Source organism: Kocuria sp. p3-SID1428 (assembly GCF_025149945.1).
Taxonomy (GTDB): Bacteria; Actinomycetota; Actinomycetes; order Actinomycetales; family Micrococcaceae; genus Kocuria.
Map to the genome: position 1 here is coordinate 1 of NZ_JALXVH010000014.1, position 53,833 is coordinate 53,833.

45 protein-coding genes are annotated in these 53,833 nt (G+C 69.3%); 21 read left to right on the top strand and 24 right to left on the bottom strand.

Annotated features, from left to right (window positions below; translation table 11 throughout):
* Positions 1-4: 4 nt before the first annotated feature.
* Positions 5-1,636, bottom strand: coding sequence for an ABC transporter substrate-binding protein (locus M3E84_RS04695; protein WP_259894883.1), 1,632 nt, complete (start codon positions 1,634-1,636; stop codon positions 5-7).
* Positions 1,637-1,950: 314 nt separating this feature from the next.
* On the opposite strand from M3E84_RS04695, the gene M3E84_RS04700 reads away from it, so the two are divergent.
* Positions 1,951-2,451, top strand: a complete 501-nt coding sequence (locus M3E84_RS04700) for a carboxymuconolactone decarboxylase family protein (RefSeq protein ID WP_259894884.1) — start codon at positions 1,951-1,953, stop codon at positions 2,449-2,451.
* The gene (locus tag M3E84_RS04705; protein ID WP_259894885.1) at positions 2,444-2,791 is read left to right on the top strand and encodes a GNAT family N-acetyltransferase; all 348 of its coding nucleotides are present in this window, start codon (positions 2,444-2,446) and stop codon (positions 2,789-2,791) included. The genes M3E84_RS04700 and M3E84_RS04705 overlap by 8 nt, the downstream gene beginning before the upstream one ends.
* A 117-nt stretch (positions 2,792-2,908) precedes the next feature.
* Here M3E84_RS04705 and M3E84_RS04710 read toward each other — a convergent pair whose 3' ends face one another.
* Positions 2,909-3,106 (bottom strand): hypothetical protein, encoded by a 198-nt coding sequence (locus M3E84_RS04710; protein ID WP_259894887.1) that lies wholly within the window; start codon positions 3,104-3,106, stop codon positions 2,909-2,911.
* Positions 3,100-3,312, bottom strand: coding sequence for a maleylpyruvate isomerase N-terminal domain-containing protein (locus M3E84_RS04715; protein WP_259894888.1), 213 nt, complete (start codon positions 3,310-3,312; stop codon positions 3,100-3,102). Before M3E84_RS04715 ends, M3E84_RS04710 begins: the two co-directional genes overlap by 7 nt.
* 100 nt (positions 3,313-3,412) lie before the next feature.
* Here M3E84_RS04715 and M3E84_RS04720 point away from each other — a divergent pair, with 100 nt between their 5' ends.
* Positions 3,413-4,141, top strand: a complete 729-nt coding sequence (locus M3E84_RS04720) for a nuclease (RefSeq protein ID WP_311200433.1) — start codon at positions 3,413-3,415, stop codon at positions 4,139-4,141.
* 42 nt (positions 4,142-4,183) lie between these two features.
* Positions 4,184-5,002 (top strand): zinc transporter ZupT, encoded by an 819-nt coding sequence (zupT, locus tag M3E84_RS04725; RefSeq protein WP_259894890.1) that lies wholly within the window; start codon positions 4,184-4,186, stop codon positions 5,000-5,002.
* A gap of 205 nt (positions 5,003-5,207) precedes the next feature.
* Here zupT and M3E84_RS04730 read toward each other — a convergent pair whose 3' ends face one another.
* Positions 5,208-5,765 (bottom strand): phage holin family protein, encoded by a 558-nt coding sequence (locus M3E84_RS04730; protein ID WP_259894892.1) that lies wholly within the window; start codon positions 5,763-5,765, stop codon positions 5,208-5,210.
* A 204-nt stretch (positions 5,766-5,969) separates the two neighbouring features.
* Here M3E84_RS04730 and M3E84_RS04735 point away from each other — a divergent pair, with 204 nt between their 5' ends.
* A complete protein-coding gene (locus tag M3E84_RS04735; RefSeq protein WP_259894893.1) occupies positions 5,970-8,189 on the top strand; it encodes an NADP-dependent isocitrate dehydrogenase in 2,220 nt (739 codons plus the stop codon).
* A 103-nt stretch (positions 8,190-8,292) separates the two neighbouring features.
* On the opposite strand, the gene M3E84_RS04740 is transcribed toward M3E84_RS04735, so the two are convergent.
* The 3 genes from M3E84_RS04740 to M3E84_RS04750 all read right to left on the bottom strand — a co-directional run bounded on the left by M3E84_RS04740 (position 8,293) and on the right by M3E84_RS04750 (position 10,313).
* Positions 8,293-8,706: a VOC family protein gene (locus M3E84_RS04740; RefSeq protein ID WP_259894895.1), complete on the bottom strand. Its 414-nt coding sequence runs from the start codon at positions 8,704-8,706 to the stop codon at positions 8,293-8,295.
* Between the two features lie 121 nt (positions 8,707-8,827).
* On the bottom strand, positions 8,828-9,748 hold the full coding sequence (locus M3E84_RS04745; RefSeq protein ID WP_259894897.1) for a diacylglycerol kinase family protein: 921 nt from the start codon (positions 9,746-9,748) through the stop codon (positions 8,828-8,830).
* A gap of 109 nt (positions 9,749-9,857) precedes the next feature.
* Positions 9,858-10,313, bottom strand: coding sequence for a lipopolysaccharide assembly LapA domain-containing protein (locus tag M3E84_RS04750; protein WP_259894900.1), 456 nt, complete (start codon positions 10,311-10,313; stop codon positions 9,858-9,860).
* Between the two features lie 221 nt (positions 10,314-10,534).
* Between M3E84_RS04750 and M3E84_RS04755 the strand changes: the two genes are divergently transcribed.
* Positions 10,535-11,782 carry an exonuclease SbcCD subunit D gene (locus M3E84_RS04755; protein ID WP_259894902.1) on the top strand — a complete coding sequence of 416 codons (1,248 nt, stop codon included), beginning with the start codon at positions 10,535-10,537 and terminating at the stop codon, positions 11,780-11,782.
* Positions 11,779-14,403, top strand: coding sequence for an AAA family ATPase (locus M3E84_RS04760; RefSeq protein ID WP_259894903.1), 2,625 nt, complete (start codon positions 11,779-11,781; stop codon positions 14,401-14,403). The genes M3E84_RS04755 and M3E84_RS04760 overlap by 4 nt, the downstream gene beginning before the upstream one ends.
* Before the next feature lie 153 nt (positions 14,404-14,556).
* On the opposite strand, the gene M3E84_RS04765 is transcribed toward M3E84_RS04760, so the two are convergent.
* Together M3E84_RS04765 and M3E84_RS04770 are read right to left on the bottom strand one after the other, a co-directional pair.
* On the bottom strand, positions 14,557-15,357 hold the full coding sequence (locus tag M3E84_RS04765) for a cytochrome b5-like heme/steroid binding domain-containing protein (protein ID WP_259894904.1): 801 nt from the start codon (positions 15,355-15,357) through the stop codon (positions 14,557-14,559).
* 100 nt (positions 15,358-15,457) lie between these two features.
* The gene (locus M3E84_RS04770) at positions 15,458-17,032 is read right to left on the bottom strand and encodes an AI-2E family transporter (RefSeq protein WP_259894905.1); all 1,575 of its coding nucleotides are present in this window, start codon (positions 17,030-17,032) and stop codon (positions 15,458-15,460) included.
* Between the two features lie 388 nt (positions 17,033-17,420).
* Here M3E84_RS04770 and M3E84_RS04775 point away from each other — a divergent pair, with 388 nt between their 5' ends.
* The gene (locus M3E84_RS04775) at positions 17,421-18,554 is read left to right on the top strand and encodes an alanine racemase (protein WP_259894907.1); all 1,134 of its coding nucleotides are present in this window, start codon (positions 17,421-17,423) and stop codon (positions 18,552-18,554) included.
* A gap of 24 nt (positions 18,555-18,578) precedes the next feature.
* On the opposite strand, the gene M3E84_RS04780 is transcribed toward M3E84_RS04775, so the two are convergent.
* From M3E84_RS04780 to hutU, 7 genes are all read right to left on the bottom strand, one after another.
* On the bottom strand, positions 18,579-19,823 hold the full coding sequence (locus M3E84_RS04780; RefSeq protein ID WP_259894909.1) for an acyl-CoA dehydrogenase family protein: 1,245 nt from the start codon (positions 19,821-19,823) through the stop codon (positions 18,579-18,581).
* 63 nt (positions 19,824-19,886) lie between these two features.
* Positions 19,887-20,777, bottom strand: coding sequence for a TetR/AcrR family transcriptional regulator (locus tag M3E84_RS04785; RefSeq protein WP_259894910.1), 891 nt, complete (start codon positions 20,775-20,777; stop codon positions 19,887-19,889).
* 31 nt (positions 20,778-20,808) lie between these two features.
* The gene (locus M3E84_RS04790) at positions 20,809-21,525 is read right to left on the bottom strand and encodes a bifunctional 2-polyprenyl-6-hydroxyphenol methylase/3-demethylubiquinol 3-O-methyltransferase UbiG (protein WP_259894912.1); all 717 of its coding nucleotides are present in this window, start codon (positions 21,523-21,525) and stop codon (positions 20,809-20,811) included.
* Between the two features lie 47 nt (positions 21,526-21,572).
* Positions 21,573-22,007, bottom strand: coding sequence for a VOC family protein (locus tag M3E84_RS04795; RefSeq protein WP_259894913.1), 435 nt, complete (start codon positions 22,005-22,007; stop codon positions 21,573-21,575).
* Between the two features lie 156 nt (positions 22,008-22,163).
* On the bottom strand, positions 22,164-23,519 hold the full coding sequence (locus M3E84_RS04800) for a YjiH family protein (protein WP_259894914.1): 1,356 nt from the start codon (positions 23,517-23,519) through the stop codon (positions 22,164-22,166).
* Between the two features lie 33 nt (positions 23,520-23,552).
* The gene (gene hutI / locus M3E84_RS04805) at positions 23,553-24,827 is read right to left on the bottom strand and encodes an imidazolonepropionase (RefSeq protein WP_259894915.1); all 1,275 of its coding nucleotides are present in this window, start codon (positions 24,825-24,827) and stop codon (positions 23,553-23,555) included.
* The gene (hutU, locus tag M3E84_RS04810) at positions 24,824-26,554 is read right to left on the bottom strand and encodes a urocanate hydratase (protein WP_259894916.1); all 1,731 of its coding nucleotides are present in this window, start codon (positions 26,552-26,554) and stop codon (positions 24,824-24,826) included. The genes hutI and hutU overlap by 4 nt, the downstream gene beginning before the upstream one ends.
* Before the next feature lie 205 nt (positions 26,555-26,759).
* Here hutU and hutG point away from each other — a divergent pair, with 205 nt between their 5' ends.
* Positions 26,760-27,713, top strand: a complete 954-nt coding sequence (hutG, locus tag M3E84_RS04815) for a formimidoylglutamase (protein WP_259894918.1) — start codon at positions 26,760-26,762, stop codon at positions 27,711-27,713.
* Here hutG and M3E84_RS04820 read toward each other — a convergent pair.
* On the bottom strand, positions 27,688-28,269 hold the full coding sequence (locus M3E84_RS04820) for a hypothetical protein (protein WP_259894919.1): 582 nt from the start codon (positions 28,267-28,269) through the stop codon (positions 27,688-27,690). The two genes, hutG and M3E84_RS04820, sit on opposite strands and share 26 nt — an antisense overlap.
* A gap of 80 nt (positions 28,270-28,349) precedes the next feature.
* Between M3E84_RS04820 and M3E84_RS04825 the strand changes: the two genes are divergently transcribed.
* Both M3E84_RS04825 and brnQ read left to right on the top strand, forming a co-directional pair.
* Positions 28,350-28,949, top strand: coding sequence for a hypothetical protein (locus tag M3E84_RS04825; RefSeq protein ID WP_259894921.1), 600 nt, complete (start codon positions 28,350-28,352; stop codon positions 28,947-28,949).
* A 428-nt stretch (positions 28,950-29,377) separates the two neighbouring features.
* Entirely contained in the window at positions 29,378-30,823 is a 1,446-nt protein-coding gene (gene brnQ / locus M3E84_RS04830; protein WP_259894923.1) for a branched-chain amino acid transport system II carrier protein, read from the top strand.
* Between the two features lie 18 nt (positions 30,824-30,841).
* Here brnQ and M3E84_RS04835 read toward each other — a convergent pair whose 3' ends face one another.
* Both M3E84_RS04835 and M3E84_RS04840 read right to left on the bottom strand, forming a co-directional pair.
* Positions 30,842-31,372 (bottom strand): O-acetyl-ADP-ribose deacetylase, encoded by a 531-nt coding sequence (locus M3E84_RS04835; protein ID WP_259894924.1) that lies wholly within the window; start codon positions 31,370-31,372, stop codon positions 30,842-30,844.
* 32 nt (positions 31,373-31,404) lie between these two features.
* Positions 31,405-32,202, bottom strand: a complete 798-nt coding sequence (locus M3E84_RS04840) for an alpha/beta fold hydrolase (protein ID WP_259894926.1) — start codon at positions 32,200-32,202, stop codon at positions 31,405-31,407.
* Between the two features lie 101 nt (positions 32,203-32,303).
* Here M3E84_RS04840 and M3E84_RS04845 point away from each other — a divergent pair, with 101 nt between their 5' ends.
* A complete protein-coding gene (locus M3E84_RS04845; protein WP_259894928.1) occupies positions 32,304-33,614 on the top strand; it encodes an Nramp family divalent metal transporter in 1,311 nt (436 codons plus the stop codon).
* A 51-nt stretch (positions 33,615-33,665) separates the two neighbouring features.
* On the opposite strand, the gene M3E84_RS04850 is transcribed toward M3E84_RS04845, so the two are convergent.
* The gene (locus M3E84_RS04850) at positions 33,666-34,247 is read right to left on the bottom strand and encodes a mismatch-specific DNA-glycosylase (protein WP_259894930.1); all 582 of its coding nucleotides are present in this window, start codon (positions 34,245-34,247) and stop codon (positions 33,666-33,668) included.
* 194 nt (positions 34,248-34,441) lie between these two features.
* Between M3E84_RS04850 and M3E84_RS04855 the strand changes: the two genes are divergently transcribed.
* Together M3E84_RS04855 and M3E84_RS04860 are read left to right on the top strand one after the other, a co-directional pair.
* Positions 34,442-34,897, top strand: a complete 456-nt coding sequence (locus tag M3E84_RS04855; protein ID WP_259894932.1) for a hypothetical protein — start codon at positions 34,442-34,444, stop codon at positions 34,895-34,897.
* 378 nt (positions 34,898-35,275) lie between these two features.
* Positions 35,276-35,410 (top strand): hypothetical protein, encoded by a 135-nt coding sequence (locus M3E84_RS04860; RefSeq protein WP_259894933.1) that lies wholly within the window; start codon positions 35,276-35,278, stop codon positions 35,408-35,410.
* Positions 35,411-35,453: 43 nt separating this feature from the next.
* Here M3E84_RS04860 and M3E84_RS04865 read toward each other — a convergent pair whose 3' ends face one another.
* Complete coding sequence (locus M3E84_RS04865; protein WP_259894935.1) at positions 35,454-36,425, bottom strand: GlxA family transcriptional regulator; 972 nt, start codon at positions 36,423-36,425, stop codon at positions 35,454-35,456.
* 102 nt (positions 36,426-36,527) lie between these two features.
* On the opposite strand from M3E84_RS04865, the gene M3E84_RS04870 reads away from it, so the two are divergent.
* Positions 36,528-37,166, top strand: a complete 639-nt coding sequence (locus M3E84_RS04870; protein ID WP_259894936.1) for an HD domain-containing protein — start codon at positions 36,528-36,530, stop codon at positions 37,164-37,166.
* A gap of 105 nt (positions 37,167-37,271) precedes the next feature.
* Here the strand turns inward: M3E84_RS04870 and M3E84_RS04875 are convergent, their stop codons facing one another.
* Entirely contained in the window at positions 37,272-38,537 is a 1,266-nt protein-coding gene (locus M3E84_RS04875) for a DUF3500 domain-containing protein (protein ID WP_259894937.1), read from the bottom strand.
* Between the two features lie 69 nt (positions 38,538-38,606).
* Positions 38,607-39,578, bottom strand: coding sequence for a Dyp-type peroxidase (locus tag M3E84_RS04880; RefSeq protein ID WP_259894939.1), 972 nt, complete (start codon positions 39,576-39,578; stop codon positions 38,607-38,609).
* 70 nt (positions 39,579-39,648) lie between these two features.
* Here M3E84_RS04880 and M3E84_RS04885 point away from each other — a divergent pair, with 70 nt between their 5' ends.
* From M3E84_RS04885 to M3E84_RS04895, 3 genes are all read left to right on the top strand, one after another.
* Entirely contained in the window at positions 39,649-39,819 is a 171-nt protein-coding gene (locus M3E84_RS04885) for a hypothetical protein (RefSeq protein WP_259894941.1), read from the top strand.
* Positions 39,820-39,897: 78 nt separating this feature from the next.
* Positions 39,898-46,650: a DUF4011 domain-containing protein gene (locus M3E84_RS04890; RefSeq protein ID WP_259894942.1), complete on the top strand. Its 6,753-nt coding sequence runs from the start codon at positions 39,898-39,900 to the stop codon at positions 46,648-46,650.
* A gap of 112 nt (positions 46,651-46,762) precedes the next feature.
* Positions 46,763-47,560: an enoyl-CoA hydratase gene (locus tag M3E84_RS04895; protein ID WP_259894943.1), complete on the top strand. Its 798-nt coding sequence runs from the start codon at positions 46,763-46,765 to the stop codon at positions 47,558-47,560.
* A gap of 101 nt (positions 47,561-47,661) precedes the next feature.
* Here M3E84_RS04895 and M3E84_RS04900 read toward each other — a convergent pair whose 3' ends face one another.
* The gene (locus M3E84_RS04900; protein WP_259894945.1) at positions 47,662-48,174 is read right to left on the bottom strand and encodes a ferritin; all 513 of its coding nucleotides are present in this window, start codon (positions 48,172-48,174) and stop codon (positions 47,662-47,664) included.
* Positions 48,175-48,473: 299 nt separating this feature from the next.
* Between M3E84_RS04900 and betT the strand changes: the two genes are divergently transcribed.
* The 3 genes from betT to M3E84_RS04915 are packed head-to-tail and all read left to right on the top strand — an operon-like array spanning position 48,474 to position 53,783.
* Entirely contained in the window at positions 48,474-50,690 is a 2,217-nt protein-coding gene (gene betT, locus M3E84_RS04905) for a choline BCCT transporter BetT (protein WP_259894946.1), read from the top strand.
* Complete coding sequence (locus M3E84_RS04910) at positions 50,683-52,164, top strand: aldehyde dehydrogenase family protein (RefSeq protein WP_259894948.1); 1,482 nt, start codon at positions 50,683-50,685, stop codon at positions 52,162-52,164. The genes betT and M3E84_RS04910 overlap by 8 nt, the downstream gene beginning before the upstream one ends.
* 8 nt (positions 52,165-52,172) lie before the next feature.
* On the top strand, positions 52,173-53,783 hold the full coding sequence (locus M3E84_RS04915) for a GMC family oxidoreductase (RefSeq protein ID WP_259894949.1): 1,611 nt from the start codon (positions 52,173-52,175) through the stop codon (positions 53,781-53,783).
* Positions 53,784-53,833 lie beyond the last annotated feature (50 nt).

The following is a 53,833-nucleotide window of genomic DNA, read 5'->3' on the forward strand; positions in this document are numbered from 1 at the left end:
TGTCTCAGGCCTGAGAGATCTTGGGGTAGTCGACCTCGCCGTTCCAGGTCAGGGCCACATCCTGGACGGCCTCGCTGTGACCAGCCGTGCGCGCGGGGTAGTACAGCGGGATCGCCGGCAGGTCCTCGAGCAGCATCGAGTCGGCCTCCAGGAAGGCCGCGTTGGCCTCCTCGTCCGAGCTGGCGGCCAGGCCCTCCTTCAGCTTGTCGTCGAAGGCCTGGTTCTCGTAGTGGGCGTCGTTCGAGGAGCCGTCGGTGGCGTACTGCGCCGAGAGGAAGTTGTACAGCGACGGGTAGTCCGCCATCCAGCCGGAGCGGAAGGCCGAGGTGAGCTCGCCCGCGTTGGCCTCGGTGCGCAGCTCCTTGAAGGTGGGGTAGGACTTGCCCTGAGCCTCGATATCCAGGGTGTTCTTGATCATGTTGCAGACCGCGTCCACCCACTCCTTGTGCCCGCCGTCGGCGTTGTAGGCGATCTCGAAGGTGTCGCCGCTGTAGGGCTCCAGCTCCTCGGCCGCCGCCCACAGCTCCTTGGCCTTGGCCTCGTCGAACTCGACGTTCTCCACGTTCTGCAGCTTGGACTCGTCGTAGCCGGCCACGACCGGGGAGGTGAAGTCCTTGGCGGGCTTGTGCTCGCCGCGGAAGACCACCTCGATGAGCTCCTCGCGGTTGATCGCCCGGGAGATGGCCTGGCGGCGCAGCTTGCCGGCCTCACCCGACCAGCCGTCCAGGTAGAAGGGGATGCCGAACGTGTAGTTGCCGGCGTACTCGCGGGTGACCATGCGACCGTCGAGATCGCCGTCGGCCACGTCCAGGTTCGTCGGCGGAATGGAATCCAGGATGTCCAGGTTGCCGGCCACCAGGTCCGTGTAGCCGGCTTCGAGGGACTGGTACAGCTTGAAGGTCACGGCGTCGTTCGCGGGCGGCATGGAGCCGTCGTAGTCCTCGTTCTTGACCAGGCGGATCTCCTGGTCATGCGCCCAGGCACCCTCGCCGTCCATCTTGTACGGGCCCCAGCCCACGGGGTTCTCGCCGAAGGCGTCCATGTCCTCGAAGGCCGAGGCCGGCATGGGCGCGTAGGAGGCGTAGCCCAGGCGGTTGCCGAAGGTGGAGTCCGCGCCGGAGAGGGTGACCTCCAGGGTGGTGTCGTCCACCGCCACCAGGCCCTCCATCTCGTCCTCCTCCGAGCCCTCGGCGGAGACCTTGTCGTAGCCCTTGATGGTCTCGAAGAAGTAGGCGCCCTGCTGCGCATTCTTGGCGGCGGCGCCGTAGTTCCAGGAGTCCACAAAGCTCTGGGCGGTGATGTCCTCGCCGTTGGTGAACTTCTTGCCGGACTTGATCTTGATGGTCCACTTCGTGTTGTCGTCGTTGGCCTCGATGGACTCGGCCAGCTCATTGACGGCTTCGGAGTCGTCGTTGTAGCTGATCAGGCCCATGAAGATCAGCGAGACCACACGGCCGCCGCCCTGCTCAGTGGTGTTGGTGGGCACCAACGGGTTCTCCGGCTCGGTGCTGAAGGCGTTGATCGCCCCGTCGCTGCTGCCGCCGCCTTCGCCACCGCAGGCGGTCAGGACGAAGGCGGAAGCCGAGGTGAGGGCGAAGGCGCCCAGGAGTCCGCGGCGGGAGATGGAAGGGGACATGGTGCTCTCCTGAAGTGAATGCGGTGGGGCCTGCCGTCGCCGAAGTGACCCGGTACACCCCTGAATGTGAGACAGGCTACAGCCCACACCCAGCATCTCCGAAGATTTCAGGGACGCTCCCGTGCATATCCCCACAGCCCCGACGACCACCGTCCACGAGATCGACCCGTGAAGGATCAACTGTCCAGCGTCAGGACGGGCGCAGCCCCTGGCGCCGGACGCTTTGCTCCGGGACGGGACCGCGGGCAGACATCGGCGTGTCGCCACTGAGCGCGCCTCTTGAAGCACGTGATACATCACATTATTCTGCTCGCATGAGCGAAGACCCGAGCTTCTATCTCGACCAGGCCGATCCTGCCGCCTGGAAGGCCCTCAACGGCGTCTCCCAGCAGGTCGCCGATTCCCTGGCGGCGGCGGGCCTGACCCGCGCGGTGGTCGAGCTGATCAATGTGCGCGTCTCCCAGCTCAACGGCTGCGCGTTCTGCCTGGACATGCACGTGAAGCTGGCGCGTCGGGCCGGTGTCACGGATCGTCAGCTGGCGGTGCTGACGGTGTGGAAGGAGACCGAGCTGTTCGACGACGTCGAGTGCGCCGCGCTCACCGTGGCCGAGATCGCCACCGAGCTGCCCGATCAGATCACCCGCCGCTCGCGCCTGGAGGCCGCCCGCGAGGTGCTGACCGACGCACAGTTCTCCGCCGTGCAGTGGGCCGCCCTCACGATCGGAACCTTCAATCGGCTGTCCATCCTGTCCGAGTACCCGGTCCAGGAGCGCGCTCTGGACCGCAAGAAGAAGGCCGAGGCCCGCCATGACTGATCTGAGCTTCCGCAACGACGACGGCCCCCAGCGCTACGAGGCGCTGTCCGGGGAGACCCTCGTCGGAAAGGCGTACTGGGTCGATGCCCCGGACGCCGAGGAGCCCGAGCGCATCTTCTTCCACACCGAGGTCGACGACGCCTTCGAGGGCCAAGGCGTGGCCTCCCAGCTGGTGCGCTTCGCCCTGGACGACGCGATCGAGCGCGGCTTCCGGATCGTGCCGGTGTGCCCCTACGTCGAGTCCTGGCTGAAGCGGCACGACGACTATGCGCAGCACGCCGTCGCGGTCCGCCCGCACCATCTGGAGGCGGTCCAGGCGCGCCAGCGACGCGGCTCCTGAGCCGGCGCACTCGGAACCTGTCAGGGGACGCAGTGCGCGAGGGCGCCCGCACCGATCACGGGGCGGGCGCCCTCCTCCTGCGGGTGGTGCTTCCGGCGACCCCTGCGCCGGATCGGCTCACCAGGCCGGCAGCTCCGGGGCTTCGTCGACGCCCTCGGGCAGGTAGATGCCCTCGGTGCGCCCGCGGGAGAGCCAGTCGAGGATTCCCTCGCGGTCGCCCTCCACGCGCAGGCAGCCGTCGCCGACGACCCACTCGTCGCCCTCGTCGGTGACGATGGTCAGGCCCGGGGAGTCCTTCACGGACAGGTTCAGCACTCCGGCAGACGGGTGAGCCGACGGGCCGCGACCGCCACATGGGCGACGACCCGCGCCCGGTTCCAGCCCTCGCAGTGCGACGGCTTGTCGAACTCGTCGTCGTGGAAGGACTCCACGGTCGAGAGGTACTGCTCGGACTCCCGCCCCAGGCCGGAGAGGTCCGAGCGGACGCGGGCGGGATTCAGGACGGGATGAATGGCGCTCAATCGCTCAGGCCATCAGCCTCGTGTAAGGCGCACCACATGGAGCCCGCAGCGGCACCCGCACTCGCCCTGCACGCCAGGAACCTCCCGTACCCTCAAGAGCATGGTTCCGCATGACACCGCCCAGTACGGCTCGCGCCGCTCCGACTCCACCGCGCCCACGCCGGCGATCCTCGACACCCCGGAGGCAGGCTCCCTGCCGGAGCAGGGAACGACGACCCCTGCCCAGCCCGCCGTGGCCGACGAGCCCGTCGCCCAGCCGTCGGGCCCGGCCTCCGGCACCACGTACCTGCTGATCGACGGCGAGAACATCGACGCCACCCTGGGCATGTCCCTGCTCGAGCGCAAGCCCAAGCCGGAGGAGCGCCCCCGCTGGGAGAAGGTCATGAAGGGCGCCCGCAAGCTGTGGCACCAGGACACCAACGGGCTGTTCTTCCTCAACGGCTCCCACGGGCACCTGCCCTTCAGCTTCGTGGCCGCGCTGCGCGGATTCGACTACCAGGTCATCCCCCTGGCGGCCCCGCCCAAGGTCAAGGTCGTCGACGTCGGCATCCAGCGCATGCTCAGCGCGATCCTGGCCCAGGGCCACGGCGACGTCATCCTGGCCTCCCACGACATCGACTTCCACGACGAGATCGAGGCCCTGCTCGACGACGGCCGCCGCGTGGCCGTGCTGTGCTTCCGCGAGCTGCTCTCGGCCGGGCTGCACGAGATGGAGGAGAAGGGCCTGCAGATCGTGGATCTGGAGGACGACTTCGAGGCCTTCAAGGCGCCGCTGCCGCGTCTGCGCATCATCGAGCTCGACGCCTTCGATCCGTCGCGCTACCTCTGATCCGCACCGTCTGATCCGCGCCGCACCGCCTGAGGAGGGTCGTTGGCCGCTGCCCTGCTGCTGACGGTGATCGCCGGGCTCGCCACGGGCCTGGGCGGTCTTGCCGTCTTCCTCACCAACCGCACGAACGGGTCGTTCCTGGCGCTGAGCCTGGGCTTCTCCGCGGGGGTGATGCTCTACGTCTCGTTCGTGGAGATCCTGGCCGAGGCGAGCGACCTCCTGAGCGCTGCCTGGGGGCCCGGTCGCGGGACCTGGGGCATGGTCGGGGGCTTCTTCGCCGGCATCGCGGTGATCGCCGTGATCGACCGGCTCGTGCCCCACGAGGCCAATCCGCACGAATTCACGTATCAGCCCGGCGACGCCGACGCCGCTGCCGTCGGCGCCGGTTCCGCGGCCGCCCCCGTCGATTCCCGTCTGCTGCGCACGGGCCTGCTGACCGCGCTGGCCATCGCGATCCACAACTTCCCCGAGGGCTTCGCGACCTTCGCCTCCGCACTGGGCGATCCGTCGGTGGCCATTGCGATCACGGTGGCGATCGCGCTGCACAACATCCCGGAGGGCATCGCGGTGGCCGTGCCCGTCTTCCAGGCCACCGACTCTCGCGCCCGGGCCGTCGGGCTGTCCTTCCTCTCCGGGCTCGCCGAGCCCCTGGGGGCCGTGATCGGCTTCCTGCTGCTGCGCCCGTTCCTCACCGACGCCCTGTTCGGCGCCGTGCTCGCCGGCGTGGCCGGGATCATGGTCTTCATCTCGCTGGACAAGCTGCTGCCCACGGCCGAGAAGTACGGCGGGCACCACCTGTGCGTCTACGGCGTGGTGGCGGGGATGGCGGTCATGGCCGTGAGCCTGGCGATGCTCGGCTGAGCGAGCCGTGACGCCCCGCCGCGGGCCCTTCCGCGCACCGGCCCGAACCGCCTCCGCACCGACCGGCACTCGAGGCCGCACCAGCGCATCTGCTCAGCGCTGATGGGATGCGCATGTGCGGCCTCACTGACCAGGGCCTGCATTGGTGCGGCCTCAACGCGGGCAAGGGCTGTGCTGGTGCGGCCTCAACAGCCGCGAGAAAGGATCACCGGCCGCGGCCGGTGGGATCCTCGGGGTCGTAGATCTCGCCCTCGCGGATGCGGCCGTCGTCGCCGCGGTACCGGTACGTATCCGCAGCGCTGCGCCGCGGCGGCTGGGCCGCACCTCGCACGGGGCGGCCGTAGGGGTCCCGGCCCGGAACGGCCCCGGCACGCCGCTCGACCACCACGACCTCGCGGCGTCTGGGCTCGAAGGCACCCATCAGCATGCTCACCAGCGAGATCACGAGGGAGCCGAGCACAGCGGACGGCCAGAAGGACTCCACGACCCAGTAGCCGCCGAAGACCTCCATCACGGTGGAGACCACCAGCAGCATCACGGCGTTGATCACGATCAGGAACAGCCCGAACGTGAGCACGATCAGGCAGCCGGTGAGCAGCTGCAGCACGGGCTTGACCACCGCGTTGAACGCACCGAGAACCGCCGCGGCGATCACGATCACCAGGATCTGCGTGCCGAGGGACGCGGTGTTCAGGTGGATGCCGGGCACCAGGGCGGTGGCCAGGGCCACCGCGAGCGAATTGACGAGCCATCTCCAGAGCATGGTCCTGTTCTACCCGCTGCACCTGTCCGGCGGCTGAGCCGAGGGCAGGCTGACGTCGTCGTCGCCTCGGGCGCAACAGCGGGCCCGTGGACCCCGGATGCGGCCCTCGCAGCGTGACCCAGGCCTCTGAGGCAGAGGTCGGATCGGGTAGGTTTGAAGGCGATCACGCACCGCATGACGTCGAACGAAGGAGTCACGACTCATATGCCCAAGATCATCTGGACCAAGACCGATGAGGCCCCGCTGCTGGCCACCTACTCCTTCAAGCCGATCGTGGAGGCGTTCGCCACCACCGCCGGCGTGGAGGTCGAGTCCCGCGACATCTCGCTGGCCGGTCGCATCATCGCCCTGTTCCCGGAGCGCCTGAGCGAGGACCAGCGCCTGGACGACGCCCTGGCCGAGCTCGGCGAGCTGGCCAAGACGCCCGAGGCGAACATCGTCAAGCTGCCGAACATCTCGGCCTCGGTCCCGCAGCTCAAGGCCGCGGTCAAGGAGCTGCAGCAGGCCGGCTTCGATATCCCGGACTACCCCGAGGACCCTCAGACGGACGAGGAGAAGGACGTCCGTGCCCGCTACGACAAGGTCAAGGGCTCGGCCGTGAACCCGGTCCTGCGCGAGGGCAACTCGGATCGCCGCGCGCCCAAGGCCGTGAAGAACTACGCCAAGAAGAACCCCCACAAGATGGGTGCGTGGTCCGGCGATTCCAAGACCAACGTGGCGTCCATGGACGCCAACGACTTCCGCGACAACGAGAAGTCCGTGGTCATCCCCGCCGATGACACCCTGACGATCCGCCTGCGCACGCAGGACGGCGAGCAGGTGCTCAAGGAGTCCGTGCCGGTGCTGGCCGGCGAGGTCGTCGACGCCACCTTCATGTCCGCTCGCGCCCTGGACGGCTTCCTGGCCGAGCAGGTGCAGCGCGCCAAGTCCGAGGGCGTCCTGTTCTCGGTGCATCTGAAGGCCACCATGATGAAGGTCTCCGACCCCATCATCTTCGGCCACGTGGTCCGCGCCTTCTTCCCCACCCTGTTCGAGGTCTACGGCGACCAGCTCGCCGCAGCCGGCCTGTCGGCCAACGACGGCCTGGCCTCGATCCTCTCGGGCGCGCAGCAGCTCGACGCCGAGGTCCGCGACGGCATCAAGGCCGAGATCGACAAGGGCCTGGCCGAGGGCCCGGCCCTGGCCTACGTGAACTCGCACAAGGGCATCACGAACCTGCACGTGCCCTCGGACGTCATCGTGGACGCCTCCATGCCGGCCATGATCCGCACCTCAGGGCACATGTGGTCCAAGGACGACACCGAGGAGGACACGCTGGCCGTGCTGCCGGACTCCTCCTACGCCGGCGTCTACCAGGCCGTGATCGACGACTGCCGCGCCAACGGCGCCTACGACCCCACCACCATGGGCACCGTCCCGAACGTGGGGCTCATGGCGCAGAAGGCCGAGGAGTACGGCTCGCACGACAAGACCTTCGAGATCCCGGCCCCGGGCACCGTCGAGGTCGTGAACTCGGCCAGCGAGGTCCTGATGTCGCACGAGGTCGAGCAGGGCGACATCTGGCGGGCCTGCCAGGCCAAGGACGCCCCCATCAAGGACTGGATCCAGCTGGCCGTGCGCCGCTCGCGCGAGTCCGGCATGCCGGCCGTGTTCTGGCTCGACGAGTCCCGCGCCCACGACCGCAACCTCATCGAGAAGGTCGAGAAGTACCTGGCCGAGGAGGACACCGAGGGACTGGATCTGCGCATCCTGAGCCCGGTCGAGGCCACCAAGTTCTCAATCGAGCGCATCCGCAAGGGCGAGGACACCATCTCGGTGACCGGCAACGTGCTGCGCGACTACCTCACGGACCTGTTCCCGATCCTGGAGCTGGGCACCTCCGCCAAGATGCTCTCGATCGTCCCGCTGATGAACGGCGGCGGCCTGTTCGAGACCGGCGCCGGCGGCTCCGCTCCCAAGCACGTGCAGCAGCTGGTCGAGGAGAACCACCTGCGCTGGGACTCGCTGGGCGAGTTCCTGGCGCTGGCGGCCTCCTTCGAGCACCTGGCCTCGCGCTACGACAACCCCAAGGCGCAGGTCCTGGCCGACGCCCTGGACGAGGCCACCGGCCGCTTCCTGGAGGAGAACAAGTCGCCCTCGCGCAAGGTCGGCGAGATCGACAACCGCGGCTCGCACTACTACCTGGCCCTGTACTGGGCCCAGGCTCTGGCGCAGCAGACGGCGGACTCCGAGCTGGCCGCGGCGTTCTCGGACGTCGCCCAGCGCCTGTCCGACGGCGAGGAGCAGATCGTCGCCGAGCTGCTCGGCGTCCAGGGCTCCCCGGCGGACATCGGCGGCTACTACCGCCCCGAGGACGAGAAGGCCTTCGCGGTCATGCGTCCGTCGGCCACGCTGAACGAGGCGATCGACAGCCTCAAGAAGTGATCTCCCGCCTCCGTTGAGGCACCGGGTCCGACTGCGGCCCCGCTCACCGATCGGTGTGCGGGGCCGCAGTGCGTCGTGGGGCAGCTCCAGCGGATCGGGCGGCTCAGCCGGCTGCGCTGATCTGCCAGTTCACGCCCCAGCGGTCCTGGAGCCACACGAAGGCGGGGCTGAAGGGGTACTCCCCCAGCGGCATGAGCTCGGAGCCGCCGTCGAGCAGGATCTCGTGGGCGGCGCGGACCTGCTCCTGCGTGTCGAGCTCGACGAACATGGACACCGCCGGGGTCAGCGGGAAGGCGTGGTCGAAGGCGCTGTCGAAGGCCCGCACGGTGGCCCCCGCCACGCGGATCAGGCCCTGAGAGATCGTGCCCGCGACCTCGTTCTCGTCGTCCTCGGACCACCGCGACAGCTCGAGCACCTCCGAGTCGGGGAATGCGCTGACCCACGTGCTCAGGGCGGTCTCCGCCTGGCCGTGGTTGTCGCCGAAGAACATGATGAAGGGGCTCAGACGTGCTGCCATGCAGTCCTCACTGAGGTGATGCTCGAGTGCGGTTTCTGGTGATCAGTGTGGCATCGGTACCGTGGGACACGGACGCGTCAGACTGCGTGCTGCTCCTGCGGGACTGCTGATGCCCATCCGCTCAGCTCGCCACGAGCAGCGCCCCGGGCCGTACCTCGGCTCGTACCCGGACAGCGCGGCCCAGCAGATCGCCGTCGGCCTGCAGCAGCAGCGGGCTCCGCGGTCGCAGCTCGACAGACAGCGCTCGCTCGCAGTGCAGGGCACGCGCCCTCTGCGGTCGTCGGATCAGCCCGTGCCAGCCGATGCTCGCCCAGTCGCGCAGAGACTGCGGGGCCGCTCGCAGCAGCTCGAGGTCCCCTGAGTCCGTGCGCACGTGCGGGAAGACCTGGATACCCAGCGGTATCCGCGGCGCGCTGCCGATCAGCACGGACCAGGCGGGCAGCTCGAGCTCGGGGCCGTCGTCCACGCGCATGCCGAGGGTGTGCAGGGGCGAGCGCAGCCTCGCGGCACCGCGCAGCAGGTAGGCCGGCCAGCCGGTGCGGAACTTCAACGCCTCATCCGTGGCGGCCACGACCGCTGCGTCCTCGCCCATGCCTGCGACAGCCAGGAAGACGTCGTCGTGCCGCTGCTGATCGGTGTCGCGCCAAATCAGGAGGCCGACGTCGTGCGGGCTCGGGTCTGCTGCAAGCGCTCGATGCAGCGCGGACTCCAGCGCCTTCGGTGACCGCGGCGCACAGATGCCCAGATTCCTGGCGAAGAGGTTGGCCGTGCCCGTCGGGATGATGCCCAGGACGGCCTCTGAGCCGATCAGGCCCGAGGCGGCGCTGCGGACGGTGCCGTCACCGCCAGCGACGATCACCCTAGCCGCTCCCTCGGCCACGGCCCGGGCGGCCTGCTGCGCGCCGGGGCGCTGCGAGGTGGTCGCCTCGAAGCGCACCCGCAGCCCGGCCGCGGCCGCTCGCTGCCGCATCAGGGGCTCGATCGCAGCGGCATGGCGCCTCAGCGGATGCACGATGACGACGACGTCCGCACGATCGCTCACGGAGAGCCGCTTCCGACGACGGCCGCATGCCTCGGCACGACGACGGCCGCGTCCCGCACAGGCGAGGACGCGGCCGTCATGGAGATGCTCCGCGGATCGATCAGCACGCTCAGCGCAGCGTGGACTTGATGCGCTCGCGCTCCTTCTCGAGCTTGCGCACGCGACGGTTCACGGCGAACAATCGCACCGACCCGACCAGGGCCATGACCAGGGCGCCGGCGATCGCGGCGAGCAGCATGGCCACGCCGGTGGGCATGGAGGAGGTCCAGGACATGAAGTGGATCGTGGCGTCCTCCATGTTCTGGAGGATGAAGATCAGCAGGACGACCAGCACCAGGATGCCTACGATCAGCGCGGCCCACACGCCGGCGCCCGGGCCGGAGCTGTGGCCGTCGAGCTTGGGATCGGTCGGCGGGGCCTGGCGCGGAGCCTGCTGGGGCGCAGGCGCCGGCTCCTGCGCGGGACGAGGCTGCTCCGGCTGCTGTCCGGGCACCTCGGAGGCGGACACGCCGGCCGGGCTGGTCTCCGGGTTCCAGGTCGGCTCGGGAGGGGTGTTCTGCGACATGGGGTCTCCTCGCTCTCAGGGGCCGCGGGACCGGAAGGGGACGCACGGCCGCCGCGCATTCCGTGGGCCCAATCTACGGGATCATCACCTCGCTGACGGCCTGACATCGGGTCTCACCAGGACCTTGTGATGTCGGACTCGCTTCCTAGGGTTATGGGAGTTCGCTTCCCCGGCCCGTTCTCGTCCCCGCATCCGCCGGAGCGCCCTGATGGAGGCCCGCCGTGACCGTTCGTTTCCTGCACACCAGCGACTGGCAGCTGGGCATGACCCGGCACTACCTGGCCGGTGAGGCTCAGCCGCGCTTCACCGCCGACCGGGTGGACACCGTGCGCACCCTCCTGGCGCTGGCCCTTGAGCGCGAATGCTCGTTCGTGGTCGTGGCAGGAGACGTGTTCGACCATGCCAATCTCAGCCTTCAGGACATGGGCCGGGCGCTGGAGGCCATGCGCTGCGAGCTGCCGGTGCTGCTGCTTCCGGGCAACCACGACCCTCTGGGCACGGGCTCGCTGTGGGACTCGCCCGCCGTGCGCGACGGCCTCCCGGACAACGTCGTGCTGCTGCGGGACTCCGGTCCCGTCCAGGTGCTCGACGGCGTCCAGGTGGTCGGGGCGCCGTGGCGGACCCGCAAGCCGGACGCGGATCCCGTGGCTCCGGCGCTGGAGGGTCTGGAGGCAGATGGGACCGTCCGCGTGGTCGTCGGCCACGGCATGCTGGAGGAGCTGGATCCGGATGCCTCCTCCCCCGTCACCGTCAGGCGGGCACCGCTGGAGGCAGCCTTGGCGGACGGGCGGATCCACTACGTCGCACTGGGCGATCGCCACATCCGCTGGCCGCAGGACGGACGCGGGGCCATCCAGTACTCGGGGGCCCACGAGACCACCAGCTTCCGGGAGACCGGTCTGGGCCTGGTGCTGGAGGTCCAGATTGATCCGCAGGCCCCGGCCGGGTCCCAGGTCACGGTGCAGGACCACCAGGTCGGGCAGTGGCGCCACGTGGTGATCGAGCGCGAGCTCGACGGCCCGGAGGACCTCGAGGCGCTGGCCGCCGAGCTGGATGCTCAGACGCCCAAGGAGCGGACCATGGTCAAGACGGCTCTGCGGGGAGCCCTCACGGTCGGGCAGGCGGCGCAGCTGGACGAGCTGCTCGAATCCCAGGGGGCGCGCTTCGCGTCGCTGGAGGCCTGGGACCGGCACACGGACATCGTGATCCTGCCCAGCCAGGAGGAGATGCAGGAGATCTCGCTGGGCGGCTTCGCCCAGCAGACCCTCGAGGAGCTTCGGGAGAGGGCCTGGCAGCCCGAGCGGGAGCGCGCTGAGGACGGGTCGCCCGAGCCGATCGCCACAGAAGAGCTCTCGGAGCAGGCCGAGCAGGAGGAGATGCTCCGCGAGCCGGCGCCGCCTGCTGAGCACGAGACCGCCCAGGATGCCCTGCGCCTGCTGGTGCGGCTGAGCGGAGGGCAGCGCGCATGAGGATCCACCGCATCGCCGTCGACAGCTTCAAGGGAGTCCGGGACCGCACGGTCGAGTTCCCGGACACAGGGATCACCGTGCTGCAGGGGCGCAACGAGTCCGGGAAGTCGTCCCTCATCGAGGCCTTCGACCTCCTGCTGGAGATCCCGGACAGTTCCGGGGCCAAGGCCGTCAAGGCGGCGGATCCCGTGGGCGATGACCTGGGGATCGCCGTGGAGGCGGAGTTCACCCTGGAGGGCCACCGCCTGCTGTACCGCAAGCAGTGGCTCAAGGCCAAGAAGACCACCCTGCGCTTCCTCGAGGGACCGCGCGCCGGGGACACGCTCTCGGGGCGGGAGGCCCACGACACCGTCATGGCCCTGCGCGAGCGCTCTGATCAGACGCTGTGGTCGGCGCTGCGCATGCTGCAGGGCTCGGCCTCGGGCCGGGAGAAGCTCACCGAGTCCTCGGCGCTGAAGTTCGCCCTGGAGCAGGCCAGCGGAGGCAGCGCCCAGAGCGAGTCCGGTTCGAGCCTGCTCGCTCTGGCCCAGGCCGAGCGCGAGCGGTACTGGACGGCCGGCGGCAAGGAGAACGCCGCCACCAAGGCCCTGCGCGAACGGCATGCGCAGGCCATGGCGGCCCATGAGAGCGCGGCCTCCGTTCTGGCGGGGCTGGACGCGGCGCAGGAGCGCCTGGAGCGGGATGAGCGGGCCCTGGGCGCGGCCCAGCGGACGCTGGAGGCCGCGGAGGAGGACGCCGAGCAGGCGCGGGTCGCCGCTGCCTCGCTCACGGAGCTGGAGGAGCGCAGGGACAGGGCGGTGTCGGACGTCCAGGCGGCAGGCGACCACGCAGAGCAGCGCCGCCTCGATCTCGAGCAGCGCACGCAGCTTCGCACCGGCGTGCGGGAGGCAGCCGATCGGGCCGAGCAGCTGAGCTCGGAGGCCGAGGCCCTGCAGGCCAAGGTCGACACCGCGCAGGAGGAGGCGCAGAAGCACCGCGACGAGCTCCAGTCCGCCCGTACCGCTGAGGAGCAGGCCCGGCAGAAGGTGCGCACGCTGCGCACGGCTCAGCGCCTGGTCCAGGACCGGCAGCGCCTGGACGAGCTCACGCAGCTGCTGCAACGGCTCCAGGAGGTGGCGCAGCAGCTCGAGGCGCTGGGCCAGGCGCCCGAGTCTCCCCTCACCCAGAAGGACATCGAGCGCATCGATGCCGCCGAGCGGGATGTGGCGACCGCCCGGGCCCAGGTTCAGGCAGGCTCCGCTGAGCTGACGGTGACTGCACTGGGCGGCGCCCGCTCGCTGCAGCTGGGCGGGGAGGCGCTGGAGCTGCCCGAGCAGCAGACTCAGACCTGGGCCGTCACCGAGCAGATCGAGCTCGAGCTGCCGGGTCAGCTGCGGGTCACCGTGGCTCCTGAGCAGGGCCGCGAGGATCGTCGCCGAGCGGTCGAGGACGCCCAGGAGTCTCTGCAGCGGGCGCTGCAGCCCTGGGACCTCGAGTCTCCCCAGGCGGCGAGGGACCTGCTGCGGGAGCAGACCGAGGCGCAGCGCGAGCGTCAGGCGCTGGAGCACCGCCGACAGGTCGAGCTCGCCCAGCACGACGAGGCCGAGCTGCGCCGCGAGCACGACCGGCTGAGCGCGCGGCTGGAGGAGGCGGAGGCACCGGCCCCGGCAGCCGATGCGCAGGAGGCCGCCGACGCCGTGCAGGAAGCGGAGGAGGCTGCCGAGGAGGCCCGCAGCGCGCTCGAGTCCGTGCGCGACGACTTCGCAGGTGCGGAGGCGGCGCTGTCGGCCCGTCGCGAGGAGCTGGGCGCGGCGCGCGCCGGGCAGGCGGCCCAGTCGGAGACCGCCCGCAGCGCCGAGCAGCGCCTCGCCCAGGAGCGCGAGCGCCTCAGCGACGACGCCCTGGAGGCAGCGCATCGGCAGGCCGCAGCGGAGCTCGAACGCGCCGAGCAGCTCAAGGCGCAGCTCGAGCAGCAGTGGCAGGACCAGGACGGCGAGCACAAGCGCAGCCAGTACCAGGCCCGCATGCGCCGCCCGGAGGCCCTGCGCCAGCAGCTCGAGATGGCCCGCGATCAGCGCGCCCAGTCCAAGGGTGCGCTGATGGCCCTGGACCGGGACCAGAAGCAGAGCGCCTTCGACGACGCCCTCACCCAGCGTCGCGCGGTGTCACGGGAGCTGCGCACCCACCTCCGCCGCGCGGCGGCCGCCAAGATGCTGGCCGACACCATGGAGCGCTTCCAGGCCGAGGCGCACCGCCGCTACACCGAGCCGTTCCGCCGACGCCTGGAGCAGCTGGGATCCTTCGTCTTCGGTTCGAGCTTCCGCGTGGAACTCGACGAGGACCTGGAGGTCACCCGGCGCTTCATGCACGGCACCTGGATCGACGAGTCCTCGCTGTCCACGGGCGCACGGGAGCAGCTCGCCGTGCTGGTGCGCCTTGCCGTGGCCACTCTGGTGGATCCCGTCGAAGGGGTGCCCGTGATCTTCGACGACGCCCTGGGCCACTCGGATCCGGAGCGGCTGGCGAGCCTGGCGGCGGCTCTCGAATCGGCCGGACGCCGGGCTCAGGTCATCCTGCTCACCGCCACGCCGGAGCGCTTCGCAGCGGTCGCAGGCACGGCCGAGGTCCGGATCGGCGACTGAGCGCAGCGCGCTCTCCGATGATCCCGGACGGCAGCGACTGCGAGTCCCGGTGCAGCATGGAAGGCCGGGACTGCGACTCCCGGCCCCGGACGGCAGGACCTCAGGGGCTCGGCCGCAGACGCGGGCCGGACTGGGCTGAGTGCGTCAGCAGGCTCAGGCGGCGAGCTCGCCGATCCTGAACTCCGCGAGCTGCTCGGCCACCCGATCGCTGCCCTCGTGCTGGCCGGTGAAGGCCTCGGTGCCGTCGCTCCCGCACAGCGACTCGATCGCGCCCTCACCCCCGGGATGCTGGGCGATCCAGTCGCTGAGGTCGTAGACGCCGCCGTCGATCGCGGCCCAGCAGGACTCGGCGCCGTCGTGCTCGGCGACCTCATCCATCGTGTAGGTCTCAGCCTCGGACTCGGTGGCGGCCGAGGACGACTCCTCGGCGCTGGTGCCCGCAGGGTCGTTCGTGGCCATGGCCCCTGACCACGCGGCCTGGGCGCCCGTGTGACCGGTCTGCACGGCGAAGATCAGCACGGCCGCGCCCGTCAGAGCGCTCAGCGCGCCCAGGACCGTCGGCAGCGCACCTGCGCCCGAGCCCTCGACCTCGCCGCGCTGCTTCCGGTCGGCGAGGACCCGGCTGATCCACCAGGCCGTCGTCAGCACGAACAGCGCGATCGAGGCCGCGAGCAGGCGGTTCGCGGCGTCGGCGTGCCGCTGCGGCATGCCGACCTGCTGGGCGAAGGCGTCGCCGGAGATCAGGGCCAGGATGACCCCGGCCAGCCCGAGCGCGGCGCCGATCACGGACAGGCCCAGGACGCGTCGGCGCACGGCTGGCACCACCGCCGCGACGATCAGCAGGATGGCCGTCAGCGGCAGCACCACGACCGGAAGATGCACCACGAGCGGATGCATAGGAAGGTCGCCTACGGCGGTGAACGAACTGGTCTGCAGGGAAATTTGCGAGTTCATGCTTCCACGGTACGGGAAAAAGATGACGCGTCCCTCAAATTGTCGGACTCAGTGGAGTGAGACCCCGCATGTCGCTGACGCGGGGAGCTTCCGTGACGGGTCAGGAGCGCTCATCTGCCAAGGCTGCGGGCGCCTCGGAGGCCTGCGTCGAGTCGCTCGCCTCCGTTGTGCTGCAACCCGCCACCGGTGCGGGGCGGCGCCGGCGTCGGGTGGTCCCGCTGATCCAACGGGCCAGGGCTCCGCGGGAGGCACGGGCCTGCTCGGCAGCCGCCGACGACAGCCCGTCCTCCGGCGAGGAGGCGATCAGCGCGTTGACGAAGCGCACGTCCGGGTTGGGATCCACGAGCAGGGCCTTGACCAGCAGCGTGGCCGGCAGGGCGAGCAGCGCCCCCAGCGGGCCGAGCACGAGCGACCACAGCAGCACGGAGACGAACGAGACCATCGGGGTGACTCCCACGGCGTCACCGGTGAACTTGGGCTGGATGAACGACTGCATGACCAGGTTGATCACGCTGAAGCCCAGGATCACGGCCAGCGCATCGAGCCAGCCGCCCTCGAGCAGGCCCATCATGGTCGGCGGGATCATGCCGATGACGAACCCGATGTTGGGGATGTAGTTCGTCACGAAGGCCAGCACCGCCCAGACACCGGCCAGCGGGATCCCCAGGGCCCACAGGTAGCCCAGGTCCATGAGCGCCACGATCAGCCCGAAGACCGTCGTGACGATCCAGTACCTGCGCACCCCGGCGGCAAAGCTGAGCAGCGCGCGGCCCACCAGGGGCTTCTGCAGCAGGATCACGCCCATCCGCCGGCGGATGGTCATGGAGTCCAAGGTGAGGAAGAAGATCGCGGTGATGACGATCGCCAGCATGGTGGCGACTCCGGAGACGTTCGAGGCCACATCGAGCAGCCATTCCGTCGAGAAGCCCACGATGTCGGGCACGTTGGCTTCGATGTTGGCCGCCATGGTCTCGGTCGTCACGCCGAACTGCGCGAGCCACTGCATGAGGTCATCGCCCAGCGCGGCGAACTCTCCGGAGTAGCCGGGCAATGCCGTCAGCAGCGCGAAGATCGCCCATCCCATGGAGTAGAAGAAGGCCAGCAGTGCGATCAGCACCACTGCCAGAGCGGTGATCGCGGCCAGCCAGACCGGCCACCGCAGCCTTCGCACGAGCCAGGCGTGCAGGGGGTGGACGATGATCACCATGTTCAGCGCGAAGAAGACCGGGGCGATGAAGCTGGCGTAGCGGCTGATCCCCTCCAGAGCCAGCAGTGCCGCCGCCACCCCGACCAGCATCAGCACCAGACGACGCGACCCGGCATCGCCCCCGCGCATCGAAGCGGCTGTGTCGAGGGTCGGCCCGGCCACCTCTTCCTGTCCCTGTGGCTGTCTGTCATCAGGGGATCCGTCGCGTGCGGCCTCGAAGGCCTCGACCGGGGTCAGGGCGGTGCGGTCCTCGGCAGGCAGCCCCGTCTCCGGGGATTCCTGGACGGGCTGCTCGTCCAGCAGATCCGCGAGACCGGCGGACTCATCGGCCGGATGATCCGTGGGCGTGGGTCCTGTGGATTCAGATGATCCGGCACTCGAGTTCGACCGCACAGACGACGCTGTTCCGGGCTCACCGAGCGTCGAGCGGTCGGTCTTGCGGGTTCCGTGCGGCTCAGCCGGGGACATCGAGGCTCCTGTGGGGCAGCGGCGCCGCGGCTGCGACGCACGGGCGGCCCTGCGGCCGTCGAGCAGATCCTAGACCCGCCTGATGTCCCGCAGATGTCCGGGCGCCCGAGCGGCCGCATCGCCGCTCCCCTTCCAGCGACTGGCCGATTGCCCACCGCTCCTGGACCCGGTGGCCGCTTCCTCACCGCAGGCCGCCGGACCCGGTGACGACTCGGCCTGTCGGCGGCGGTGCGGTTCGGATTCGGCCGCTCGATAGCGGAACGGGGCTGAATCCGACAGTCGATGAAACGACGGGACGGATGCGGCTGGACGGACCACGACTCGGCGCCCGAGGCACGAGGCCCTGCGGCTTGGGACCCTGCCCGGGGCTGGGGGCTAGGGTCGGGCCATGACCGAAGCTCATGCTGACTTCCCCGCCCAGCACCTGCCGGATCTGCCCCTGTCCACGCCTGCGGTGGTGGTGGATCGCCGGATCATGGATGCCAACATCGCTCGGGTGGCCGACTCCGCGGCCCGTCGCGGGCTGGCGCTGCGCCCGCACGCCAAGACGCACAAAATCCCCGAGATCGCCCGCCGGCAGATGGCCGCCGGCGCGGTGGGGCTGACCGTGGCCACGATCGGCGAGGCGGAGATCTTCGCCGGAGCCGGCATCGGGGACCTGTTCATCGCCTATCCGCTGTGGGTCGACATGCGCAAGGCCGTGCGGCTGAAGCTGCTAGCGGAGAAGACGCGACTGCGCATCGGCACGGATTCGGTCGAGGCCGTCGAGCGGATCGCCCGCGAGCTGGGCGATGCGCCGATCTCGGTGTCCCTGGAGCTGGACAGCGGCCACCACCGCAGCGGCGTGCTCCCCCAGGATGCGCTGCCGATCGCCGAGCGCGCCCGTGAGCTCGGCGTGCGCCTGGACGGGCTCTTCACCTTCCCCGGGCACAGCTACGCACCGGGCGAATCGGGTCCGGTCGCCGCTCAGGAGAGCGAGATCCTCGCCGACACCGCACGACGACTGCGCGAAGCAGGCCACGAGATCGTCCACCTCAGCGGCGGCTCGAGTCCCACCGCCGAGGTCGAGGGGCCCACGGCGGTCCAGGAGATCCGCCCCGGCGTCTACGTCTTCGGCGATGCGCAGCAGCTCGAGCTCGGGCGCATCGGCATCCGGGACGTCTCCCTGTCGGTGGCCGCGACCGTCGTCTCCCGCCACGACCACGACGGACCGGACACCGAGCAGCTGCGCCGCATCGTGCTGGATTCCGGGTCGAAGGTCCTGGGCAGCGACCGCCCCGCATGGGCCACCGGATACGGCCGGCTGCCGAGTCATCCGCAGGCCAGGATCACGGCGCTGTCCGAGCACCACGCGACCGTCGTCTTCCCGCCCGATCAGCCGCTGCCGGCCCTGGGCTCGCAGGTGCGCGTGATCCCCAACCACGTGTGCCTGAGCCTGAACCTCATCGATTCGGTGACCGTGATCGACGACGGCGCCGTGCTGGGCTCCTGGAAGGTCGCCGCGCGCGGTCTCAACAGCTGAACCCCGCGCCGACGACGGCCCCGCTCAGCCGAACGCGCTGAACCCGGTCAGATCGCGGCCGATCAGCAGCGCCTGCACCGACTCGGTGCCCTCGTAGGTGTGGATCGCCTCGATGTCGGCCAGATGCCGCATGACCCCGTTGTCGATCAGGATGCCGTTGCCGCCCATGAGGTCGCGGGCCTCGGCGGCGATCGCCCGGGCCGTGCGCGTGTTGTGGTACTTGGCCAGCGAGGCCTGGGTGGGCCGCAGGTATCCTCCGGCCTCGGAGGCGGCCAGCTGCGTGCAGTACAGCTGCATGGCCGTGAGCATGGACAGCATGCGGGTCAGCCGCTCTTGCACGAGCTGGTGCTCGGCCAGGGGCTTGCCGAACTGGCGCCGCTGCTTGGCGTAGGACAGCGCGGATTCGAAGCAGCCGGTCGCATGCCCCAGCGCGGACCAGGCCACTCCGGAGCGGGTCGCGTAGAGCACGCGCGAGGCGTCGCGGAAGCTCGTGGAGCCGGGCAGCACAGCATCGGCCGGCACCTGGACGTCCTCCAGGCGGATCAGCGCCTGGTCGATCGCGCGCAGCGCGCCCTTGCCCTTGATGACCTCGGCCCGGTAGCCGGGGGTCTCCTGCGGGACCAGGAAGCAGCGCACGGAGCCGGTGGCACCTGGCTCGCCCTCGGTCACGGTGTCATCGATCACGCGCGCCCACACGAAGGTGATGCCTCCGGCGGCCCCGTTGCCGATCCACTTCTTGGCCCCGCGCAGCGTCCAGCCTTCGGCTGTGCGGGTGGCCATGGTCTCCAGGCCGGCGGAGTCCGAGCCGTGATCCGGCTCCGTGAGCGCGAAGGCACCGAAGACCTCCCCTGCGGCCAGCGGCTTGGCCCAGCGCTGCTGCTGCTCCGGGCTGCCGTGGAGGATGAGGCTGCGCAGGGCCAGACCGCCCTGCACCGCCACGATCGTGCCGAGCGAGCCGTCGAGGCGCGAGAGCTCCATGTTCACGAGTCCGGCCCCCAGCGGGGACATCTCGCTGAGCAGTGGGTGCTCGAGGCCATCGACGAACAGATCGGCGGCGCCCAGGGCGGCCACGGCCTCTACCGGGTACTCATGGGCGTCCCACGCCGCGGCCATGCGCTCCTGCAGCGCGGTGCCGACTTCCCGGGCCCGGGCCCAGAGCTCGCGATCGGCCTCCGGGATCTGGGCGAACAGGCTGTAGTAGTCGATGTCCAGGGGCTCGGTCACCGAGTACTCGGGCTCGGCGGCGCCGGGGAGCGTGGTCTCAGTCATGGCCCCACTCTAGCGATACGGCGTCTCAGATGGAATGAGACGCCGTATCAGCACTGCGGGTCGTCAGCTCAGGGCGTCGCGGACCTTCTCGAGCACGGCCTCGACCCCTGCGCCGGAGGCGGACGACGTCGGCAGCGTGGCCACCACGACCGTCACCGCATCCGCCGGCGCTGCGCCCGACCCGACCCCGTCGACGACCTCGTCGGAGGCCTCGGACTTGTCGCTTGCATCGGACCCGGAAGACTTGCCGCCTCCCCCGAGACCATCGTCAGATTGAGACGTCAGGCGCGCGCGGACGTCGTCGAGCGCCGCGCCCAGGGTCTCGGCAGCCGCCTCGACAGCAGTCCGGCCCCGAGCCCGCTCGTCGCGCAGCAGCGAGCGCAGGGCATGGTTGTGCGCCGCGGTCACGGCTGCGGCGAATACGACGGTGCCCAGGGCGTCGGCCTGTGGCAGGTGGGCGCGCAGGACCTGGACGAACAATCGCTCGTAGCGCCGCTCGGTGACGATCTCCCGATCGCGCAGCGCGGGCACGGAGCGGACCACGGCGTAGCGGCGCCGCGCAGCGGGGAGGTCCTGCGCCAGGTGCGTGAAGACCTGCAGGGACGCCTCGCACACGACCGCGTGCGGATCGATCGACTTGCCCGCGAGCCGTCGGTGCATCCGCGCCTCGAGGCGCTCGAGCAGCGGTGCGTGATCGGCGAAGACCGCATCCTCCTTGCCGCCCACCTGGCGGAAGAAGGTGGCCCTGGAGATGCCTGCCGCCGCGGCGATCTCCGCCACGCTCGTGGCCTCGAACCCATCGCGCTCGAACAGCTCGACGGCCGCGCGCACCGCTCGGGCACGCAGCTCATCGGCGGGACCTGCTGCGACGGCCGTCGCCTCGGCAGCGTCCGAGACCGCCTCCCCGAGGGACGGCGCACTCGAGGACTCGGAGCGATTCTGCGCGGGGCTCATGGCTTCGGGACGCTACCAGCCCCGCCGGCCTTCAGCCCGCCGAGCGCACAGCCTTCAGGATCTCGTCGTGCGTGTGACCGCCGCCGGCACCGCCCTCGACGTGGCGGGCACGACGCTCGCGGGCGGTGATCTCCCAGCGCGAGGAGCGCTGCAGCGCCGCCTCGAGGTCCTCGATCGAAAGGTAGTCCTCCGGGTCGAAGCCGTGGGACCGGGCCTCCTCCGGGTCGATGTCCGCGTGAGCGACGAACAGCAGCGTGCCGCCCGGGGCCACGGCCCCCAGCAGCGCGATGAGGTTCACACCCTCCGGCTGGGCGGGCAGGGCCGGGTAGAACGCCGAGACCAGGTCGTAGCCGTCCTCGGGCAGCTCGGTGTCATCGAGCCCTGAGTGGATCCACTCGGCCTGGACACCGGCGGCCTCGGCGGCGGCGCGGGCATGCTCGAGGGCCACCCCGGAGATGTCCAGACCGGTGACCTGCCATCCCTGCTGGGCGAGCCACACAGTGTCCGCGCCTTCGCCGCAGCCGACATCGAGCGCCGTGCCGGGCTCGAGGTCGGCGACCTCCGCCACGAGCGCCTGGTTGGGCCGGCCGCTCCAGCGCCGTTCGGAGGGCGAGTAGATCGCATCCCACGCCTCGGCCGTGTTGCCGCGGCGCAGCAGCTCGAGATCCTCTCCCCCGCCGTGGTCATGGTCGTGGGAGTGGCTGTGCGCATGCGCGTGCGGCTGGGTGCTGTCCGTCGAATCGTTCATGAGAATGATTCTAAACTACTGCTGAGCTCGGGCGGACGGATGCCGGCTCAGTCGCGCTGCGCGGGCCCCTCCGCCGGCACCGAGAAGCTCCACATCACGCCGTAGCGATCGAAGGTCTGCCCGTACCAGTCGCCCCACGGGGCCTTCATGATCGGCATGCCCTCGGAGCCGCCGCCGTCGATCAGCGCAGCACTGAGCTCGCGGGCCCGCTCGATCTCGGACTGGGTGCACAGCAGCGAGTACGCGGTGTCGCGCAACGGGTAGGACTCGCCGATCGAGTCGCCGCCGGCGATGTCCCCGCCCTCCAGGTGCAGCACGGCATGGGCCACGGCCTCGGCAGGCGGGTCGAAGGGCAGGCCCTCGAGCTGCATCTGCCCGTAGGTGATGATCTCGAGCTCGCCTCCGAAGACCTCGTGCCAGTGCGCGAAGGCCTCGGCGGCGGTGCCGGGCAGGGTGATGTAGGCGGCGATCGACTGCGACATGGGGACTCCTCAGGAGGTCTCGGCCGCGACGCCGTCGGGCCGGCGCCGGTGGGCACAGTATGCCCGAGCGGGGCTGGCCGGCACGGGCGGGGCCCCCGATCGCCGCGCGAAGCGACGGTCGGGGGCCTCATCCTGGGGCGCTGCAGTCCCGGAGCTTCAGAGCAGCAGGTGAGCCAGCGGGGCTGCGATCAGGATGGTGAGCACCACGCGCTCGAACCAGATGATCACCAGGTGCCACAGCTTCACGGGGATGTCCGTGGCCAGGATCGAGGGCACCATGGCCGAGAAGAAGATGATCCCGGACACGGCCACCACGCCGATCACAAAGCGGGTCACGATGGAGTCGACGTCGGCCACCTGCGTTGCCGGCAGGAACATCTCGACCAGCCCCACGGCCACCGCCTTGCCGGCCAGCACCGGCTCATCCATGCGCGTGATCCAGGTGAAGGGCACGAACAGGTAGCCGAGCCAGTCGAAGATTGGCGTGAACTTGGCCAGCAGCAGTCCGATCAGGCCCACCGAGAGGATCGAGGGCAGGATGCTGGCGGCCATGAGGGTGCCGTCGCGGAAGTTGGTCCAGATGTTGCGCCCGAAGCTCGGCGTGGCGCGCAGGACGTCGACGGCCTCCGACCAGGCGGCCTGCATGCGGCTGCCGTGCACCGTCGCCTCCGGCTGCGGCTCCGCCTCGGGGTGGAAGTCGTCCGGGATCCTCGACAGCGGCGGGATCCACACCGTGATCGCGGTGACGACGAAGGTCACGACCAGGGTGACGAAGAAGTACGTCAGCCAGATGTCCATCAGCCCCAGCGTCTTGGCCACGATGATCATGAAGGTCGCCGAGACGGTGGAGAAGCCGGTCGCGATGATCGCGGAGTCGCGGGCGGTGTACTTGCCCTCGCGGTAGACGCGGTTGGTGATCAGCAGGCCCAGCGAGTAGCTGCCCACGAAGGAGGCGACGGCGTCGATCGCGGAGCGCCCCGGTGTGCGGAAGATCGGGCGCATGATCGGCTGCACCAGCACCCCCACGAACTCCATGAGCCCGTAGCTGACCAGCATGGCCAGGAACACCGCGCCGATCGGGACGATCAGCCCCACCGGGATCACCAGGCTGTTCCACAGGAACGGCCCCAGGTCCTCGGCGGCCAGCCAGGCCGGCGGGCTGGTGAGCATCAGGATCGCGACGATCAGCCCCACGATGTTCAGCAGGGAGAACACCGTGCGGGTGGCCGAGCTGCGCCAGCTGCCGGTGACGAACGGCCGGACCGTGCCCAGGATGATCAGTGCCAGGGCGACGTAGGGAACCACCGAGGCGGCGTTCGTGCGCAGGGCGGTGACCAGATGGTCCAGGGGGATCGTGGACTTCTCGCCGATCGTGATCGGGACGAAGAACATGAACAGCCCGATGAGGCTGAAGACGAAGAACCGCCAGACACCCGGTGCGCGGCCGGTGTGCTGATCGGCCCGCCCGGGCTCAGGGGCCCCGACGTCGGAGGGGACTTGTGCTGCTGACATGGTGCTGCCTCGAAGGTGACCGGACCGGGCGCTTCAGCGGCCGGTGGAGGGGTGGATGACGCAGCGGGGGTTCGCGGCGATGAGCTGGCCCCCGCGGTAGACCTCGGCGACCTGCTGGACTCCTGGGCGGTAGACCAGGTGCCGGTACGACGGGGCGTCGAGCACGCAGAAGTCGGCTCGGGAGCCGGTGCGCAGGCTGCCGACGTCGTCGCGCTCGAGCGCGGCGGCGCCTCCGGCCGTGGCCGCCCACAGGGCCTGCTCGACCGTGAAATGCATGTCGCGCACGGCCACGGCCAGGCAGAACGGGAGGCTCGAGGTGAAGCACGATCCCGGGTTGCAGTCGCTGGCGATCGCCAGGCGCACGCCGGCAGCCAGGTAGCGGCGTGCATCGGGATAGGGCTGCCTGGTGGAGAACTCCACGCCCGGCAGCAGCGTCACGACGGTACCGGACTGCGCGAGCGCAGCGAGATCGTCATCCGAGGCGAAGGTCGCGTGATCCGCGCTGGCGCACCCGGTGCGCGCCGCCAGCTGCAGGGCCTCGCCCTGGGTCAGCTGGTTGGCGTGCAGCCTGGGACGCATGCCGTGGGCACGGCCGGCAGCCAGGATCCGCTCGGTCTGCTCGGGGGTGAACGCGCCCTCCTCGCAGAAGACGTCGATCCAGCGGGCCAGCCCCTCGGCCGCCGGGATGATCTGCTCGATCACCAGCTCGACATAGGCCTCCGGGTCCTCGGCGTACTCCGGCGGGACGATATGCGCCGCCAGGAGAGTGGCCTCGTGCGTGTGGCGGCGGATGATCCGCAGAGCGCGGATCTCGTCGTCCAGGCTCAGCCCGTAGCCGGTCTTGACCTCGAAGGTCGTGGTGCCCGAGCGCTGGGCCTGGCCCATCAGCCGGACCAGGTTGGCCTCGAGCCGCTCGTCATCGGCCTCGCGGGTCGCGGCCACGGTCGTGCGGATGCCGCCGGCGGAGTACGACTGCCCGGCCATCCGGGCGGCGAACTCCTCGGAGCGATCGCCATCGAAGACCAGGTGGTTGTGGCTGTCCACGAAGCCCGGGATCACCGCCGAGCCGCCGACCGAGACGGTCTCGGCGCCCTCGGCCAGCTCCGCGGGGACCTCGGAGGCGGGACCGGTCCACGCCACGCGGCCGTCGTCGAGCACCAGCGCGGCGTCGCGGATCAGCCCGAGCAGCTCGAGGCCGGCCGGGGCCTCCCCCGGACCGCCCGACGGCGCCCCGTGCGACGCAGGTGCAGCCGAGGGATCGTTCGTGACGAGCTCGCCGATGTCGGTGATCAGCATCCGGGTGCTCATGCGTCCTCCTGGCGGTCGGCCTGGGCGCGGACGTCGAGCGCCGGGTCCATGGGCACGCGCATCCCGCGCTGCTCGGCGACCTCGTGGGCGCGGTCGTAGCCGGCATCCACGTGGCGGATGACGCCCATGCCGGGGTCGTTGGTCAGCAGGCGCTGCAGCTTCTGGGCCGCCAGCTCGGTGCCGTCGGCCACGGAGACCTGCCCGGCGTGGATCGATCGGCCGATGCCCACGCCGCCGCCGTGGTGGATCGAGACCCAGGTGGCGCCCGAGGACGTGTTCACCAGGGCGTTGAGCAGCGGCCAGTCGGCCACGGCGTCGGTCCCGTCGAGCATGGACTCGGTCTCGCGGTAGGGGCTGGCCACCGACCCGGAGTCCAGGTGGTCGCGCCCGATCACGATCGGCGCGGAGACCTTCCCCTCGGCCACGAGCTGGTTGAACAGCAGACCGGCCTTCTCACGCTCGCGGTAGCCCAGCCAGCAGATGCGCGCCGGCAGGCCCTCGAACTCGACGTATTCCTCCGCCGCATCCAACCAGGTGTGCAGCGACTCGTTGTCCGGGAACAGCTCCTTGAGCGCCTGATCGGTCACGCGGATGTCCTCGGGATCCCCGGACAGCGCGACCCAGCGGAACGGGCCCAGGCCCTCGCAGAACAGGGGGCGGATGTAGGCCGGGACGAAGCCCGGGAACTCGAAGGCGCGGTCGTAGCCGGCTTTGCGGGCCTCGTCGCGGATCGAGTTGCCGTAGTCGAAGACCTCGGCGCCGCGATCCTGGAAGCCGACCATGGCCTCCACGTGCTTGGCCATCGCCTCCTCCGAGCGGCGGGTGAACTTCTCCGCGTCATCGTCGGCCTCGGCCTGCCAGTCCTCGAGCGAGACGCCGATCGGCAGGTAGGACAACGGATCGTGAGCGGAGGTCTGATCGGTGACGATGTCCACCTCGGCGGCCTCGGGGCGCTCGAGCAGCACCGGCAGCAGCTCGGCAGCATTGCCGACCAGGCCCACCGACAGCGGACGCTTCTGCCTCTTGGCCGCCAGCACGGCCTCCAGCGCGGAGTCCAGGTCGGTCTCGACCTGATCCAGGTAGCGCTTGGCCCGGCGGCGCTCCAGGCGGGTCTGGTCGACGTCGATGATCAGGCACGCACCGCCGTTGAGCGTCACGGCCAGCGGCTGCGCCCCGCCCATGCCGCCGCAGCCGGCGGTCACCGTCAGCGTGCCGGCCAGGGTGCCGTCGAAGCGCTTGCGGGCCACGGCGCCGAAGGTCTCGTAGGTGCCCTGCAGGATGCCCTGGGTGGCGATGTAGATCCATGACCCGGCCGTCATCTGGCCGTACATCATCAGCCCCTCGGCCTCGAGGTGGCGGAAGTGCTCCCAGTCAGCCCAGTCCCCCACGAGGTTGGAGTTGGCGATCAGCACGCGCGGTGCCCACTCGTGGGTGCGCAGCACGCCGACCGGCTTGCCGGACTGGACCAGCAGGGTCTCGTCGTCCTCGAGGTCATCGAGGGTGCGCACGATGGCGTCGTAGGCCTCCCAGGACCGGGCGGCGCGCCCGGTGCCGCCGTAGACCACGAGGTCCTCGGGGCGCTCGGCGACCTCGGAGTCCAGGTTGTTCATCAGCATGCGCTTGGGCGCCTCGGTCTGCCAGGACTTGGCCGTGATCTCGGTGCCGCGCGGTGCGCGGATCACGCGGGAGGGGTCGTGGCGGGTGAAGGGCTGCTCCGCTGCGGGCATTCCGGGCTCCTCGGGTGGTGGGGTCAGATGGCCCGTCTGTGACGGGCGTCTCCCCAGTGTGGGAATGCGGAAGGCCTCCCTGAAGTGGTGCGGGTCACCTTCTGTCCGGTATGCCAGACAGGTTCGACGACGGCGCCGCGCCGAGTCGCTGCCGTCTGCCTAGCCTGGAGGGGATCACCCTGCGCCCATCCCCGAGGAGCCTTCCGTGAACACCCTTCCCGCCTGGAGCGGACGCAGCGACGGGCCCGGTGACGAGCACCGTCGCGTCTGGAGCTCGATCATCGGCCCCGCCTCCGCCGACGAGTCCCTGCGCTCGGCGACCCCGGATGAGGCCGACGCCGTGCTGCTCGGCTTCCGCTCGGACGAGGGCGTCTCCCGCAATGCCGGCCGCGTCGGAGCGGTCGACGGCCCGGCGGCCCTGCGCAGCGCACTGGGGTCGCTGGCGCTGCAGCGACCGCTGCGCCTCTACGACGCCGGCGACGTCACCACCCAGGGCGAGGACCTGGAGGGCGGGCAGGCGGAGGTCGGTCGGCAGCTGGCCGAGCTGCGGCGCTCGGCACCGCTGAGCATCCTGCTGGGCGGAGGCCACGAGTCCGCCTGGGCGAGCTACCTGGGCATGGCCGAGCAGTGCCGCGGCCGACGCCTGGGCATCCTCAACCTCGACGCCCACTTCGACCTGCGCCAGGCCGATCGGCCCACCTCCGGCACGCCGTTCCTGCAGATCGCCCAGGACCGCGCCGCGACCGGCGACCGGTTCGACTACCGCGTGATCGGGATCTCCGAGGCCAACAACACCCGCGCGCTGTTCGACACGGCCCGCGAGCTCGGGGCGGACTGGCTCACCGACGTGGAATCCCAGCAGGCCGATGCGGTCGTGGCGCAGGTCCGCGAGTTCGCCGAACGGGTGGACGAGCTCTACCTGACGATCGACCTGGACGTGCTGCCGGCCTCCGTGGCCCCCGGGGTCAGCGCACCGGCAGGCCTGGGCGTGCCCGCGCACGTCATCCTGGCCGCCTGCACGGCGGCAGCCGCCTCCGGGAAGCTGCGCCACGCCGATGTGGTCGAGCTGAACCCGGCCTTCGACGTCGACTCGCGAACGGCCCGCACCGCCGCGCGGCTGATCCAGACGATCCTCAGCGAGGCCGCGGCGACCCGATGAGCCCGCACTGCGCGAGCTCGCGATCGAACCCCCCGGCCAGACAGCGCTGATGGATCTCGAGGGCCACGTGGTGCGGACGCCCCGCGCCGTACCACTCGTGGTCGTGGCTCATGATCGGCTCCCCGCGGTGCCAGGCCATTCGCATGCAGGTGCCGATCGCGCGCAGCCGTCGGCCGTCGCGCAGCACCACCATCACTCCGCCAGGCGAATACAGGCCGCGATCGACCTCCAGGTGATCCACCGCAGGCCACGGCACCTGGCGGGTGCGCCCCATCCTGCGCAGGATCAGTCCCCGCGAGGTCACGGTGAAGCGCCACAGCTGCGACAGCCACAGCAGGGTGCACAGCGCCACGGCCGGCAGCACCATGACAGCGACCAGGACGATCCCCGCCCGCAGGTTCCCGGAGGCCAGCACGATGCTCGGGACGATGCCCGACAGGATCAGGAGCATGCCGATGCACAGGGCGGCGAGCACCCGGTAGAGGATGTGGGAGGAGGCGTCGTAGAACACGAAGCCGCCATCGCTGCCGCCGCGTCGGCCGTGCATGGAAGTCATGGCCTCAGTTTACATCAGCAAATGCATTGCGCGGGGACGGGCCTGGTGGCCGCGCCTGCCCGGTGCCTACTGTGAGACCCATGGGCAGCACAGAGCAGCTGGCGATCCTCGAGAAGGACGGTCTGCTGATCATCCCCTCGAACCGGCGCCGCGCAGCCCTGCACCTCCTGCTCAGCTCGCTGGTCGTGGCCCTCGGGGCGGTCATGTGCGCGCTGGCCGCCCGCGGGCTGGAGGCCGCCGTCCAGATCTTCCTGCGCCCGGGCCTGTGGCTCGGCGCCGCGCTCGTGATCATGGGGGCGATCGCGCTGCGACATGGCCTGCACGTCCGGCGCAGCGGCCTCCAGCTGATCCTCACCGACGAGTCCCTGGTGCTCGAGCACCGGCCCGGCGGCACCTGGTCCACGCTGCACCGGCTGCGCTGGGAGGAGATCGTCGCCTTCGCTGCGGCCCCTGGCGCACTGCCCGGGGCTCGCGGGCACGTGATCTGCACTCTGCGGCCGGGGGCCGCACGGCGGCTCGTTGAGCAGCGCGCGGCCCGGGCCGATCCGGCGCACCGCCCGAGCTGGGCCGAGCGAGCCACGCGGATCGAGGCGGGCCGCACCGTCATCCCCGGGCAGATCGGCGACGGGCACTCCCAGCTGCTGGAGCTCCTGCGAGCCGCCCACCGCCGGTTCGGCTGAGCCCTCAGTTCGAGCTCGCGGCCTCCTCCCGCCGTCGGCGCGCACCAAGCGGGTGGTGTCCGTGATGGAGACGTGGCCCTCGTCAGTCCAGCGATCGGCCATCAGCATCACGGTGAACCGCCCCGGGGCGGTGCCCAGCAGGATGTCGATGTTCGTGAACGGCAGGGTGCGCACGTGGGCCTGGTGCAGGGCCTCGATCGGCTCGGGGCACGCAGGCTCGGGCTCGATGCCCAGCCGCCGCAGATAGGCGGGGATGTCGAAGTCCTCGGTGTGCCAGAAGGATCCGGTGAGCTCAGCGTCCATGGTGTTCCCTCGCGGGCTGCGCACCGGATCCCGGCGCTGAGCCGAGCCTAGGCGCATCGGCCGCAGCGCGGAGGCACGCGCCTCGGCTGTGCGATCCAGCGCGCTCGGGCTGGGATGATGGGCGAATGTCCCCTTCGAGCACCTCCTCCTCCCACGCCTCCGCAGCCCCTCCGGGGAGCACCGAGAACGCACCGGGCGGTCGCGGCGGACGACGCTCCGGCGCCGTGCTGATCGCCTCGCTGATGCTGTTCTCCATGTTCTTCGGCGCGGGGAACCTGATCTTCCCGCCCATGCTCGGCGCCCAGGCGGGCTCCAGCACCACCCCCGCCCTGCTGGGATTCCTCACCACGGGCGTGGCGCTGCCGGTGCTGGCCATCCTGGCGATCGCCGTCACGGGGCGTGATCTGCAGGATCTGGCCAATCGCGGCGGGAGGGTCTTCGGCATCGTGTTCCCGGTGCTGGTCTATCTGTCGATCGGCGCGTTCTACGCCCTGCCCCGCACCGCCTCCGTGAGCTTCGAGACGGCGATCGACCCGTATCTGGGTGAGGGCTCCCTGCTGATCACGGCGGCCTTCAGTGCGCTGTTCTTCGCGGTCTCGCTGCTGCTGGCCTTCGACCCGAGCGGGATCGTGGACCGGCTCGGGCGGTACCTCACCCCGGCGCTGCTGATCCTGCTCGTGGTGCTGATCGCCATGGCCGTTCTGCGCCTGAGCGCACCCGGCCACGGCCCCGCGGAGGACTACTCGTCGGCCCCGTATGTGACGGGCTTCCTGGAGGGCTACAACACCATGGACTCCCTGGCCGGTCTGGCCTTCGGGATCATCGTGGTGGCCAGCCTGCGCGCCAAGGGCGTCTCCGACGGTCCCGCGATCGTGCGCGGCGTGAGCATCGCCGGACTGATCGCCGGCGTGCTGCTGGCGGCCGTCTACATCGGCCTGGCGATCGTGGGGCTGCGGATGCCCGACGGCCAGGCCCACGCCGACGGCGCCTCCCTGCTGGCCGATGCCGCCGTGCAGGTGCTCGGCGGGCCGGGGGCGGTGGTCTTCGGGCTGATCGTCGTGCTCGCCTGTCTGACCACCTCGGTGGGCCTGATCGGGGCGACCTCCGAGTTCTTCCACAAGCTGGTGCCGGCCCTGTCCTACCGGGTCTGGGCGATCCTCTTCACGATCATCGCCTTCCTGGTCTCCACCGCCGGGCTCGAGACCGTGCTGGCCATCGCGGGGCCGATCGTGGGCTTCCTCTACCCCGCCGGCATCACGCTGATCCTGCTGACCCTCATCGAGCCGCTGACGCGCCGGCGCCTGAACCTGACGTTCCGCCTGGCGCTCGCGGTGGCGATCATCTGGGCGGCGCTGATGACGCTGAGCTCACTGGGCGTGGCGGCCGGCCCGATCGAGTCGCTGATCGGCTGGACGCCCCTGCACGAACAGGGCATGGGCTGGGTGGCACCCACGGTCGCGGCGGCCGTCGTCGGGTTCATCGTCGATCTGGCCCGGGGCGCCTCGGATCCCGTGCCGGTGGGCGGCGAGTCCCAGGAGGCCGCTCAGGAGCGGGTCGACGCCTCCTCCTGAGCCCGTCCCGGAGGACGCTCAGTCCTGCAGGTTCGAGATCGCGGAGCGGAAGGCCTCCTCCGCAGTCTCCCCGAAGGGCACGAAGACGATCTCGTCGATCTGCTGCCCCACCTCCGCCCGCATCGCCTCGGATGTCTCGACGGCGATGCGGGCGGCGTCGTCCATGGGCCAGCCGTAGACCCCGGCCGAGATCGCCGGGAAGGCCACGGTGCGCGCACCGATCTCGATGGCCGTGCGCAGGGACTGCCGGTAGCACGAGGCAAGGGTCTCGGACTTGTCGATGGTCTTGGCATAGGTGGGCCCCACGGTGTGGATGACCCAGCGCGCGGGCATCTCCCCGGCCGTGGTGGCCACGGCCTGTCCCGCCGGGAGGCCGTCCGGCAGCTGCTCGGCGCGCAGCGCCTTGCACTCCTCGAGGATCGACGGACCGCCGGCGCGGTGGATCGCGCCGTCCACGCCGCCTCCGCCCATCAGGGACGAGTTCGCCGCGTTGACGACGGCATCGACGTCGATGGTGGTGATGTCGCCTGGCTGAATACGAAGCTCCATGGCAGCGAGCCTACGCGGGGCTGACGTGCGGGTCAGTCGATCAGCTCGTGCAGCAGCTGCTCGAACTCCTCCGGCTTCTCCGAGTGCACCCAGTGGCCGGCGCCCTGGACGGTGCGCAGTTCGACGCGCGGGAAGAGCTGGGACATCAGCGGCAGCTTGGCCTCGCTGACGTAGTCGGACTTCGACCCGGCGACCCACAGCACGGGGCCGTCGAAGCTCTGGTTCGTGTTGGGAAAGCCGCCGATCTCCTCCAGCGACTGGTACAGCAGCTCCAGGTTCGGCTGCCATACCCACCCGCCATCCGCGTGGCGGAGGTTCTGCAGCAGGAACAGGCGCACCGAGTCCTTGGGGATCGCCTGGGACAGCTTGGTGTCGGCGTCGCCGCGGCTCTCGAGATTCGCCAGATCCAGCTCGCGCAGGCTTCCCAGCAGGTGCGGGAACTCGCCGCCGCCCTCCCAGGACCGGCCCGGGGAGATGTCCACGACCATGAGCCGCTCGATCAGCTCCGGGTGGCGCAGGGCGATCAGCATGGCGACCTTGCCGCCCATGGAGTGGCCCACGAGCATGATCTTCCGCCCGCCGGCCTTGGCGCGCAGGGCCTCCGCGACCGTGTCCGCCATGTCCTCGTAGGAGAACTCGTCCGTCCAGCCCGAGGTCCCGTGGTTCGGCAGGTCCACCAGCAGGCTCGTGCACTGGGCCGAGAGGTTTTTGGCGAAGCGCGTGAAGTTCTTCCCGCGCCCCATCAGCCCGTGCAGGAACGCGACGACGACGGGGCCGTCGCCGACGGTGGAGATGGTCACGGAGGCTGCGGCTTCAGACAGTGCGGACATGGGATCGACGATAGCCGCCGTGAGCGACAGCAGAGGGGCGCTCAGCGGCACCGACCTCTAGGGTGAGTGGACCCTCTCCGCCGACGTCCAGGACGCCCATCATGACCGTTCCTCCCTCCGCCGCCGCCCGCCCTGAGGAGCAGCAGGCTCCCCGCACCACCAGGGGCCGGCTGCGCCTGATCGGGCCGGGGATCGTCCTGGCGCTGTCCAGCGTGGGCGCCTCGGACATGATCACCACGCTGAACTCGGGGGCCGAGCACGGGCTGGCCCTGATCTGGGTCTTCACGGTCGGCGTCCTGCTCAAGTTCGTGCTCTCGGAGGCCGTGGCCCGGGTGCAGATGAGCGGGGATCGCTCGCTGATGTCGCACATGTCCAGCGCCGGCGGACGCCTCTTCCCGGCGGTCTTCCTGGTGGCCGAGCTGCTGGTGGGCCTGTTCTTCGGCGCCAGCGTGGTCTCGGTGTGCGCCCTGATCCTGCAGAGCCTGATCCCCGGGCTGCCGTTCTGGCCCACGGCGATCGTCGTGCTGGCCTCCGCGGTGGTCATGCTGTGGGTCGGGCGCTACGGGTTCGTCGAGAAGGTCATGATGGGCTTCGGCGTGATGATGTTCTTCGGCATCGTCGCCCTGGCGATCACCACGGCGCGGGGGCATGAGGCGCAGGAGATCGCCGCGCAGACGATCATTCCCGCCATGCCCGGCGGCTCCCTGATCACCGTCCTATCGCTGATCGGCGGCGTGGGCGGAGCCACCGGCATCCTGGCCTACTCATTCTGGATCCGGGAGAAGGCCTGGCGCGGCGTGCAGTGGAAGGCCACGATCCGCACGGACCTGGTCATCAGCTACGGCGTTGTCCTGGTGTTCGCGGTGGCCATGACCATGGTCGGGGCCTTCCTGCTCTTCGGGCAGGGCTTCACGATCTCGGACAACGGCGCCATGTTCGCCATGGCGGATTCCCTCGGCGCCTCCCTGGGCGGCTTCGTGCGCCTGGTCTTCCTGCTCAGCTTCCTGGCCGTGGTCTACACGAGCATCCTGGGCGGGTTCTCCGGAATCGCCTACGTGACGGCCGACTGCCTGCGCGTGCTGCGCCGCTACCCGCATCAGGACGCCCCGGGCCTGGACATGTCCTCCCGGGCCCCCGAGTTCCGCGTGGCGCTGGTCTACCTGACGATCTGCGCGCTGGCGATCATGGGCACCGGCCGCCCGGTGACCCTGGTGCTGATCTACGCGGCCATCAGCGCCTTCATCCTCCCCGCGCTGGCGATCGCGCTGCTGGTGCTGCTCAATCGCGCAGCGATCCACGAGACGCTGCGCAATCGCGCCCCGGCCAATCTCCTGCTGGTGGCCTGCTTCCTGCTCTTCGGCTTCCTGGCCGCCATGCAGGTCGCGGAGTCCGTCGGGGGCCTGCTGGGCTGACGACCCGCTGGTCCCGACGACAGCCGCGAGTCCCTCTGCGCTGGGCCCCGCTCAGCCGGCCGCAGACTCCGCAGCGATTCCCGCGGCCTCGGCGATCTCCCCGTAAGCCCGCGCAAGGTCGTCCACGGAGGAATGGGCGTTCAGTCCGCTCGGATTGGGGGCCGCGAACAGCCGCGTCCCCTCCCACGGAGACTCCTGCTCCCCTGTCGTCGCCCGAGGCAGCCCGAAGGCCGTGCGGTAGGCGGTGATCCCGACGACGGCCACCACCGTCGGGCGATGCTCCGCGACGGTCGCGGTGAGCCTGTCCCGACCCGTGCGCAGCTGCTCGCGGGTGAGCTCGTCCGCCCGGGCCGTGGCCTCCGGCCACAGATTGGTGATGCCGATGCCGCGCGAGGTCAGCTCCGCCAGGTCGTCGTCGCTGAATCCGTCGGCCGCCCGGATCAGGTGCCTCGTGATCCCGGCTCGGTGCAGCGCGGGATAGAAGCGGTTGCCGGAGCCGCTGAAGTGCGCGCCCGTGGCGGCGGAGCGCAGGCTCGGATTGATCCCCACGAACAGCAGCCGCAGAGGATCGGGCAGCAGGTCCGGGACCTCCCGCCCGTAGTGCTCCTCCAGCTGCTCCCGTGTGAATCCCATGGCCCCAGGCTATGACCTCGAAAGAGCGCGGATTATGCGGCTGCAAGCACCTGATTGTTATCGGAAGGTGATCGGATTCCCAGGCTGAGGGCCCTGACATTCAGGTTCATCTCCCTATGGTGGGGACTCCCCCCGGCGGTCCCGAGGAAGCACTGGAAGAAGTGGGGCCGCCTCACCGCACGGAGGTGTGAGATATGCGCAAGAGCATCCGCCGAACCCTGGCCGTTCCCATGCTGGCCGCTGCCGCAGTGGCCGGCTCGACCGTGGCCGCCAACGCCGCTCCGGACCAGGATCCCGCCCCTGCCTCCGAGCAGTCGGGCGTCGGTGTCATCACCGCCGACGGCCAGCCGACCACCAACGGCGACTACCGCCAGGACCTGGCAGCGGTCGTGACCTTCCCCCAGGCCGATCCGACCGTGCAGGACTACGTCCAGATCACCTTCCACGGCGTGCCCACCGGCCCGCTGGTGCCGCTGGATGAGAACGGTCAGGCCGAGGTGCCGCTGTACATGTCCCCGGGCTCCTACTTCGTGGGCGCGAACTACGTGGAGGACGGCCAGGAGGTCACCGATACCGTCCAGCTGCCGGGCTTCACCGCCACGGCACCGCTGCCCGGTGAGGAGGACGCACCCGTCGTCCCGGTGCAGTGATCGGCTGAGCACGGAGTCTGCAGAAGTCCCACAGCTCATGAGACCCGCATTGCCCCTCCGGGCGGTGCGGGTCTCGCCGTCTGCGAATGCGGCGACCTGCACGCTGAGCCGCCTTCCCTGAGCTGACTTCATGACCGCGCATCAGGACCCCCCTCAGCCCCTGCTCGTCCTCGGCGCCAACCACCTGCGTCCCGCCGCCGAGACCGATGGTCTCGGCAAGGTGCTGGCCTGGAACCCCGTGCAGCTGCTCGTCGGCGGGTTCGGGCACCTGGCCGACGGCGGCCACCTGCTGATCTGGCCGAACGGCGTGAGCTTCGAGCCGCACTCCATGAACCTGCCGGCGGGAAGTGGTGGGCGCCCGCGGAGGCCATCCGGATCGTGCGCACCTACTCGCAGCAGCTCTCGAAGGGCCTGGAGATCGAGCTGCAGGACGACACCACCCGCAGGTTCGTCGTCGGCGACCGCGAGAACGTCCTGGAGACGCTGCGAGCGCTGGGCCTGCCGACCGGCTGAAGCAGGCGGCACCGGGGACCAGCCGCCCCTACTCATCCCGTGCCTAGGGGCCCGTGCTGGTGAAGCGCTCGCGGAAGCCGCTCGGCGTCACCCCGAGCTGCCGCAGGAAGGCGCGGCGCATCGTCTCGTCCGACCCGAATCCAGCTCGCCTGGCCACTGACGTCAGCGGCATGTCGCTGTGGATGATCTCGCGGGCGGCGTCGACCCGCGCGGCCTCGAGCCACTGCATGGGCGACAAGCCTGTCTGCGCCCTGACCAGCCGGTGCAGCTGCCGAGAGCTCACCCCCAGGCGCTCGGCCATGGACGCCACGGAGTGACTGCGCTCCGGATGCTCAAGCACCTCGCCCATCACCGTCTGGAGCCCCGCATCACCCACGGTCGCCTGTCGCAGGGCGGAGGAGAACTGCGCCTGTCCGCCCGGGCGCTGCATGAACACCACGAGCTCGCGGGCGGCCTCACGCGCCACAGCCGCCCCCAGATCCTCCTCGACCAGAGCCAGGGTCAGGTCCAGTCCGGCGGAGATGCCCGCCGAGGTCGCGATGCGTCCATCACGCACATGGATGACGTCGGGCTGGACGGCGAGCAGCGGGAACCGGTCCGCCAGCGCCTGCGCATGGCGCCAATGAGTGGTCACGCGGCGTCCGTCGAGCAGTCCGAGCCGGGCCAGCACGAACGCTCCCGTGCAGACCGACGCCACCCGGCGGGCGCTCTGCGCCAGGTCCCCCACCAGCTGCAGCAGCTCGTCGTCGATCGGCTCGGCGACCAGCCGGTCCCCGCCGACGACGATCACCGTGTCCGCAGCGCCTTCTGCGCTGGGCGACTCCGCGAGGACCTCGGGCCCCGCCGACCAGCGCACCCGGCCGCCGGCGGCGGAGACCAGACGCGTGCAGTACTGCTCCCCGGACGGATCGGCGACGCGCAGGACCTCGAGCGGGCCGGTGGCATCCAGCAGGGTCATGCCGTCGAACACCACGATGTCCACGCGGCGCATCGGAGCTGCACCGTCGGGGGTCATGTCCGATTCCGAGGGGATGCAGACTGATGGAACATGGCCCGATCCTATGCGGCGGACCAGAATGGATATCAGCATCTTCACCGCACCGAAAGGATGGATCCCATGGCCGAGATCATCGCCGGCATCACCATTCCCGACAGCGCCGTCGCCCGGGAGGCCACTGAGCTGGTCCGCGACGTCGAGTCCGATCTGCTGTATCACCACAGCCGTCGCGTGTTCGTCTTCGGCTCCCTGCGCGGGCACGCCCTGGGCCGCGGATTCGACGACGAGCTGCTCTACATCTCCGCGATGTTCCACGATCTCGGGCTGACCGAGAAGTACCGCTCCGACGACCTGCGCTTCGAGATCGACGCCGCGAACCTCGTGCGGGACTTCCTCACCGGCCACGGCTACAGCCAGCACGACGCCGAGGAGGCCTGGGCCTCGATCGCGCTGCACACGACCCCCATGGTCCCGCTGCACATGTCCCCGCTCGTCGAGCTGGTGACCCGCGGCGTGGAGCTCGACGTGATGGGCGTGGACTACCACGAGCTCACCGACGCCCAGCGCGAGGAGATCACCTCCGTGCACCCCCGCCCGCGCTTCAAGGAGGGCATCATCGAGTCCTTCGCGCAGGGCTTGTTCCACCGCCCGCAGACCACGTTCGGCAACGTGAAGGCCGATGTCCTGGCCGATCAGATGCCGGGCTTCGAGCGCGGCAACTTCGTCGACGAGATCCGCGGCTCCGACTGGCCCGAGTGATCGCTCGCTTCACCTGAACCGCATGACGACGGATCCCCGGCGCAGCAACGCGCCGGGGATCCGTCGTCGTAGGTCACCGTCGACCGATTGAGCCGGTCGGGATGCTCACTCCGTGGAGTCGGCGCTCGAGGACTCCTCGGTGAGCCCGGCGTAGTCCGTCTCGGAGTCTCGCCACACCGAGTGGATGTGCGGCTCGGAGGTCGCGACGCCGTTCTGCATGGCCAGCTCGATCCACACGCTGGGCCCGTCGATGCGGATGTAGTCGCCGGCGGTGGAGAAGTCCGTGCTCCCGGAGAACAGGACGTAGGTGTCCTCGAGCTCGGACTCGTACGTGGCCATGTACTCGGCCGCCTCGTCCTCCGGCAGGTCGTCGACGTAGGTCGCGATCGCCTCGAGCACGAGCTGCTGCTGCTCCTCGGACAGATCCGAGACCTTCACGCCCTCCTCCTCGGAGAACTCGCCGTCCTGGCCCGGGCCCAGCAGCAGATCCGACTGATCGGTGGCGGCCTCGGCAAGCTGGTCCTCGGTCAGGGACTCCGCCAGCGCGGAGAGCGCGTCCGTCTCCTGGGTCAGCGGGTCGTAGGTCTCACCGTCCAGCGTGAACTCCCCGGTGGGCTCCGTGCCGCGGAAGGACGGGGTCGCACTGACCAGCTCGCCGTCCGTGTAGGTGTTGGACACCGCCAGGTGGTGGCCGCCGAACTGCAGCTCCCAGGTGCCGCTGTCGGTGACCTCGCCCAGGAAGGCGATGTAGTAGTTCTCCGAGCCGTAGTCCGTGCCGCCGTAGTTCTCGGCCAGGTAGTCGTCGGCGGCCAGAATGGCCATGACCTCGTCGTAGCCCTCGTTGTCCTCCCCGCCCAGCGCGGCGGCCATCAGCTCCTCGAGAGCCGCTCGCTGCTCGTCGACCAGGGTCGAGATCTGCAGACCCACACGTCCCGACGACGAGGCCGTGTCCCCGCCGGGGCCGCTGCCCCTGCCGTTCTGGAGCAGCTGCTGGGGGAAGTTCGACCAGTTGGTCGCATTGGCGTAGCTGTAGTCCTGGTTCAGCTCGGCCAGCTGGTCCTCGTCCAGGGTGTCGGCGAATGCCTGAGCCAGGGCCTGGACCTCGGCGGAGCTGTCCAGAGACGACGAATCGGTCGTGGTGTCCTCGCTCGAGTCTGTGCCGGCCGCCGAGGTGGTCGAGACAGTGGTCGCAGTGCTGTCGGAGGACGCGTCCGAGGCTTGGCCGACGGCCCCGCAGGCGGTCGTGGCCAGCAGGGCGGCGACGCTGATTCCGGCGGCTCCCACCCTCAGGCGGCTCCAGCGGGAGGCCGGCCTGTTGGAGCGATCGGTGGTGGTGGTGGTCTGGGCTGCGCTGTTGTCTGTGCTGTTCATGCCCCCGAGTCTGGGCGGGCTCGCTATGCCGGGGACCGCTTGAAGCTGTGCCGGGGCTGTGACTGCGGATCAGCGAGCGGCTGCCGGGTGATCGTCGTCCAGGAATGCAGCGGTGGGCACGAAGAACAGCGAGCCGGTGGTGGCCGTGGAGAAGTCCAGGACGCGGTCCGTGGTGCCCTCAGGCTCGCCCACGAACATGTTGCGCAGCATCCGCTCGATGATCGCCGGATCCTTGGTGTAGCCGATGAAGTACGTGCCGGATTCGGCGGTGCCGATCGTGCCGAACGGGCGATTGTCGCGCACGATCTTGAGATCGCGGCCGTCGTCGTCCGTGATCGAGTTCAGGTGCACGTGGGAGTTCTTGGGCTTGCGGTCATCGGGCAGCTCGACGTTCTCGGCCTTGGTGCGCCCGATCGCATCGTCCTGCTGCTCGACGCTCAGGGCATTCCAGGCCTGCATGTCGTGGCGGTACTTCTGCACGATCACGTAGCCAGCCCCGGCGTAATCCGGGTCCTCGGCGGCGTCGATGCTCACCCAGTCCTGACCCGTCTGCCCCTCCGGGTTCTCGGAGCCGTCGACGTAGCCGAGCAGATCGCGCTGGTCGAAGAACTTGAAGCCGTGGGTCTCGTCGACCACCTCGGCGTGACCGCGCAGCCGGTCCATCACCAGGGTCGCGAGCTCGAAGCACATGTCCATGTTCACCGCGCGCAGATGCAGGAGCAGATCCCCCGGAGTGGAGGGGGCATGGTGGCGCGCACCCTGGATCTCCTGGAACGGGTGCAAGCCCATGGGACGGGGAAGGTCCCAGAGCCGATCCCACAGCTGCGCACCGATCCCGGCGACGGCATGCAGGCTGTCGTCGGGGCGGCGGAAGGACACGGAGCGGACCAGGCCGCTGAGGTCTGCCAGGAGATCGCGCACGGCGGCCTCTTCGCCTTCCTTCACGGTGAGCACCAGGAACATGGCGCTGCGAGCGGGCGGGGCGATGATCTGCGCAGGGGCATGCTGGCCTCCGTGGGGTGGCGTTCGGACCTTCGGCATCAAACCTATCCCGCAATCACAGCATGTGAACCGCCCCACATGCAGATGGCTCGGCTCGTAGACTCGAGCCATGACACAGACCTACGACACCATCCTCGGGTCTCGTCGTGTCCGAGTCGCCGCGGTCGGCAGAGGCGACGTGATCAGTGCTGTGGAGAATCTGCAGGTCGATACGGGGCCGGCGCAGATCCGGGAGAGAACTGCAGATGCCAGGGTAATTCTGCTTCATGTAGCTGACTGAGGATGACGACGGCGGGGGTCACAGGTCGATGTCCCTAGACTGACCCAACGATTGTCACCAGCTGAAAGCACCCCCACTGTGATCTCTGCGAAGCCCTACGAGACCGTCCTCCAAGCCGGGCAGGTGCTGGCTCATGTGCTGCGCCCCTTTATCGAACGGCATTCTCCCGTAGAGGATGACCCGCAGTCCTGGCTCGAGCTCATCGGGGAATCTGATTTTCGACGCCTTGGACGCCGCGATGCCGAATATGCCCTCGGCGACCCCCGCATCCTGCTGAAGACCATCGCCTTCCACACCGATCGGTTCGCCGGAACCTTCACGGCGAATGACGTGGAGTGGGCGATGGAGGCGCTGAAGATGCTGAACCTGGCGCATCACGGAACTTCGTTGGGCGCCCCCTCCGCCCTGCGCGGCATCGAATCGATGCAGCTGCTGCTGGAATCCGTTGGCGCGACCGAGGCTTCCAGGCGATTGGAGGCGGTGAGCGAGGGCATCTATCCCGATTTCGCCTCAGCCGTGGAGGGGCTGCCGAGCGAGCTCAACGAGATCGCGGATCCTGAACTGACGCGGGGGGCTGGCCCCGAACCGGTCACGATCGTCCAACCCATCGTCCCCATTCCTCTGCCCCCCGACCAAGGAACCGCACAGGAGCCTCAAGGCCCGCAGGAGAGGCACGACCCCGAGGAGCTGGACTCCGCCGAGAAGATCCACCCGGAGGCCGGCAGCGCCGCCGACGACGAATGGGCTGAGCCTGACGGCAGGACGCCGCATCCTGAGCTGGAGAGCGTCGAGGTCCCCCGCGGATGCCGGGCCGCCGATTTCCGGCACGGCCCGGTCGGGGTCCGTGTGATCTACCGGGAGGCTCTGAACTTCGCCTTGATCCATAACCAGGTCAGCCCGATCGTTGCCGTGCATGCCATCCACGATGACCAGCAAGCTGGTCACCTCGTCGACAGCATGGTCGTGGCACTGGGCGAGCATGGCGGCATCGAGGCTGATCCGCTGCGATTGGGCAGCCTCGATCTGCCACCTGTCCCGGAGAACCGGACCCTGACCTCGCGCGCCATTCCCTTACCCGCTCTGGCGTGGCACATCGCCCCCCGGCAGTTCGCCCAGATCGATGAAGCCACCACTACCACGCTACGTATCAACGTCTCGATCAACGGACATCGCCAGACCCAGTCGCGCTCGATCCAGCTACTGGCGAGGGACGAGTGGTATGCCCGCTCCATCCCCGAGATCCTCGCCGCGTTCGTTACGCCGAACAGCCCGGCCTTGGTCGCTCCGCTGCAACGGGCCTCAGAGTTGCTTCAGCAGCGCACCGGATCCAATGCCCTGGACGGGTACCAGCAAGGGGCAGAACGCGCAGAGGCGATCGGACAGGCGATCTACGACGCATTGGCCGAGCTGGCCATCGGGTACATCACCCCTCCCGCCTCCTTCGAGGAGAGCGGCCAGAAAATCCGCAGGGTCGAGGGTGTCCTGCAGGACAGGCTCGGCACCTGCCTGGATCTGAGCGTCCTCTACGCCGCCGCACTCGAGCAGGCAGGGCTGAATCCGGTGATCACAGCCGTGCCAGGGCACGCTTTCGCCGGCTTCCTGACGGAGGATGACCAGCTTGCCGAACTGGCACTCTCCGACGTCGGCAGCATCGACAACGTAGTCCGCACCGGGCGGCTCATCCCCGTGGAGACGACCGGCCTGACTTCCTCGACTCAGCTGAGCTTCGAGGAGGCCAGGAAAGCGACCGCCCGCCGCTTCGATGAGCCCATTGACTATGTGCTGGACATCGCTGCGGCCCATCGGCGCGTCAAGCCGCTTCCACGCTTCATCACGGCCCCTGGCAGCGATGTCGTGGAGATGCACAGCGAACGACCTACTCCTACCCCGCTGCCCACGTTGTCGGCTGTTCCTTCCTCCGCGCCGATGACCGTCCGCGAGTCGGAGGAGAGACTGCTGCCGCCGCGGATCCAGAAGTGGCGTCAATCTCTGCTCGATCTGTCGCTGCGCAACCCGCTGCTCAATCTCCCCCGCAGGGCCATGGAGCTCATCGTCCCCGAACGGTCGCTCCCGAAGTTCGAGGACACCCTCGCCGACGGCCAGCGCCTGCTGCTGCGGGCCGAGGACGACCTCGCGGAGCTCGGACAGGCCAGCGGCAGGACCTCGGCGCGCGAGCTCGGAGATGAGGCCCTGCATCATATCTTCGAGCGCGAGACCACCATCCATGCAAGGGTTTCCCAGACCTCCTACGGGACCTCTCTGGACAAGCTGCGACGTGAGGCGAAGTCCGCCCTCGATGAGACGGGCGCCAATAGGCTCTTTGTCACTCTCGGGGCACTGTCGTGGAAGACGACGACGGGTCGTGAGGCCCTAGCGCCCCTTTTCCTGTTGCCCGCATCGCTCGAGGGCAGCAAGAAGCACCGCTTCCACCTGACGGTCGAGGAAGGGGCCATCGCGCAGCCCAACTGGGCCCTGATCGAGAAGCTTCGCTCCGAGTTCGCACTGAGCATCTCGGTCCTCGAGGAGCCTCCGGTGGATGACAGCGGCATCGATCTGCCACGGGTCATCCACGAGGTCCGGTCGGAACTGGCACGGCAGAAGCTGCAGTTCTCCGTGCGGGCGGACGTCCGCCTGTCGCTCCTCAAGTTCTCAACGGTCGACATGTGGCGGGACCTGGGGGCCCATTGGGAGCGCTTCATGGAGAACCCGGTGGTCAAGCACCTGGTGGAATCACAAGGAGAGAGCTTTCACGACAGCGTCGAGGCACCTCCTGTCACCGACGAGCTTGAAGCAGAGGCCGCCCTTCCGGTCCAGGTCGATGGCTCACAGCTCAAGGCCATCCGCTGGGCGAGCGCCGGGAAGACCTTCGTACTGGAGGGCCCTCCCGGCACCGGCAAGTCGCAGACGATCACGAACATGATCGCCGACACCCTGAGCCGCGGAAAGACAGTGCTCTTCGTCGCAGAGAAGCAGGCCGCCCTGGATGTCGTGCGCACGCGCCTGGAACGGGTCGGTCTGGGGCCGCTCATCCTGCAGATGCACGGGTCCAAGCAGAAGGTCACCGAGGTCCGCCGTCAGCTGCTCGCCTCCTGGGACGCGGAGGCTGCCGGCAACCGGGCATCGTTCGAGGCTCAGCGCGACGAGTACCGCCGGCTGATCACGTCCCTGTCGGCATACCCCAAGCAACTTCACGGCCGCGACCACGCCCCGCTGTCAGTGTGGCAAGCACACCAGGACTACATCGGAATGCGCAGCCGACTCGGGGCGGAGGATGAGGCTCAAGAGATGCTCCAGGTCCCCGGGGCCGTCGTGCGAGATCCGCTGCTGGCAGACCGAGCCGCCCTGCTCGCCGAGCGGCTCGAAAGCTCGCTGCGAGCCCTCCAAGGCATCCCCGCATCGCAGAGCCCCTGGAGTCTTGCCGGCCCCGCCCGCGACGCCGCCCCCAGCACCTCGACAGGAGCGGCAGATCCCAGCGATGGTCGCTCTGGGGCCATGGCGGCCGTCAGAGGGTTCCTGGAGCACTACGATCGTCTCGGCGAGCGCGGCCGGGAACTTCTGGCTGCATATCCCGATCCCCGAGCCTGGGAGGTACTCGCAGCGTGGCTCGCAGAGGTCAATTCCGGCTCCTACATGTCGGTGGCCCATCATCGGGAGGTCTGGGCCCGGACTCCAGGGTGGGACCAGCGGATGGACGCCTTCGTGGCTGAGATCCAGACGCTGTGGACTAGCAGCGGCTGGGTATTGGAAGCTGTGCGCCCGGAATCCCGCGATGCAGACACCTCTGCTCTGCGCAGTGATCTCTCGGCTGCCGAATCCCGCTTCCTGCGCAAGGAGCGGCACATCAAGCAGGTCATCGACCGGATTGAGCAGCTGGTCGTGCCCCAGGCCGCGAACGCGGTCCGTGAGGATCCGAGGAACTTCCTCAACCTCCTGGACTGGGCGCAGTCGCGCACTCGCGCTCTGCAGCAGGAAGCCACGGCCCTGCTCCCCTCGGATGTTCCCTGGACTCCGTGGGATCCGGCCGCGCGACTGATCCCCTCCTACATGCGCAGCCTCTCGGAGACAGTCGGAGCCGCCCGGGGCTTGTTCTCCGATGCCGACCTGGAGAAGTTCCAGTCAGGTGCCAGCACCATCGATATTCCCGGATACCAGTCGGCTTGGCAGGACATGCTCGCTGCCCTGGGGACAACGGGCGCCACGCTCGCCCGCTGGCAGGGTGATGACGACCTGCGCACGGCCATCTCCCGCAGCGTCCGGCGCTGGCGGCAAGATGCTGACAAGGACCGGGAGGGCGAGCTCGCACGGTTCCGTAGGGCCGACCGAGCCCTGGAGGACTTCGCGGCCCTGGGGTTCGAGGAGCTGGTCGAGGACCTGCGCAGCGGCCGCACGAACGTGGCAGGTCTTCAATCCCGCCTGCGGCTGGCGATCGCCCGCGAACAGCTCGAGACCAGGCTCGACGACACAGAGCTCTCCACCTTTGACCCGCATGATCGTTCCCTCCGGGTCGACCAGTACCGCGAGGCCAGCGATCGCGTGCGCCGTACTATGAGGCAGGAGTTGCCTGCTCAGCTGCTGCGCGGCCGTGGTCTGGACCGCAGCGCGCCCACTGTCCGACAGGTGCTTCTGCGCAAGGAGATCGAGCGCAGGAGGGGCGGGAGCATCCGGCGGATCTTCGAGCTCGCTGGGTCCGCGGTGACCGATGTGACCCCGTGCCTGCTCATGAGCCCCTCAAGCGTCGCGAAGAACCTGCCTGTCGGCTCCGTGGACTTCGATCTGGTGATCTTCGATGAGGCCTCGCAGATCCGCGTCGCGGATGCCATCGGGTCTCTGGGGCGGGCGAAGTCCGTGGTGATCGTTGGCGACTCGAAGCAGATGCCGCCGTCGTCGATGTTCGCCACGTCCACAGAGGATGAGGACGACGACGAGACGGGCGTGGTCAGCGCCGACCAGGAGTCGATCCTCTCCGAAGCCGTCAGCGCCAACATCGACAAGGAGATGCTCACCTGGCATTACCGCAGCCAGGACGAGTCGCTGATCGCCTTCTCCAACGGCCAGTACTACGACGGCGGGCTCTCCACCTTCCCTGCTCCCCCGATCGCCCGGGAGGGGTTCGGGATCCGCCTCGTGCAGGCAGGCGGCGTGTTTGACGGCTCCACCGCAGACAAGGGCCACAGACCGACTCGCACGAACAAGGTGGAGGCGCAGCTCATCGTCCAGGAGACGCAGCGGCGCCTGGAAATCGACTCCTCTGCCTCAATCGGCATCGTCACCTTCAACATCCAGCAGCAGGACCTCATCCAGGACCTCCTCGAGGAATCGACCGCGGGACCCGTCCGCGAAGCCCTAGCCCGCGAGATCGATCCGCTGATCGTCAAGAACCTGGAGAACATCCAGGGCGACGAGCGCGACGTCATCCTATTCTCACTGGCGTTCTCCCCGAACCCCGAGTCAGGGCGGATGCGACTGATGTTCGGGCCGCTGAGCGCCCAGGGCGGCGAACGTCGACTGAACGTCGCGATCACCCGGGCCCGCCGGGAGGTCGTCCTCTTCGCTTCCTTCGACCCGGAGCACATCGATCTGAACCGCACCGGGTCCACAGGCATGCGTCACCTGCGCGCCTACCTCGAATTCGCTCGCGAGCAGACCGAGCTCGGGGGAATCTCGACCACATCCCCGAGCCAGGAGCTGCACCGCCAGGGCGTCGCCGCCGCTCTGCGGGCGTCCGGCCTGGAGGTGGTCGAGGAGTACGGGATGTCCCGCTTCCAGGTCGATATGGCCGTTCGGGTGCCCGAGTCCGAGGTGTGGTTCGCGGTCATGCTGGATGGTCCCGCCTGGGCGCAACGAGCCATCGTCTCCGACCGAGATGCGGTGCCGTCACAGGTCCTCACGATGATGGGGTGGAGCGAGGTCCTGCAGGTTTGGCTGCCAAGCTGGTGGTCGGATCGCGATGCGACCCTCGACCGCCTGGTGAACAGGGTCGAAGAGAGAACGCGCGAAACCCTGGAGCACCAGCTGGTCTCAGCCGTGGAACAAGCCATAGCCGCTGTGCCCGAGACCCCGAGCAGTGCCAACCCGACCTCAGAGGACCCTGCCGCTGCGCCACAGGAGGCGACTCCGGCCACCGAATCCCAGGCCCCCCGCACTGAGTCTGAGCCGGCTCGGGAGCTGGAGGGCCGGACCGTCACCAGGTTCGCCTCGGCTGCGCCGACCACTGAGGCACCCCTGGGCGCCGTAGCGCGAAGCTGGGCAGTCCACCGCTTGCATGAGGTGCCTTTCGTGGAGGCCTCAACAGCCCCCATCGGAGATCGCACTGTGCTGGACCGGATCGAAGCCCCTGAGAACCAGACGCTGATCCGTGAGCAGCTGTGGGAGATCATCGACGCCGAAGGTCCGATCGAGGAGCAGCGACTGGTTCGCATCCTGGGCAGCCGCTTCGGGCTGCAGCGAGTCGTCGCAGAACGACGAGGCCGCCTCCTGAGAACCCTGGAATCCGTCACGACCACCTATTCACGCGGTTCCATCTTCTACTGGTCGGACAGCCGTCCGCCTGCTGGTTGGACCCAGATCCGCACCGGTGCCGCGAGTCGGAAAACCGACGAGATCCCGACCGAGGAATTCCAGAACGCGCTGCTGCTGGCTCTGCGGGACAACCGCCACGCCATGCCCAGGTCCGGCCTCCTCCAGAGGGTGAATGAGCTCTTCGGCATCCAGCGGATGGGGGGCCGCATCCGAGAAGCCCAGGAGGAGGCTCTGAGCCAACTGATCCGCCGCGGGGTCGTCGAAGAGCTCAACGGGATGCTCTCCATTCTGGAAGGACGAGGAGGGCAATGAGACCCCACGATTCGCCCGACTGGCAGGCACCTCAGGCGTGCGATGACCGCTGTCGTCGCTCCTCCTGTAAGCGGCCGCAAGGGTCTCGGGCATAGCCTCCTACACTGACGCTATGACTGAGACCAGCACCTCCGCACAGAACTACGACACCATCCTCGTCGAGACCCAAGGGCGGGTCGGGATCATCACCCTGAACCGCCCCAAGGCCCTGAACGCCCTGAATGCGCAGGTGCTGGCCGACGTCCTGCACGCCGCCCGAGCCTTCGATGCCGACCACGGGATCGGCGCGATCCTGCTGACCGGCTCGGAGAAGGCCTTCGCCGCAGGAGCCGACATCAAGGAGATGGCCGATCGCGGCTTCGCCGAGATGTTCGCCACCGACTGGTTCGCCGGCTGGCAGGGCCTGGCCGAGATCCGCACCCCCACCATCGCCGCCGTGAGCGGCTACGCCTTGGGCGGCGGCTGCGAGCTGGCCATGCTCTGCGATCTGCTGATCGCCTCCGAGACCGCCAGGTTCGGCCAGCCGGAGATCAACCTGGGCGTGCTGCCCGGCATGGGCGGGTCGCAGCGCCTGACGCGGGCCATCGGCCGTCCCAAGGCCATGGACATGATCCTCACCGGGCGCCAGATGGATGCGCAGGACGCGGAGCGCGCCGGACTCGTTTCGCGCGTGATCCCCGCCGACGAGTTCCAGGACAAGTCCCTGGAGATCGCGCAGACCATCGCCTCGAAGTCGCTGATCGCGGCCATGGCAGCCAAGGAGGCCGTGCACACCGCCATGGAGACTCCCCTGTCGCAGGGCCTGGTCGCCGAGCGGAGGCTCTTCCACGGCCTCTTCGCCACGGAGGACCAGAAGGAGGGCATGGCCGCGTTCGTCGAGAAGCGCGACCCGGAGTTCACGCACCGCTGAGCAGCGACGCTCGTCCGGCGGTCAGAGAACGACGAAGCCCGCCGACCCGGACTGGGTCGGCGGGCTTCGTCATGCCGAGGCCGGCGATGCGATGCTTCAGATCAGGCCTCGGTGGTCGTGGCCGGGCGGGCGCCCAGCTCGGCGTCCATGCGCAGCAGGCCCGAGCCGTCGTCGCCGACGAGGCGGATGCGGCCGATGATCTCGTCGACCGTGGACTCCTCCTCGATCTGCTCCGAGGTGAACCAGTTGAGGATGGGGCGGGAATCGAAGTCGCCGGCCTCATCAGCAGCGCGGTAGAGGTTCTGGATGGCCTCCGAGACCTTCTGCTCGTGCTTGAAGGCCGCCTCGAAGAGGTCCAGAGCGGACGGGTCGGCGAACTGCGCCGGGGCGTTCAGGCTGCCGATCTGGACGTGGCCGTCACGGGCATCGACGTGATCGATGAACTTGTTGGCGTGGACGATCTCCTCATCGGCCTGGTGGCGGAACCACGCGGCCATGCCCACGAGGTCCATGCGCTCGGCCTCGACAGCCAGCTGGCGGTAGACCAGCGAAGCCTCGAACTCGAGGGTGATCTGATCGTTGAACTTGGCTTCCATCTGCTGTGAAATCTTCATAATAAGGACTATAGGAGAGGTGGCTTCAGAAAGCTAGATCATGCGCTGTGAAACGCATTGCTGAGCTGAGGCTCAGCTTCCCGTGGTGAGCCTCAGCTCAGTGAGGCATCCCTATTCCCATGTTCTCGAGGATGCGCACAGGCGTCGCACCAGCTGACAGGCTCCCGGCTCGTCGAAGTGAGTTCCGCATCGAGGCTCTCTATGGTGAATGGGGCGGCTGATTCTCCCGGCGCACCGTGGCCGGAGGTCAGCAGCCGTCTGCACGCCTGAAAGCACTCGTCCTCCAGGAAGGAACCCTCATGGCAGGCTCCACCGCGCCGCCGCACGACACCGCCGACGACGCATTCAGACGCAAGGCCGTCGAACAGGACAGTCCCCGTCACTCCGCCGTCAACTGGCCCGTCTTCATCGGGGCCTCCGCCGTCATCGTCGCCTTCGTGGCCTGGGCCGCCATCTGGCCCTCGGCAGCCGAGACCGCGATCTTCGGGTCGATGGCCTGGATCGCCGAGAACTTCGGCTGGTACTACGTGCTGACCGTCTCGGTCGTCGTGGTCTTCGTCATCGTGGTCGCGCTCTCGCGCGTGGGGCAGACGAGGATGGGCCCGGATCACTCCAGGCCCAAGTACAACCTCTTCACGTGGACGGCGATGCTCTTCGCTGCCGGCATCGGCGTGGATCTCATGTTCTTCGGGATCTCCGGACCGGCCACGAATCTCCTCACTCCCCCGGATGTCGCGCCGATGTCCGATGAAGCCGCCAGGATGGCTCCGCTGTGGACGATCTTCCAGTACGGCATTCCCGGCTGGGCGCTCTACGCGCTGATGGGTATGGTCGTCGGCCTCGTGTCCTATCGCTATCACCTCCCGCTGAGCATCCGCTCGGCTCTGGCACCCATCTTCGGCAAGCGCATCCACGGCGGTGTCGGCCACGCCGCAGAGATCGGCGCCGTGATCGGCACGATCTTCGGCATCTCGGTGTCGCTGGGCATCGGCGTGGTCTTCCTGAACTATGGGCTCGCCGCGATCTTCGGCGTCCCGACGACCGTGGGCGTGCAGGTCGCTCTCATGGCCGTCGCCGTGGTCATCACCGTCGCCTCCACGGTCTCCGGCGTGGACAAGGGGATTCGTCGCCTCTCCGAGCTGAACGTTCTGCTGGCAGTCACCCTGATGCTGTGGATCCTCTTCACGGGCCGCACGCATGAGTTGCTCAACGCCCTGGTGCAGAACATCGGCGACTTCTTCTCCCGCTTCCCGGGAATGCTGATGAACACGTTCGCCTACACCGACGGGACAGCCGCCTACCCCGCCGATCAGTGGATGGCGGACTGGACCCTGTTCTTCTGGGCCTGGTGGATCGCCTGGATGCCGTTCGTCAGCCTCTTCCTGGCCCGCATCTCCCGCGGCCGGACCCTGCGGCAGTTCGTCTTCGGCGTGCTGCTCATCCCCTTCGCATTCATCCTGCTGTGGGTCTCGATCTTCGGCAACGCCACCCTGATGAATGCCGAGGATCAGGACTTCCTCGACTTGACGATGACCCTGCCCGAATCCGGATTCTTCAACCTGCTCGAGCAGCACCCCGGGGCCTTCTTCACGATTCCGCTGGCGCTGCTGACCGGGCTGTTCTTCTATGTGACCTCCGCCGACTCAGGATCTCTCGTCCTGGCGAACATGTCCTCCAAGACGACGGACACGGACTCCGACGGCCCTCCGTGGCTGCGCATCGTCTGGGCGGTCATCACCGGCGTGCTGACGCTGGTCATGCTGTTCATCGACGGCGTCTACACGCTGCAGGCAGCCACAGTGGTCGTGGGACTGCCGCTGTCGCTGATCGTCTGGATCGTGATGGCGGGGCTCTGGAAGATGCTGCGCACGGAGCAGATCAACCTCGACTCGAGGCAGGCGGCTCTGCCCGCCCTGCTCACCAGCCGAGTTCGCGAGACCGGCCAGCAGGTCACCTGGCGGCAGCGCCTTCACGACCGGATGTCCTATGCCTCCGCCGCCGATGCGCAGGCATTCGTCGAGCACACCGCGGCACCGGCGGTGGAAGAGGTCGCCGAGGAGCTCTCCGAGCTCGGGCTGTCGGTGGCCTGCCACCGCGGCGAGCACCCCGACAGCGGCATCTGCTTCGTGGACCTCGTGGTCTCCTTCCCGGAGGCCGAGGACTTCAAGTACCAGGCCTACCCCGTGGCCCACTCGCTGCCGAGCTTCGCTGCGAACCTGTCGACCGTGCGCGATGTCTACTACCGGATCGAGATCTTCTCGACCCACGGATCGCGCGGCCGCGACATCATGGGATACACGAAGGACCAGGTCATCGCCGATGTCCTGGATGTCTACGACGCCCACATCGCCTACCTGCACCTCAGCGGCGACGGAGGCGGGATCGCCACCGGCGCGGTGGTCGGAACCACCCCTGAGACCTGGGTCGACACCGATCAGATCCCCACCGTCGCCCCTCGGCTAGATTCCTCCGCCGAGACCGTGAACACCGCAACCCAGAAGGAGCGCCATGACTGAGTCCAGCTCGACCCTGTACATCGACGGAGAGTGGGTGCCCTCTTCCGACGGCGGGACCCGCACCATCACCTGCCCCGCCGACGGCACCGAGGTCGGCGTCGTCGCCGAGGCCACCGGTGAGGATGTCGAGCGCGCCATCCTCGCCGCCCGCAAGGCGTTCGAGGCCCGCACCTGGGTGGACACTCCCGCCGCTCAGCGCGGCGACTTCCTGATCCGCGTCTCGGACGCCCTGCTCGAGCGCAAGGACGAGTTCGCCCGTGCCGAGGCCCTCGACACCGGCAAGCGCCTGGTCGAGGCCGAGGGCGACATGGACGACATCGCGGCCTGCTTCCGCTACTTCGGCAAGATCGCGGACCAGAGCCCGGGCCGCCTGGTGGATGCGGGCGACGACACCGTCATCTCGCGGGTGGTCCACGAGCCCGTGGGGGTCTGCGGCATGATCACCCCGTGGAACTTCCCCCTGCTTCAGGCGGCGTGGAAGATCGCCCCCGCGCTGGCGGCCGGCAACACCTTCGTGCTCAAGCCGGCCGAGCTGACCCCGCACACGGCGATCCTGATCGTGGATGTGCTCGACGAGCTGGGGCTGCCCGCCGGAGTCGCGAACCTGGTCCTCGGCGACGGCGCAGTCGTCGGTGCCCCGCTGTCGAGCCACCCGGAGATCGACCTCGTCTCCTTCACCGGAGGCCTCGTCACCGGCCGGAGGATCGCCGAGTCGGCGGCCCCCGGCGTGAAGAAGGTCGCCCTGGAGCTGGGCGGCAAGAACCCCAATGTCGTGTTCGCCGATGCCGACTTCGACGCCGCCGTGGACAACGCCCTCAACGCCGCGTTCACGGACTCCGGGCTCGTCTGCTCGGCGGGCACGCGCCTGATCGTGCAGGACTCGATCGCGGAGCGCTTCGTCGACGAGGTCGTCCGCCGCGCCGGCGACATCGTCATGGGCGGTCCGTTCGATGAGAAGGCCGAGACCGGCCCGCTGATCTCCAAGGAGCACCGCGACAAGGTCACCGACTACGTCCAGCGCGGCATCGAGGCCGGCGCCCGCCTGCGGGTCGGCGGCCACTGGGGCGGCAAGGAGCATGAGGATGGGTACTTCTACGCCCCGACCGTGCTGGACCAGTGCGATCGGGAGAACCCCGCGGTGATCGAGGAGGGCTTCGGCCCCGTCATCACGGTCGAGACCTTCTCCACCGAGGCCGAGGCCATCGAGACCGCCAACCACACGGAGTACGGCCTGGCCGGAGCGGTGTGGACCTCCGATGCCGGAACGGCCAACCGCGTGTCCCGTCGCCTGCGCCACGGCACGGTTTGGATCAACGACTACCACCCCTACCTGCCGCAGGCGGAGTGGGGCGGCTTCAAGTCCTCCGGCGTGGGCCGCGAGCTCGGCCCCACGGGCCTGGAGGAGTACACCGAGGCCAAGCACATCTACCAGAACACCGAGCCCGCCGTGACCGGCTGGTTCCCGCAGAAGTGACCGCTTCCATGTCCCGCACTCAGCAGAAGGAGGACCGCGTGCTCGACGAGCCCGTGTCGGAGAACCTGATCACCGAATACGACTACATCATCGTGGGAGGCGGGTCGGCCGGCGCCGTCGTCGCCGCCCGACTCAGCGAGGACCCGGACGTCTCCGTGGCCCTGGTCGAGGCCGGGGACCACGACCTGGACCACGAGATGGTCCTGCAGCTCAACCGCTGGCCGGAGATGCTGGAATCCGGGCTCGACTGGGACTACCCGATCGAGCCGCAGGCCAACGGCAACTCGTTCATGCGCCACGCCCGCGCCAAGGTGCTGGGAGGCTGCTCGTCGCACAACTCCTGCATCGCCTTCCATCCGCCTGCGGAGGACATGGACCTGTGGGAGCAGATGGGCGCCGAGGGCTGGAGCGCCGAGACCATGCTCCCGCTGATCAAGCGCCTCGAATCGAATCAGTCCCGTTCAGGTGAGCGGCACGGGACCGACGGCCCCGTGGAGCTCATGGACGCTCCCCCGAATGATCCCGTGGGCGTGGCACTGCTCGAGGCCTGCGAGCAGGCGGGGATCCCCCGCGCCACGTTCAACGACTTCGAGACCGTGGTCAACGGCGCCAGCTTCTTCCAGGTCAACCGCCAGGCGGACGGACGCCGTGCCTCGTCGTCGGTGTCCTACCTGCACCCCATCCAGCAGCGGGACAATCTCGAGATCCTCACGAACCGGCAGGTCATGCAGGTCCTGTTCGACGACGACCAGCGGGCCGTGGGCATCGAGTACATCGACAACTGCTTCGACCGCTCCTCGATCATGAGGGCCCGCAAGGAGATCATCCTCTCGGCCGGGGCGATCGACACCCCCAAGCTGCTGATGCTCTCCGGGATCGGCCCGGCGGATCACCTGCGGGAGGTCGGGATCGACGTGCGGGTGGATTCACCGGGCGTGGGCTCGAACCTCCAGGACCACCCCGAGGCCGTGATCTCCTGGGAGTGCACCCAGCGCATGACCCGAGACACCACCCAGTGGTGGGAGATCGGGATCTTCTCCCCGACCCAGGAGGGCCTGGAGCTGCCCGACCTGATGATGCACTACGGCTCGGTGCCCTTCGACATGCACACACGACGTCACGGCTACCCGACCTCCCCCGAGTCCTTTGCGCTGACCCCCAATGTCACGCACGCGAAGTCCCGCGGAACGGTGCGGCTGCGCACGATCGACTACCGGGACAAGCCCAAGGTCGACCCCCGCTACTTCACCGATGAGGACGGCTACGACATGGCCATCGCGGTGGCAGGCATCAAGAAGGCCCGCGAGATCGTCTCGCAGCCGGGCATGGACGCATACCGCGGGCGCGAGCTCTTCCCGGGCGAGGGCGTCCAGACGGACGAGGAGATCGCCGACTACGTCGCCAAGACCCACAACACCGTCTATCACCCGGCAGGTACCTGCCGCATGGGCTCGGCCGATGACGAGATGTCGCCGCTGGACCCCCAGCTGCGGGTCAAGGGCGTGAAGGGACTGCGCGTGGTCGACGGCTCGATCATGCCGCAGCTGGTCGCGGTGAATCCGAACATCACCACCATGCTGATCGGCGAACGCGCGTCGGACATCATCCGAGGCTCCTGAGCTCCGATGGGCTGAGTCAGCCGCCGGCCTGAGGCGAGAGCCCCGCAGAT

Bases quoted from the DNA above. Each gene is read 5' to 3' on its own strand.
- M3E84_RS04695 (WP_259894883.1), bottom strand. From the start codon at position 1,636: ATGTCCCCTTCCATCTCCCGCCGCGGACTCCTGGGCGCCTTCGCCCTC.
- M3E84_RS04700 (WP_259894884.1), top strand. From the start codon at position 1,951: ATGAGCGAAGACCCGAGCTTCTATCTCGACCAGGCCGATCCTGCCGCC.
- M3E84_RS04705 (WP_259894885.1), top strand. From the start codon at position 2,444: ATGACTGATCTGAGCTTCCGCAACGACGACGGCCCCCAGCGCTACGAG.
- M3E84_RS04720 (WP_311200433.1), top strand. From the start codon at position 3,413: ATGGTTCCGCATGACACCGCCCAGTACGGCTCGCGCCGCTCCGACTCC.
- M3E84_RS04730 (WP_259894892.1), bottom strand. From the start codon at position 5,765: ATGCTCTGGAGATGGCTCGTCAATTCGCTCGCGGTGGCCCTGGCCACC.
- M3E84_RS04735 (WP_259894893.1), top strand. From the start codon at position 5,970: ATGCCCAAGATCATCTGGACCAAGACCGATGAGGCCCCGCTGCTGGCC.
- M3E84_RS04740 (WP_259894895.1), bottom strand. From the start codon at position 8,706: ATGGCAGCACGTCTGAGCCCCTTCATCATGTTCTTCGGCGACAACCAC.
- M3E84_RS04750 (WP_259894900.1), bottom strand. From the start codon at position 10,313: ATGTCGCAGAACACCCCTCCCGAGCCGACCTGGAACCCGGAGACCAGC.
- M3E84_RS04760 (WP_259894903.1), top strand. From the start codon at position 11,779: ATGAGGATCCACCGCATCGCCGTCGACAGCTTCAAGGGAGTCCGGGAC.
- M3E84_RS04765 (WP_259894904.1), bottom strand. From the start codon at position 15,357: ATGAACTCGCAAATTTCCCTGCAGACCAGTTCGTTCACCGCCGTAGGC.
- M3E84_RS04770 (WP_259894905.1), bottom strand. From the start codon at position 17,032: ATGTCCCCGGCTGAGCCGCACGGAACCCGCAAGACCGACCGCTCGACG.
- M3E84_RS04775 (WP_259894907.1), top strand. From the start codon at position 17,421: ATGACCGAAGCTCATGCTGACTTCCCCGCCCAGCACCTGCCGGATCTG.
- M3E84_RS04780 (WP_259894909.1), bottom strand. From the start codon at position 19,823: ATGACTGAGACCACGCTCCCCGGCGCCGCCGAGCCCGAGTACTCGGTG.
- M3E84_RS04785 (WP_259894910.1), bottom strand. From the start codon at position 20,777: ATGAGCCCCGCGCAGAATCGCTCCGAGTCCTCGAGTGCGCCGTCCCTC.
- M3E84_RS04790 (WP_259894912.1), bottom strand. From the start codon at position 21,525: ATGAACGATTCGACGGACAGCACCCAGCCGCACGCGCATGCGCACAGC.
- M3E84_RS04795 (WP_259894913.1), bottom strand. From the start codon at position 22,007: ATGTCGCAGTCGATCGCCGCCTACATCACCCTGCCCGGCACCGCCGCC.
- M3E84_RS04800 (WP_259894914.1), bottom strand. From the start codon at position 23,519: ATGTCAGCAGCACAAGTCCCCTCCGACGTCGGGGCCCCTGAGCCCGGG.
- hutI (WP_259894915.1), bottom strand. From the start codon at position 24,827: ATGAGCACCCGGATGCTGATCACCGACATCGGCGAGCTCGTCACGAAC.
- hutU (WP_259894916.1), bottom strand. From the start codon at position 26,554: ATGCCCGCAGCGGAGCAGCCCTTCACCCGCCACGACCCCTCCCGCGTG.
- M3E84_RS04820 (WP_259894919.1), bottom strand. From the start codon at position 28,269: ATGACTTCCATGCACGGCCGACGCGGCGGCAGCGATGGCGGCTTCGTG.
- M3E84_RS04825 (WP_259894921.1), top strand. From the start codon at position 28,350: ATGGGCAGCACAGAGCAGCTGGCGATCCTCGAGAAGGACGGTCTGCTG.
- brnQ (WP_259894923.1), top strand. From the start codon at position 29,378: ATGTCCCCTTCGAGCACCTCCTCCTCCCACGCCTCCGCAGCCCCTCCG.
- M3E84_RS04835 (WP_259894924.1), bottom strand. From the start codon at position 31,372: ATGGAGCTTCGTATTCAGCCAGGCGACATCACCACCATCGACGTCGAT.
- M3E84_RS04840 (WP_259894926.1), bottom strand. From the start codon at position 32,202: ATGTCCGCACTGTCTGAAGCCGCAGCCTCCGTGACCATCTCCACCGTC.
- M3E84_RS04845 (WP_259894928.1), top strand. From the start codon at position 32,304: ATGACCGTTCCTCCCTCCGCCGCCGCCCGCCCTGAGGAGCAGCAGGCT.
- M3E84_RS04850 (WP_259894930.1), bottom strand. From the start codon at position 34,247: ATGGGATTCACACGGGAGCAGCTGGAGGAGCACTACGGGCGGGAGGTC.
- M3E84_RS04855 (WP_259894932.1), top strand. From the start codon at position 34,442: ATGCGCAAGAGCATCCGCCGAACCCTGGCCGTTCCCATGCTGGCCGCT.
- M3E84_RS04865 (WP_259894935.1), bottom strand. From the start codon at position 36,425: ATGACCCCCGACGGTGCAGCTCCGATGCGCCGCGTGGACATCGTGGTG.
- M3E84_RS04870 (WP_259894936.1), top strand. From the start codon at position 36,528: ATGGCCGAGATCATCGCCGGCATCACCATTCCCGACAGCGCCGTCGCC.
- M3E84_RS04875 (WP_259894937.1), bottom strand. From the start codon at position 38,537: ATGAACAGCACAGACAACAGCGCAGCCCAGACCACCACCACCACCGAT.
- M3E84_RS04880 (WP_259894939.1), bottom strand. From the start codon at position 39,578: ATGCCGAAGGTCCGAACGCCACCCCACGGAGGCCAGCATGCCCCTGCG.
- M3E84_RS04885 (WP_259894941.1), top strand. From the start codon at position 39,649: ATGACACAGACCTACGACACCATCCTCGGGTCTCGTCGTGTCCGAGTC.
- M3E84_RS04895 (WP_259894943.1), top strand. From the start codon at position 46,763: ATGACTGAGACCAGCACCTCCGCACAGAACTACGACACCATCCTCGTC.
- M3E84_RS04900 (WP_259894945.1), bottom strand. From the start codon at position 48,174: ATGAAGATTTCACAGCAGATGGAAGCCAAGTTCAACGATCAGATCACC.
- betT (WP_259894946.1), top strand. From the start codon at position 48,474: ATGGCAGGCTCCACCGCGCCGCCGCACGACACCGCCGACGACGCATTC.
- M3E84_RS04910 (WP_259894948.1), top strand. From the start codon at position 50,683: ATGACTGAGTCCAGCTCGACCCTGTACATCGACGGAGAGTGGGTGCCC.
- M3E84_RS04915 (WP_259894949.1), top strand. From the start codon at position 52,173: ATGTCCCGCACTCAGCAGAAGGAGGACCGCGTGCTCGACGAGCCCGTG.